The organism is Trabulsiella odontotermitis, assembly GCF_001297775.1.
GTDB classification, from domain to species: Bacteria; Pseudomonadota; Gammaproteobacteria; order Enterobacterales; family Enterobacteriaceae; genus Trabulsiella; species Trabulsiella odontotermitis.
In genome coordinates this window covers 115343-173013 of record NZ_LIFX01000011.1, presented here as the reverse complement: position 1 = coordinate 173013, position 57671 = coordinate 115343, and the positions used below count along the sequence as shown (strand labels likewise).

56 protein-coding genes, 2 tRNA genes, 1 pseudogene and 1 other annotated feature (2 of these 60 running past the window's edge) are annotated in these 57671 nt (G+C 49.9%); of the genes and pseudogenes, 22 read left to right on the top strand and 37 right to left on the bottom strand.

The window, feature by feature from the left end:
- The 7 genes from AOY23_RS15945 to AOY23_RS15915 all read left to right on the top strand — a co-directional run.
- A protein-coding gene (locus AOY23_RS15945; RefSeq protein ID WP_054180332.1) for an ABC transporter substrate-binding protein crosses the window boundary here: on the top strand, positions 1 to 524 show its 3' portion. 508 nt of this gene lie to the left of the window's left edge; 524 of the gene's 1032 nt are visible here — the last part of the coding sequence; its start codon lies beyond the left edge, outside the window; it ends in the stop codon at positions 522 to 524.
- 62 nt (positions 525 to 586) lie between these two features.
- Positions 587 to 1441, top strand: coding sequence for an ABC transporter permease (locus tag AOY23_RS15940; RefSeq protein WP_054180331.1), 855 nt, complete (start codon positions 587 to 589; stop codon positions 1439 to 1441).
- 1 nt (position 1442) lies between these two features.
- A complete protein-coding gene (locus AOY23_RS15935) occupies positions 1443 to 2261 on the top strand; it encodes an ABC transporter permease (protein WP_054180330.1) in 819 nt (272 codons plus the stop codon).
- 91 nt (positions 2262 to 2352) lie between these two features.
- Positions 2353 to 3600, top strand: a complete 1248-nt coding sequence (locus tag AOY23_RS15930; RefSeq protein ID WP_054180329.1) for a flavin-containing monooxygenase — start codon at positions 2353 to 2355, stop codon at positions 3598 to 3600.
- Positions 3601 to 3655: 55 nt separating this feature from the next.
- Positions 3656 to 4810, top strand: a complete 1155-nt coding sequence (locus tag AOY23_RS15925; protein WP_072171027.1) for an alpha-hydroxy acid oxidase — start codon at positions 3656 to 3658, stop codon at positions 4808 to 4810.
- Positions 4811 to 5248: 438 nt separating this feature from the next.
- Positions 5249 to 6025, top strand: a complete 777-nt coding sequence (locus AOY23_RS15920; RefSeq protein WP_054180328.1) for an isocitrate lyase/PEP mutase family protein — start codon at positions 5249 to 5251, stop codon at positions 6023 to 6025.
- Positions 6009 to 7055 carry a bifunctional transcriptional activator/DNA repair enzyme AdaA gene (locus tag AOY23_RS15915; protein ID WP_054180327.1) on the top strand — a complete coding sequence of 349 codons (1047 nt, stop codon included), beginning with the start codon at positions 6009 to 6011 and terminating at the stop codon, positions 7053 to 7055. The genes AOY23_RS15920 and AOY23_RS15915 overlap by 17 nt, the downstream gene beginning before the upstream one ends.
- A 149-nt stretch (positions 7056 to 7204) precedes the next feature.
- Here AOY23_RS15915 and AOY23_RS15910 read toward each other — a convergent pair.
- The 3 genes from AOY23_RS15910 to AOY23_RS15900 form a co-directional block, all read right to left on the bottom strand.
- A tRNA-Asn gene (locus tag AOY23_RS15910) sits at positions 7205 to 7280 on the bottom strand.
- Between the two features lie 107 nt (positions 7281 to 7387).
- On the bottom strand, positions 7388 to 8779 hold the full coding sequence (locus AOY23_RS15905; protein WP_054180326.1) for an APC family permease: 1392 nt from the start codon (positions 8777 to 8779) through the stop codon (positions 7388 to 7390).
- A 349-nt stretch (positions 8780 to 9128) separates the two neighbouring features.
- Complete coding sequence (locus AOY23_RS15900) at positions 9129 to 10547, bottom strand: glutamine synthetase family protein (RefSeq protein ID WP_054180325.1); 1419 nt, start codon at positions 10545 to 10547, stop codon at positions 9129 to 9131.
- 212 nt (positions 10548 to 10759) lie between these two features.
- Here AOY23_RS15900 and puuD point away from each other — a divergent pair, with 212 nt between their 5' ends.
- From puuD to AOY23_RS15880, 4 genes are all read left to right on the top strand, one after another.
- Positions 10760 to 11524, top strand: a complete 765-nt coding sequence (gene puuD / locus AOY23_RS15895) for a gamma-glutamyl-gamma-aminobutyrate hydrolase (protein WP_054180324.1) — start codon at positions 10760 to 10762, stop codon at positions 11522 to 11524.
- Positions 11525 to 11550: 26 nt separating this feature from the next.
- A complete protein-coding gene (gene puuR / locus AOY23_RS15890; protein WP_054180323.1) occupies positions 11551 to 12108 on the top strand; it encodes an HTH-type transcriptional regulator PuuR in 558 nt (185 codons plus the stop codon).
- Positions 12109 to 12234: 126 nt separating this feature from the next.
- Positions 12235 to 13728: an aldehyde dehydrogenase PuuC gene (gene puuC, locus AOY23_RS15885; protein ID WP_054180322.1), complete on the top strand. Its 1494-nt coding sequence runs from the start codon at positions 12235 to 12237 to the stop codon at positions 13726 to 13728.
- Complete coding sequence (locus AOY23_RS15880; protein ID WP_054180321.1) at positions 13725 to 15005, top strand: NAD(P)/FAD-dependent oxidoreductase; 1281 nt, start codon at positions 13725 to 13727, stop codon at positions 15003 to 15005. Before puuC ends, AOY23_RS15880 begins: the two co-directional genes overlap by 4 nt.
- A 37-nt stretch (positions 15006 to 15042) precedes the next feature.
- On the opposite strand, the gene AOY23_RS15875 is transcribed toward AOY23_RS15880, so the two are convergent.
- Positions 15043 to 16464, bottom strand: a complete 1422-nt coding sequence (locus AOY23_RS15875) for an EmmdR/YeeO family multidrug/toxin efflux MATE transporter (protein ID WP_054180320.1) — start codon at positions 16462 to 16464, stop codon at positions 15043 to 15045.
- A gap of 94 nt (positions 16465 to 16558) precedes the next feature.
- Positions 16559 to 16651 carry a DUF5951 family protein gene (locus tag AOY23_RS23250; protein ID WP_407830029.1) on the bottom strand — a complete coding sequence of 31 codons (93 nt, stop codon included), beginning with the start codon at positions 16649 to 16651 and terminating at the stop codon, positions 16559 to 16561.
- 5 nt (positions 16652 to 16656) lie between these two features.
- Here AOY23_RS23250 and AOY23_RS15870 point away from each other — a divergent pair.
- Positions 16657 to 16732, top strand: a tRNA-Asn gene (locus tag AOY23_RS15870).
- A gap of 48 nt (positions 16733 to 16780) precedes the next feature.
- On the opposite strand, the gene AOY23_RS15865 is transcribed toward AOY23_RS15870, so the two are convergent.
- The 9 genes from AOY23_RS15865 to dacD form a co-directional block, all read right to left on the bottom strand.
- Positions 16781 to 17083, bottom strand: coding sequence for a helix-turn-helix domain-containing protein (locus AOY23_RS15865; protein ID WP_054180319.1), 303 nt, complete (start codon positions 17081 to 17083; stop codon positions 16781 to 16783).
- 11 nt (positions 17084 to 17094) lie between these two features.
- Positions 17095 to 17442 (bottom strand): type II toxin-antitoxin system RelE/ParE family toxin, encoded by a 348-nt coding sequence (locus tag AOY23_RS15860; protein ID WP_054180318.1) that lies wholly within the window; start codon positions 17440 to 17442, stop codon positions 17095 to 17097.
- A 224-nt stretch (positions 17443 to 17666) separates the two neighbouring features.
- Complete coding sequence (gene cobT / locus AOY23_RS15855) at positions 17667 to 18722, bottom strand: nicotinate-nucleotide--dimethylbenzimidazole phosphoribosyltransferase (RefSeq protein ID WP_054180317.1); 1056 nt, start codon at positions 18720 to 18722, stop codon at positions 17667 to 17669.
- 15 nt (positions 18723 to 18737) lie between these two features.
- A complete protein-coding gene (gene cobS / locus AOY23_RS15850; protein ID WP_054180316.1) occupies positions 18738 to 19478 on the bottom strand; it encodes an adenosylcobinamide-GDP ribazoletransferase in 741 nt (246 codons plus the stop codon).
- Positions 19475 to 20017: a bifunctional adenosylcobinamide kinase/adenosylcobinamide-phosphate guanylyltransferase gene (gene cobU / locus AOY23_RS15845; RefSeq protein ID WP_054180315.1), complete on the bottom strand. Its 543-nt coding sequence runs from the start codon at positions 20015 to 20017 to the stop codon at positions 19475 to 19477. The genes cobS and cobU overlap by 4 nt, the downstream gene beginning before the upstream one ends.
- 114 nt (positions 20018 to 20131) lie before the next feature.
- The gene (locus AOY23_RS15840; protein WP_038162995.1) at positions 20132 to 20467 is read right to left on the bottom strand and encodes a DUF496 family protein; all 336 of its coding nucleotides are present in this window, start codon (positions 20465 to 20467) and stop codon (positions 20132 to 20134) included.
- Positions 20468 to 20640: 173 nt separating this feature from the next.
- Positions 20641 to 21699, bottom strand: coding sequence for an FUSC family protein (locus tag AOY23_RS15835; RefSeq protein ID WP_054180314.1), 1059 nt, complete (start codon positions 21697 to 21699; stop codon positions 20641 to 20643).
- Positions 21700 to 21806: 107 nt separating this feature from the next.
- Positions 21807 to 22274 carry a DNA gyrase inhibitor SbmC gene (gene sbmC, locus AOY23_RS15830; protein WP_054180313.1) on the bottom strand — a complete coding sequence of 156 codons (468 nt, stop codon included), beginning with the start codon at positions 22272 to 22274 and terminating at the stop codon, positions 21807 to 21809.
- 90 nt (positions 22275 to 22364) lie between these two features.
- Positions 22365 to 23537, bottom strand: coding sequence for a serine-type D-Ala-D-Ala carboxypeptidase DacD (dacD, locus tag AOY23_RS15825; protein ID WP_054180312.1), 1173 nt, complete (start codon positions 23535 to 23537; stop codon positions 22365 to 22367).
- A gap of 193 nt (positions 23538 to 23730) precedes the next feature.
- Here dacD and sbcB point away from each other — a divergent pair, with 193 nt between their 5' ends.
- Positions 23731 to 25167 (top strand): exodeoxyribonuclease I, encoded by a 1437-nt coding sequence (gene sbcB, locus AOY23_RS15820; RefSeq protein WP_152958583.1) that lies wholly within the window; start codon positions 23731 to 23733, stop codon positions 25165 to 25167.
- Between the two features lie 50 nt (positions 25168 to 25217).
- On the opposite strand, the gene AOY23_RS15815 is transcribed toward sbcB, so the two are convergent.
- The 4 genes and pseudogenes from AOY23_RS15815 to AOY23_RS15805 all read right to left on the bottom strand — a co-directional run bounded on the left by AOY23_RS15815 (position 25218) and on the right by AOY23_RS15805 (position 28641).
- The gene (locus tag AOY23_RS15815) at positions 25218 to 26576 is read right to left on the bottom strand and encodes an APC family permease (RefSeq protein ID WP_054180310.1); all 1359 of its coding nucleotides are present in this window, start codon (positions 26574 to 26576) and stop codon (positions 25218 to 25220) included.
- Positions 26566 to 26628, bottom strand: coding sequence for a membrane protein YoeI (gene yoeI, locus AOY23_RS23245; RefSeq protein WP_407830030.1), 63 nt, complete (start codon positions 26626 to 26628; stop codon positions 26566 to 26568). The genes AOY23_RS15815 and yoeI overlap by 11 nt, the downstream gene beginning before the upstream one ends.
- Before the next feature lie 176 nt (positions 26629 to 26804).
- Positions 26805 to 27777, bottom strand: a pseudogene (locus AOY23_RS15810) (LysR family transcriptional regulator).
- A 39-nt stretch (positions 27778 to 27816) separates the two neighbouring features.
- Complete coding sequence (locus tag AOY23_RS15805) at positions 27817 to 28641, bottom strand: SDR family oxidoreductase (RefSeq protein ID WP_054180308.1); 825 nt, start codon at positions 28639 to 28641, stop codon at positions 27817 to 27819.
- A 208-nt stretch (positions 28642 to 28849) separates the two neighbouring features.
- Positions 28850 to 28973 (top strand) — a sequence feature (His leader region).
- Between the two features lie 36 nt (positions 28974 to 29009).
- Between AOY23_RS15805 and hisG the strand changes: the two genes are divergently transcribed.
- Genes hisG through hisIE form a run of 8 tightly spaced genes read left to right on the top strand, consistent with a single transcriptional unit; the run spans position 29010 to position 36019 of the window.
- Entirely contained in the window at positions 29010 to 29909 is a 900-nt protein-coding gene (hisG, locus tag AOY23_RS15800; protein WP_038162976.1) for an ATP phosphoribosyltransferase, read from the top strand.
- Between the two features lie 5 nt (positions 29910 to 29914).
- Positions 29915 to 31219: a histidinol dehydrogenase gene (gene hisD, locus AOY23_RS15795; protein ID WP_054180307.1), complete on the top strand. Its 1305-nt coding sequence runs from the start codon at positions 29915 to 29917 to the stop codon at positions 31217 to 31219.
- The gene (hisC, locus tag AOY23_RS15790; protein WP_054180306.1) at positions 31216 to 32277 is read left to right on the top strand and encodes a histidinol-phosphate transaminase; all 1062 of its coding nucleotides are present in this window, start codon (positions 31216 to 31218) and stop codon (positions 32275 to 32277) included. The genes hisD and hisC overlap by 4 nt, the downstream gene beginning before the upstream one ends.
- Positions 32274 to 33341, top strand: a complete 1068-nt coding sequence (gene hisB / locus AOY23_RS15785) for a bifunctional histidinol-phosphatase/imidazoleglycerol-phosphate dehydratase HisB (protein ID WP_054180305.1) — start codon at positions 32274 to 32276, stop codon at positions 33339 to 33341. Before hisC ends, hisB begins: the two co-directional genes overlap by 4 nt.
- Positions 33341 to 33931 carry an imidazole glycerol phosphate synthase subunit HisH gene (hisH, locus tag AOY23_RS15780; RefSeq protein ID WP_054180304.1) on the top strand — a complete coding sequence of 197 codons (591 nt, stop codon included), beginning with the start codon at positions 33341 to 33343 and terminating at the stop codon, positions 33929 to 33931. Before hisB ends, hisH begins: the two co-directional genes overlap by 1 nt.
- The gene (hisA, locus tag AOY23_RS15775) at positions 33931 to 34668 is read left to right on the top strand and encodes a 1-(5-phosphoribosyl)-5-[(5-phosphoribosylamino)methylideneamino]imidazole-4-carboxamide isomerase (protein ID WP_054180303.1); all 738 of its coding nucleotides are present in this window, start codon (positions 33931 to 33933) and stop codon (positions 34666 to 34668) included. The genes hisH and hisA overlap by 1 nt, the downstream gene beginning before the upstream one ends.
- Positions 34650 to 35426, top strand: a complete 777-nt coding sequence (hisF, locus tag AOY23_RS15770; RefSeq protein WP_054180302.1) for an imidazole glycerol phosphate synthase subunit HisF — start codon at positions 34650 to 34652, stop codon at positions 35424 to 35426. The genes hisA and hisF overlap by 19 nt, the downstream gene beginning before the upstream one ends.
- Entirely contained in the window at positions 35420 to 36019 is a 600-nt protein-coding gene (gene hisIE / locus AOY23_RS15765; protein ID WP_054180301.1) for a bifunctional phosphoribosyl-AMP cyclohydrolase/phosphoribosyl-ATP diphosphatase HisIE, read from the top strand. The genes hisF and hisIE overlap by 7 nt, the downstream gene beginning before the upstream one ends.
- A 41-nt stretch (positions 36020 to 36060) precedes the next feature.
- Here the strand turns inward: hisIE and wzzB are convergent, their stop codons facing one another.
- Complete coding sequence (gene wzzB / locus AOY23_RS15760; RefSeq protein WP_054180300.1) at positions 36061 to 37044, bottom strand: LPS O-antigen chain length determinant protein WzzB; 984 nt, start codon at positions 37042 to 37044, stop codon at positions 36061 to 36063.
- A gap of 232 nt (positions 37045 to 37276) precedes the next feature.
- On the opposite strand from wzzB, the gene AOY23_RS15755 reads away from it, so the two are divergent.
- Positions 37277 to 38281: an NAD-dependent epimerase gene (locus AOY23_RS15755; protein ID WP_054180299.1), complete on the top strand. Its 1005-nt coding sequence runs from the start codon at positions 37277 to 37279 to the stop codon at positions 38279 to 38281.
- Positions 38282 to 38387: 106 nt separating this feature from the next.
- Here AOY23_RS15755 and AOY23_RS15750 read toward each other — a convergent pair whose 3' ends face one another.
- From AOY23_RS15750 to AOY23_RS15665, 18 genes are all read right to left on the bottom strand, one after another.
- On the bottom strand, positions 38388 to 40310 hold the full coding sequence (locus tag AOY23_RS15750; RefSeq protein ID WP_054180298.1) for an acyltransferase family protein: 1923 nt from the start codon (positions 40308 to 40310) through the stop codon (positions 38388 to 38390).
- Between the two features lie 420 nt (positions 40311 to 40730).
- Positions 40731 to 41666, bottom strand: a complete 936-nt coding sequence (locus AOY23_RS23040; protein WP_054180297.1) for a GNAT family acetyltransferase — start codon at positions 41664 to 41666, stop codon at positions 40731 to 40733.
- On the bottom strand, positions 41667 to 42125 hold the full coding sequence (locus AOY23_RS15740) for a GNAT family N-acetyltransferase (protein ID WP_054180296.1): 459 nt from the start codon (positions 42123 to 42125) through the stop codon (positions 41667 to 41669). It abuts the gene before it with no gap.
- A 181-nt stretch (positions 42126 to 42306) separates the two neighbouring features.
- Positions 42307 to 43473, bottom strand: a complete 1167-nt coding sequence (gene ugd / locus AOY23_RS15735; RefSeq protein WP_054180295.1) for a UDP-glucose 6-dehydrogenase — start codon at positions 43471 to 43473, stop codon at positions 42307 to 42309.
- A 253-nt stretch (positions 43474 to 43726) separates the two neighbouring features.
- Positions 43727 to 45133, bottom strand: a complete 1407-nt coding sequence (gene gndA / locus AOY23_RS15730) for an NADP-dependent phosphogluconate dehydrogenase (protein ID WP_054180294.1) — start codon at positions 45131 to 45133, stop codon at positions 43727 to 43729.
- Positions 45134 to 45289: 156 nt separating this feature from the next.
- Positions 45290 to 46132, bottom strand: a complete 843-nt coding sequence (locus AOY23_RS15725; protein ID WP_235501700.1) for a glycosyltransferase — start codon at positions 46130 to 46132, stop codon at positions 45290 to 45292.
- Positions 46125 to 47015 (bottom strand): glycosyltransferase family 2 protein, encoded by an 891-nt coding sequence (locus AOY23_RS15720; protein ID WP_054180292.1) that lies wholly within the window; start codon positions 47013 to 47015, stop codon positions 46125 to 46127. The genes AOY23_RS15725 and AOY23_RS15720 overlap by 8 nt, the downstream gene beginning before the upstream one ends.
- A 66-nt stretch (positions 47016 to 47081) precedes the next feature.
- Complete coding sequence (locus AOY23_RS15715) at positions 47082 to 48401, bottom strand: hypothetical protein (RefSeq protein ID WP_054180291.1); 1320 nt, start codon at positions 48399 to 48401, stop codon at positions 47082 to 47084.
- The gene (locus tag AOY23_RS15710; protein ID WP_054180290.1) at positions 48401 to 49828 is read right to left on the bottom strand and encodes a hypothetical protein; all 1428 of its coding nucleotides are present in this window, start codon (positions 49826 to 49828) and stop codon (positions 48401 to 48403) included. Before AOY23_RS15710 ends, AOY23_RS15715 begins: the two co-directional genes overlap by 1 nt.
- Before the next feature lie 7 nt (positions 49829 to 49835).
- Positions 49836 to 51086: an O-antigen translocase gene (locus AOY23_RS15705; RefSeq protein WP_054180289.1), complete on the bottom strand. Its 1251-nt coding sequence runs from the start codon at positions 51084 to 51086 to the stop codon at positions 49836 to 49838.
- Complete coding sequence (locus AOY23_RS15700; protein WP_054180288.1) at positions 51083 to 52186, bottom strand: DegT/DnrJ/EryC1/StrS family aminotransferase; 1104 nt, start codon at positions 52184 to 52186, stop codon at positions 51083 to 51085. Before AOY23_RS15700 ends, AOY23_RS15705 begins: the two co-directional genes overlap by 4 nt.
- A gap of 74 nt (positions 52187 to 52260) precedes the next feature.
- On the bottom strand, positions 52261 to 52659 hold the full coding sequence (locus AOY23_RS15695; RefSeq protein ID WP_054180287.1) for a sugar 3,4-ketoisomerase: 399 nt from the start codon (positions 52657 to 52659) through the stop codon (positions 52261 to 52263).
- Between the two features lie 3 nt (positions 52660 to 52662).
- On the bottom strand, positions 52663 to 53211 hold the full coding sequence (rfbC, locus tag AOY23_RS15690) for a dTDP-4-dehydrorhamnose 3,5-epimerase (protein WP_054180286.1): 549 nt from the start codon (positions 53209 to 53211) through the stop codon (positions 52663 to 52665).
- 3 nt (positions 53212 to 53214) lie between these two features.
- Complete coding sequence (gene rfbA, locus AOY23_RS15685) at positions 53215 to 54093, bottom strand: glucose-1-phosphate thymidylyltransferase RfbA (RefSeq protein WP_054180285.1); 879 nt, start codon at positions 54091 to 54093, stop codon at positions 53215 to 53217.
- 52 nt (positions 54094 to 54145) lie between these two features.
- Positions 54146 to 55045: a dTDP-4-dehydrorhamnose reductase gene (gene rfbD / locus AOY23_RS15680; RefSeq protein WP_054180284.1), complete on the bottom strand. Its 900-nt coding sequence runs from the start codon at positions 55043 to 55045 to the stop codon at positions 54146 to 54148.
- Positions 55045 to 56130, bottom strand: coding sequence for a dTDP-glucose 4,6-dehydratase (gene rfbB / locus AOY23_RS15675; protein ID WP_054180283.1), 1086 nt, complete (start codon positions 56128 to 56130; stop codon positions 55045 to 55047). Before rfbB ends, rfbD begins: the two co-directional genes overlap by 1 nt.
- Before the next feature lie 388 nt (positions 56131 to 56518).
- Positions 56519 to 57412: a UTP--glucose-1-phosphate uridylyltransferase GalF gene (gene galF / locus AOY23_RS15670; RefSeq protein ID WP_054180282.1), complete on the bottom strand. Its 894-nt coding sequence runs from the start codon at positions 57410 to 57412 to the stop codon at positions 56519 to 56521.
- 210 nt (positions 57413 to 57622) lie between these two features.
- Positions 57623 to 57671, bottom strand: the end of a protein-coding gene (locus AOY23_RS15665) for an NAD-dependent epimerase/dehydratase family protein (protein WP_054180281.1). Its footprint extends 947 nt past the window's final position; 49 of the gene's 996 nt are visible here — the last part of the coding sequence; its start codon lies beyond the right edge, outside the window; the stop codon is at positions 57623 to 57625.

Genomic DNA, 57671 nt, shown 5'->3' with positions numbered 1-57671 from the left:
TCATCGCGGTTTCCGCCAGACTCTCCGGCACCGATGCCGCGCACTGGCAGCAGGGCCAGGCGAAGATGAAAGCGCTGATCCCGAATATCAAATCTTTCTATACCGATGACGCCAACAGCCAGCAACTGATCTCCACGGGGGAAACGCCGGTACAGGTGATGCTGTCGATGAACGCCTACAACATGCTTGCTGAAGGGGTGAACATCAAACTGGCGATACCGAAAGAAGGCGCGATTCTGGGCGTCGACACCGTGGGTATCAACAAAGGCACCAGACGTGCGGATCTCGCGTATAAGTTTATCAATATCGCCCTGAAGCCCGACATTCAGGAGCAGGTGGCGAAGATTTATCACGGCAGTCCAACGGTCACTAATGCGCATATCGATCCCGAACTGGCAAAACTGCCGGGCATGCTGACCACGCCTGAGCAGTGGAATGCCACCATCAATACCGACCCGCAACTGCGTGCTGAAAAGACCGCCGAGTGGCGTCAGTGGTTCTCTGAAAACATCATGTCTCATTGATTTAGCGGGCGGCCTGCGGGTCGCCCTGGTTCTACCGGCAACACATTACTCAGGCAGCACGTATGACGAGAAAACCGACATTTTTACCCTGGTTCATTATTCCCGCCACGCTGACCGCAACAGGGCTGTTTTTCGCCATGTTCGCGGTGATGCAGTTCAGCGTGCGCGCGTATATTCCCGGTTCGCTCGACGTGGGCGGATTTACGCTGGCGAACTTCAGCGGGCTGCTCAAAAGCATCTATGCCGGTGCTTTTATTAACACCGTCATGCTGAGCGCCAAAACGGCTATTTTTGGCCTGCTGATGAGTTATCCGCTGGCGTATGCCCTGGTGCGCACCCGCACGACGTGGATCAAATCCACGATTTTGATTATTGCCATTACGCCGCTGTTCCTCGGCGAAGTCGTGCGTACCTATTCCTGGATTATCGTGCTGGGTAACAGCGGTTTCCTGAACAGTCTGCTGCTGGCGTTGGGCATTATCTCTACCCCCATTCAGTTTATGTTTACGCAAACGGGAGTGGTTCTGGCGCTGGTCCACGTCACTATGCCAATTATGGTGCTGATGCTGGCGACCGCGTTGTCACACATCAATCCGGATTACGAGAAAGCCGCCACCAGCCTTGGTGCAGGGCCGATCCGCACCTTACTGACTGTGACGATCCCGCTGTCTCTCCCCGGCATTATCGCCAGTCTGACCACCGCGTTTGCCTGGACGTTTAGCGCCTTCGCCACCCCGCAGCTCATTGGCGGCGGGCGCGTCAGCACTGTGGCAACCATGGTTTATCAACTGGGTTTTTCGTCGATGAACTTTCCGTTCGCCGCGGCGCTGAGCATTGCCGGTTTAGTCCTGACCATCCTGGTGCTGATGGCGCTGAAGCGCATGACACGATTCCTGCACGCCATGGGAGATCACTGATATGACCCGTTCGATGAGCGATAAACTGACGACGCTGGCAGGTCGCCTGCTGGTCGCCGCGATTCTGATTTTTGTCATGCTGCCGACTGTCGTGGTGGTTATCTCCTCGTTCAGCAGCACCTCCGTATTGTTTTTCCCGCCGAAAGGCTGGTCGCTGCGCTGGTTCGAACGGGCGGTGAATTACGATGATTTCCGTCACGGCTTTTATTCCGGGCTGATTGTTACCGCATGGGCATCGTCGCTGGCGGTGATCATCGGCACCACGCTGGCGATTGCCATTGAGCGCTATTCATTCCCGTACAAGCAGGTGCTGGAAGGGGTGCTGATGTCGCCGCTGTTCATTCCGCACTTCACGATTGGCCTGGGCCTGTTAATGCTGGTATCGCAACTCAATCTGGGGCGCGGTTATCCGCTGGTGATTTTCTGCCACATCGTTCTGGTGCTGCCGTTTGTGCTGCGCAGTGTTTATGTGTCGCTAAAAAACCTTGAACAGCGCATTGAGCTGGCGGCGGCTAGTCTCGGCGCATCGCCACTGCGCGTGGTGTGGACCATCACCGTGCCGTTGATTTTGCCGGGTCTCTTTGGCGGCTGGCTGTTTGCGGCGATCCTCTCCTTTAACGAATTTACCGCATCGCTGTTTATTACGACGCAGGCGACACAGACCCTACCGGTCGCGATGTACAACTATGTGCGTGAATTTGCTGACCCGACACTGGCCGCCCTGTCGGTTATTTATATTGCCGTCACCGCCGCGATGTTAATTATCGCCAATAAGTTTTTAGGTCTGGGGAAAATATTAAACGTTGAAGCCAGACATTAAGAAAAAATGAAAGCCTGATTATCATTAATATGACCCCCGATTACGCGTAGCGATGAAAATATCGAGGGTCGCTTATATTTAGAGGTTCAACATGTCAGCAGAGAAAATTAATACCGTTATTGTCGGCGCCGGTCAGGCCGGTATTGCCATGAGTGAACATCTGGCGCTGATGGGGGTGCCTCATGTCGTCCTGGAGCGCAGCCGCATCGCTGAACGCTGGCGCTCTGAACGCTGGGATTCGCTGGTGGCGAACGGTCCGGCCTGGCATGACCGCTTTCCGTCGCTGAAATTCGATAATATTTCCCAGGAGGCCTTTCCACCGAAAGAACGGATGGCCCAGTATTTCGAAGACTATGCAAAGATGATTGATGCACCAGTGCGCACTGGCGTTGACGTGCATCAGGTTACGCGTCTGGCAGGACGCAGCGGATTCCGCGTGGTGACATCTGCCGGTGAATTTGAGGCCGACAATGTGGTGGCCGCCACCGGCCCGTTCCAGAAACCGTCATTTCCCCGGATCGTGCCGGAAAGCGCCGGGTTGCATCAGATGCACTCTTCGGTCTACAAAAATCCACAGCAACTGCCTGCGGGCGGCGTGCTGGTGGTCGGCGCAGGCGCTTCCGGTACCCAAATTGCCGAAGAGTTGCGTAAATCGGGCCGAGACGTTTATCTGTCGGTCGGCGAACATTATCGTCCGCCGCGCTCTTATCGCAACCGTGATTACTGCTGGTGGCTCGGCGCGCTCGGGCTGTGGGATGAGGTTAAAATCACCCCGAAGAAAGAGCATGTGGCCTTCGCGGTGAGCGGTTATGAAGGTGGTAAAACCGTGGATTTCCGCCGCCTGGCGCATATGGGCATTACGCTGGTGGGTATCACCCGAAGCTGGGATAACGGTGTGCTGCATTTTGCCGACGGACTGGCTGAGAATATCGTTGCGGGTGACAAAGCCTACTTTGACGTACTGCGCGATGCGGATGCCTACATTGAACGCAACGGCCTGGATCTGCCGCCAGAGCCGCAGGCATGGGAGCTACTGCCGGATCCGGAATGTTTGCGCAATCCGCTGGCACAGTTAGATATTGCCGCGGCAGGTATTACCACGATTATCTGGGCGACCGGTTTTAAGTTTGATTTTAGCTGGCTGCAGGTGGATGCCTTCGACGAAAAGGGCCTGCCATTCCATAAACGCGGTATTTCCGCAGAACGCGGCGTTTATTTTCTCGGCCTGCCGAATCTGGTCAACCGCGCATCATCCTTTATTTATGGCGTATGGCATGATGCAAAATACATTGCCGATCATATTGTTTTGCAGAACGCCTATACCGACTACGTAAAATAATAATGGCCCGTGGCTAAATAACCGTTATTTAGCCACATTGTTCTGGATAGCTGAAGTGACCATAACCTGTATTGAAGAATTACGGCAGCTGGCGCGTAAGCGGGTGCCAAAAATGTTTTATGACTATGTCGATGGCGGCTCCTGGACCGAATACAGCTATCGCGCCAACGAAGCCGATTTACGTTGCCTGGAGTTTCGCCAGCGAGTGGCGGTCGATATTGCCCGCCGCAGCACTGCCAGCATGATGGCCGGACAGGCCGTGACGATGCCGGTGGCGATTGCGCCCACCGGGTTAACCGGCATGATCCATCCCGACGGAGAAATCCTTGCCGCGCGTGCAGCGAAAAAGTTCGGCATTCCCTTCACACTTTCCACCATGAGCATTTGTTCGATTGAAGCGGTGGCGCAGGCGACAGATTACCATCCCTTCTGGTTTCAGCTGTATGTCATGCGTGATCGCCAGTTCGTTGCGAACCTGATTGATCGCGCGAAAGCCGCGAACTGCGGCGCGCTGGTCGTCACGATGGATCTCCAGGTGTTTGGTCAGCGCCATAAAGATGTCAAAAATGGCCTGTCCACGCCGCCCAAAATGACGCTGCGTAACGTGCTGAATATTGCCAGCAAACCACGCTGGTGCCGCAATATGCTTGCCACACGTCATCGTAACTTCGGCAATATCATCGGCCACGCCACTGGTGTTGATAACATTGATGCGATGGTGGAATGGACCGCGCAACAGTTTGATCCGCATCTCTCCTGGCAGGATATCGAGTGGATTAAACAGCGCTGGGGCGGCAAGCTGATAGTCAAAGGAATTATGGATGTGGATGATGCGCGTCTGGCGGTGGCAGCGGGTGCGGATGCGCTGATTGTTTCCAATCACGGCGGGCGCCAGCTGGATGGCGTGTCCTCGTCAATCACCGTGTTGCCGGAGATCGTCGCGGCAGTGGGCGAACATATTGAAGTCCATTTCGACGGTGGAATACGTTCCGGGCAGGATGTGCTGAAAGCGATTGCGCTGGGCGCTAAGGGAACCTATATCGGGCGCAGCATGTTGTATGGCTTAGGCGCGCTCGGCGAAGAGGGAGTCACCATGGCGCTAAATATCATTCGTAATGAATTCGATTTGTCGATGGCCTTTTGCGGCAAAACGACGGTTGCGTCGATTGATGCGGGGATCCTGCGTAATGGGGCGTTTCACCAAAAATGAGCGCCCACTGATGTCAGCGCGCTGTCGCCATCCTTACGCGCTTGCTCTTCAAGCTGCGCACGAAACTCATGAGAAAGTCTGATTTGGTACTGATCGGTTTTCGCTTTTTGTGTCGACATTGTAATTACAAATTCCGTAGCATGGTTATGTTGTAATTACACCGCAATGACGAGGTGCAATGCAATAGAGCTGATGCTACCACAAACACCTATACCGACTCACTGCGCTATACGGACATTCACTATTCCGATATGGCAGGCGCACTGGCGAATATTGATTTTTCCAGAATGGATGACGGCGAAGCGGACGTTGAAAGTTTCAGACTGGTCCGCCACCGGGTTCAGGCTGTGTTTGCTAAAAAATGGTCGTCTGAATTTCGGTTGTGACATTTTTACTGAATGCTTAGATTCATTTTCAATCCATTGAAAGGGTATGAACATGAACTTTGCAGAACTCCACAACCAATATGAACCCCTTCTCATCGCTAATATCTGGGATGCAGCCAGCGCTGTCGCAGCGCAAGAAGCAGGTTATCAGGTACTGGGAACGTCCAGTGCTGCAATAGCATCCATACTGGGATATGAAGACGGGCAGGAAATGCCGTTTGATGAGTTATTTTATATGGTCACCCGTATTCGGGCTGTCAGCAACCTGCCATTGAGCATTGACGTGGAAGCAGGGTATGGTGATTCAGCCGAAGAAATAGCAACCAATCTCAGGCGCCTTGCTCAGACCGGCGTATCAGGTGTTAACCTTGAAGACAGCAGAGTCATAAACGGAGTTCGTCAGCTTGACGATGTCTCTGATTTTTCGCGTAATCTGAGAAAAATATGCACTAAGCTGAGAAGCGAAAATTGTAGCCTCTTTCTGAACATCCGGACTGACACTTACCTGCTCGGGCATGAAGGTGCATTGCAGGAGACGATATTTCGGGGTCAGAGCTATAAAGCTGCAGGTGCTGACGGCCTTTTTGTTCCCTGTCTGACGTCTGAGAAAGATATCAGCCTCATTGCAGAGGCAACGGGTCTGCCTCTGAATGTCATGTGTATGCCTCATCTTCCGTCGTTCGACAGGCTGAAACTGGCCGGGGTAAGCCGCATTTCAATGGGCAATTTTGTTCATTCAGCCATGCAGTCAACGCTGACTGATGTAATGCATGCGATTCGAACTCGTCAGACGTTTGAAGGACTTTTTGGTGATGAAAATAATCGATAAGAATTTGTGTGATATCTGGTATCAGGCATTACTCGAACGAGCTTCAGAATACACCGGCGTTTTTTTTGTTGGCGTCAAAACCACTGGCGTATTCTGCATTTCTGTATGCCGGGCACGAAAACCTAAACGCGAAAACGTCGAATTTTATAAAGATGCCAAATCTGCTCTTGCGGACGGCTTCCGTCCATGTAAGGTCTGCAGACCCGCTGAAAATGCGCACAGCGCGCCATTATTTGTTGAACAGGCGCTTGCGCTTGTCAGGCGTGATATTAAATCCCGTGTAGCTGACGAGCAGCTTCGCCAGCACGGAATCAGTCCGGAGCGGGTAAGACGCTGGTTCCTGCAACATCACGGCATCACTTTTCAGGCGTTCCAGCGAATGCAGCGGGTGAACGTTGCCCTGCAGGAGCTGAAAAGCGGACGAGCAGCTACTGACGTTGCGCTGGGCAATGGCTATGAATCCCTGAGCGGGTTTGGTTACACCTACAAGCGGCTTACTGGAGCCGCTCCGACTCAGGCAACCCAGGTGATTGTCATTCACCGGTTTACCACTACGCTTGGACCTATGTTTGTCTGTGCTACAGAGAGGGGAGTCTGTCTACTGGAGTTTACCGATCGCCGGATGTTAGAAACAGAATTTCGCGATATCCAGCGTTTATTTAACGCCAGAATTGTCACCGGAGAAAACAGCCACACCCGGCAGACAGTAAAAGAAATCAGCGAGTATTTTGCTGGTACTCGCCAACAGTTTGATCTCTCTGTAGATGCCCCGGGCAGCGATTTTCAACAATCCGTCTGGCATGAGTTGCGTGCGGTTCCCTATGGGCAGACTTCACACTATCAGGCCATTTCACTACGTATTAATAAGCCAAATGCTGTGCGTGCCGTCGCTGCAGCTAATGGTGCAAACCGGATTGCGATTGTGATCCCTTGTCACAGGATAATTGGCAAAAATGGAGAGATGACAGGCTATGGTGGTGGCATTTCGCGCAAAGAATGGCTCATTGAGCATGAGAGAAACAACGCTTAATTATCTGATGATCCAATGTAGCCGGAAATTTATGCTCTTTTTGAGGGCGTAGTTCTTGTGGCTTTTGTAGGTTTCTTGCAACTAAAGGTCCGCTCCTCGCTCATAGCAAAAAGCCCGCTTAAGTTTCCTTGAGCGGGCTTTTCTAAATATGGCTCCTCTGACTGGACTCGAACCAGTGACATACGGATTAACAGTCCGCCGTTCTACCGACTGAACTACAGAGGAATCGTGTGAACGGGGCGCATATTAACGAGGCACCCCGGGCTTGTCAAAGTCTGTTTTCACTATTTAAATCGTTTGCCGATTTATTCTCCATTCCGGACGTTTACCTCTCAGGATTCCCACGCCTGCTCCGCTTTTGCGCCGTCGAACTGCGGCGGTGGCTTGCGGAAACGCTGCGTCAGCCAACCAAGGTAGACAACCCCGACACCCGCCCAGACCAGCCCCAGCGTCAGCGAGGTGATCTCAAGGTTAATCCACAGCACAGCGACCGTGGCGGCGCCAATCAGCGGCAGGATCAGATAATGCAGTTTCTCCTGCCAGGTTTTGTTACGCCCTTCCCGGCGCCAGAAGTGGTTAAACACCGACAGGTTTACGAAAGTGAAGGCCACCAGCGCGCCAAAGTTAATCAGTGCCGTGGCGGTGACGAGATCGAAAAACAGAGCCGACAGCGCCACAATGCCCACCATGATCACGTTCAGCGCCGGAGTGCGCCACTTCGGGTGCACGTAACCGAAATACTTCTCCGGGAATACGTTGTCGCGCCCCATGACGTACAACAGGCGTGACACGCTGGCATGTGACGCCAGCCCTGACGCCAGTGTATTCACAAACGTGGTGCACAGGAAAATGGACTGGAACAGCTTACCGCCGACGTACAGCGCGATTTCCGGCAATGCGGCATCGGGATCTTTAAAGCGGCTGATATCCGGGAAAAACAGCTGCATAAAGAATGACGCAGCGATGAAGATCAACCCGCCGTACAGCGCGGTGAGGAAAATCGCTTTCGGGATGGTTTTTGCCGCATCCGGCGTCTCTTCCGACAGCGTCGTCACCGCGTCAAAACCGAGGAACGAGAAACAGACGATAGTGGCGCCGGTAATAATCGGGATCAGATGCGCGTTCTGGCTGATAAACGGCTGCAGCGACCAGACTGTCCCGACGCCCTCGCCTTTATGCAGTCCGTCCACCACCAGGTAAATAAAGACCACGATGATGGCTATCTGCACCAGCACAAACAGCGCGTTAAAGTTCGCCACCAGGTTGACGCTCTTCAGGTTGGCGGCCGTCAGGATCGCCACAAACGTCACCACCCATACCCACGGCGGGACACCGGGGAACAACGCGGTGAGGTAAATCTTCGCCAGCAACACGTTGATCATCGGCAGGAACAGATAATCAAGCAGCGACGACCAGCCGACCATAAAACCGACGTGCGGGTTAATCGCTTTTTGCGCGTAGGTGTAGGCGGAGCCCGCCTGCGGGAACTGGCGCACCAGTTTGCCATAGCTGATGGCGGTGAACAGCACTCCGGCCAGCGCCAGTAAATAAGAGGCCGGAACGTGACCGTCACTGATGCCGGAAACAATACCGAAAGTATCAAACACGGTCATCGGCGTCAGGTAAGCCAGCCCCATCACCACGACCTGCCAGAGCTTGAGGGATTTACGCAGTTGCGGTTTGCCCGCCTGCGTTGATGTATTCAGAGAGGAGTTAGCCGCCATGCCCTTTCCCCCCTTTGCCTGCAGTGGTTTGCGTTCGTTGTTTCCTTAGAACACACCTGCTTAGCAAGGGGGTAAATCGTGTGAGATCGGGGGTAAAGAAGCGTTCACGGTGCGGGAGTGGTCCGCACTCACAGCGGCTCAGGCAACCGCCCTCGCCATGCGGGTATTTAAACATCTGCATCATCTCATTTCCTCGTCACAAAATCTGTCGTGTTTCTGAAGACCCGATGCCGCCAGCGCTCCATAACGCGACATACGGGAAATGGCAGGATTTCCTGCAATGTCTGGCTGCCCGCCTCCGCGCAGGCAGCATGATGCTACGGTCTTATCTGTGGGTTTCGCCCGACAATCAGGCGTTTTTCAGCATCCACTCGATTTCGGTATCGGTAATGAGACGCTCAAACTGGATTAACTCGTCGTTCTTGCAGGCGTGATAAACGTGGCAAAAACGCGCCCCCAGCAGCTTGCGCAACGCGGCATTTTCTGTAAATTCACACAACGCGTCGCTCTGGCGGATCGGGAACGGTAAGCCGTCCTGCTCCAGCCCGTTACCTTCAACCTCTGTGGGTAACGGCAGATCGTTATCCAGACCGTGCAAAATGCCCGCCAGCAGGGTGGCCATCACCAGATATGGGTTGGCATCTGCACCGGCTACACGGTATTCCACACGATGGTTATCGCGATCGCCGCAGGGAATTCGCAGCGCAACCGTCCGGTTGTTGTGCCCCCACGACGCCTGCGTCGGCACATACATGCCAGGCTGGAAACGGCGATACGAATTTACGTTAGGCGCTAACAGTGCCATAGAGGCAGGCATCAGGTCTATCATTCCCGCCAGTGCCCGCTTCAGAGTGGTCGAATCTTCGCCATCGGCGTCTGCCAGTACGTTTTCGCCTTTATTATTCAGCACACTGATGTGAATATGCATCCCGCTGCCCGCGTGCTCTTCATACGGCTTCGCCATAAATGTGGCGTGCATCTTATGCTTCTCGGCCACCAGACGAACCAGACGCTTCAGCGCCAGCGCATCGTCGCAGGCATCCAGTACGTTGTCGGTATGATGCAGGTTGATTTCGAATTGTCCGGGCGAGGCTTCAGCAACCGCGCCATCGGCGGGGATCAGTTGCATGCGCGCTAAATCGTCGATATCCGTCAGCACGTCGGCGAAATGGTTCAGGTTGTCAACGGAATAGACCTGGCTTTGCATATTGCGATCCTGCGTGCCAGGTGCGCACGGCGGCTGGAGATATCCTTCTGCGTCACGCTGCCGGTCCAGTAAATAGAACTCCAGCTCTACCGCTACCACGGGGTGCAGACCGCGCTGGCGAAGCTGCTGCCAGAGTCGGTTCAGTACGTTCCGCGGCTCAACGTCAAAGGGAGCGCCATCTTCATCCAGCATGGTCAGCATCATCTGGCCGATAAACTCAGGGTCTGCTGCGGACGGTGTCAGCGTGCCCGGCACAGGGACGCAACTGCGATCCGGCTCACCCAGCTCCTGCCCTAACCCGGCTTCTTCAACCACATTGCCGAGGATATCCATCGCGAATACTGAGGCCGGGAAATAGCAGCCCTTCTCTAACTTACGTAACCCCGAAACCGGAATACGTTTGCCACGGAAGCAGCCGTTCAGATCGGTTAACAGAACATCGACATACTGCGTTTGCGGGTAACGTTCGAGGTAGTGTTTTACTTCGCGCGCAAACGCGCTACTTCGTCTCTCTTCAGACTGCTGAACAAAATTCTCAACTTCTACGATATTGGTTTCCATGATTCACCGCCGTTGCTTTGAGGTACGGTCACTGACGCAGACCGTTAAATATAATGTCCATTCATCGACTCTGGCCGCAATCTAAATGTTTGTCAAATGTTAAATGAAGTTTGCAAACAAGTTATCTCACTGCTAGATTGAGAAAATATTGAACGGAAATTTGCAACAGGGAATCGTTTGGCAATAATTTTTTCCAGAACGTGAGGCCGATCATGGGCAATATATTTGACAAGCCAGTCATTGGTGTTGTGATGTGCAGGAACAGGATCAAGGGTCATGAGACCCAGACGTTGCAGGAGAAGTACCTGAATGCCGTGTTAAACGCCGGAGGATTGCCCATCGCGTTGCCGCACGCGCTGGCAGAACCGGAGCTTTTTGCCGCCCTGTTGCCGAAACTGGATGGTATTTTCCTGCCGGGTAGCCCGAGCAATGTCCAGCCGCACCTTTATGGTGAAAACGGCGATGAGCCTGACGCCGATCCCGGGCGTGATCAACTGAGCATGGCGTTAATCACCGCCGCGCTCGAAAGGCGCATCCCCCTTTTCGCCATCTGCCGGGGAATGCAGGAAATGGTTGTTGCCACCGGCGGGACTCTGTATCGTCGCCTGTGCGATCACCCACAGTTTCTGGAACACCGCGAAGATGCGGAGTTGCCGGTGGAGCAGCAGTACGCCCCATCGCATGAAGTCCAGGTACAGGAAGGTGGATTGCTTTGCGCATTATTACCCGGTTGCAGCACATTCTGGGTCAACTCCCTGCACGGTCAGGGAGCGAAAACACTGGGGCCGCGGCTGCGCGTTGAAGCGCGTTCGCAGGATGGGCTGGTGGAAGCCGTGAGCGTTCACGATCATCCTTACGCGCTGGGCGTTCAGTGGCACCCGGAGTGGAACAGTAGCGAATACGCCCTGTCGCGTTTGTTGCTCGAAGGTTTTATTACTGCCTGTCAGAACTATCTTGCTGAAAAGCAGCAGCTCTGACCACTACTGTTAAGGAAATAGAAATTATGAGCGATGACGGCCTGGCTCCGGGGAAACGTCTGGCGGAGATTCGACAACAACTGGGTCTTTCTCAGCGTCGCGCAGCCGAACTGTCTGGATTAACACATAGTGCAATCAGCACCATTGAACAGGATAAAGTCAGCCCGGCAATCAGCTCGCTCCAGAAGCTGCTGAAAGTATATGGACTGTCCCTCTCCGAGTTCTTTGCCGAACCGGAAAAACCAGACCAGCCGCAGGTCGTGATTAATCAGGACGATCTGATTGAAATCGGCAGTCAGGGGGTTTCCATGAAGCTGATTCACAACGGAAATCCTAATCGCACACTGGCGATGATCTTCGAGACATACCAGCCTGGTACAACGACCGGCGAGAGGATCAAACACCAAGGTGAGGAGATTGGCACAATACTGGAAGGTGAAGTGGTATTGACCATCAACGGTCAGTCGTATCACTTAGTTGCGGGACAGAGTTACGCCATCAATACCGGCATTCCTCACAGTTTCAGCAACACCTCGGCAGGCATCTGCCGCATCATCAGCGCCCACACTCCCACCACGTTCTGATTTTTCTGGCCTGATACGTTCAGGCCTTTATTAACAACAGATTGTCACAGGCGAATCCGCCTGCGGCTCTCTGCGGCCAGATTTTGCCGGAGCAATAATTTATCCGATTGAAATAAGAGGTTTTTTATGAATTTCCATCACCTGAATTACTGGCAGGAAAAAGCGAAAAATATCACGCCGGAAAGCCGTTTATTTATTAACGGCGAGTATTGCGAAGCGCAGGATAACAGCACGTTCGCCACGCTGGATCCCGCGGCCCAGCACCCGATTACCGCCGTTGCCCGCGGTAAAAAAGCTGACGTTGACCTTGCCGTACGCAGTGCGCGTGAGGTGTTTGAGCGCGGCGACTGGTCACAGGCTTCACCGGCGAAACGCAAAGCGGTGCTGAATAAGCTCGCGGATCTCATGGAGCAGCATCACGAGGAACTGGCGTTACTGGAAACGCTCGATACCGGTAAACCGATTCGCCATAGCCTGCGTGATGATATTCCCGGCGCGGCCCGCGCTATCCGCTGGTACGCCGAAGCCATTGATAAAGTGTATGGCGAAGTGGCAACCACGTCACCGAATGAACTGGCGATGATCGTCCGCGAGCCGGTTGGCGTGATTGCCGCCATTGTGCCGTGGAACTTCCCGCTGCTGCTGGCCTGCTGGAAGCTCGGCCCGGCGCTGGCCGCGGGTAACAGCGTCATTTTAAAACCCTCGGAAAAATCACCGCTGACCGCCCTGCGGCTGGCGGGACTGGCAAAAGAAGCCGGGCTGCCTGACGGCGTGCTCAACGTGATCAGCGGTTTCGGTCACGAGGCCGGGCAGGCGCTGTCGCTGCACCCGGACGTGGACGTTATTACTTTCACCGGCTCCACACGTACCGGGAAACAACTGCTGAAAGATGCGGGCGACTCCAATATGAAGCGCGTCTGGCTGGAAGCGGGCGGCAAGAGCGCCAACGTGATTTTTGCTGACTGCCCGGATCTGGAAAAAGCGGCTGCTGCCACTGCGGCGGGGATCTTCTACAACCAGGGACAGGTCTGCATCGCCGGAACCCGCCTGCTGGTGGAAGAGAGCATCTCCGATCGCTTCCTGGCGCTGCTTAAAGAACAGGCTAAACACTGGCAGCCGGGCAATCCGCTCGATCCCGCTTGTACCATGGGTACGCTGATTGATAACGCCCACGCCGACACCGTTCAGAGCTTTATCCGCGACGGGGAATCCGGCAACACGTTGCTGCTCGACGGCCGCAGCGATGCCCATCCGGCCGCCGTCGGCCCGACCATTTTTGTGGATGTCGATCCCAACTCGCACATTTCACGTGACGAAATTTTCGGCCCGGTGCTGGTCGTTAACCGCTTTCGCAGTGAAGAAGAGGCGCTGCAACTGGCGAACGACAGTGATTACGGACTCGGCGCGGCTGTGTGGACCAGCTCGCTTAACCGGGCGCACCGCATGAGCCGTCGCCTGAAAGCCGGGTCGGTGTTTGTGAACAACTATAACGACGGGGACATGACCGTGCCGTTTGGCGGTTATAAGCAAAGCGGCAATGGTCGCGATAAATCCCTGCATGCCCTCGAAAAATTTAGCGAACTGAAAACCATCTGGATTGCCCTGGAGCCTTCATTATGACCGAACATACCACAAGCTATTACGCCGCCAGCGCCAATAAATATGAACCGTTTCCGACGCTTTCTGAATCCATTACCTGCGACGTCTGCGTGGTAGGCGGAGGTTACACGGGCCTTTCTTCCGCCCTGCATCTGGCTGAAATGGGTTACGACGTGGTGTTGCTGGAATCCGCCCGTATCGGATTTGGCGCCAGCGGGCGCAACGGCGGTCAACTGGTAAACTCCTACAGCCGCGACATCGATGTGATCGAAAGCAACTACGGCCCCGATGCCGCCCGCATGCTCGGCAGCATGATGTTTGAAGGCGGCGAGATCATTCGCGAGCGCATCAAACGCTACCAGATTGATTGCGATTACCGCCCCGGCGGCCTGTTTGTGGCCCTGAACCCTAAACAGCTGGCGACGCTTGAAGAGCAGAAAGAGAACTGGGAGCGCTACGGCAACACGCAACTGGAACTGCTGGACGCCGACGCCATCGCTAAAGAGGTGAATACCGATCGCTACGTCGGCGCCCTGCTCGACCGCAGCGGCGGTCATATTCATCCACTGAATCTTGCGATTGGTGAAGCCGACGCGATCCGTCTGAACGGCGGGCGGGTCTACGAACAATCGCCAGTGACCAGGATCCAGCACAGCAACCCGGCGGTGGTGAGCACGGAAAAAGGCCAGGTCACCGCCCGCTACGTGATCGTCGCCGGTAATGCCTATCTCGGCGATAAAGTCGAGCCGGAACTGGCAAAACGCAGCATGCCATGTGGCACGCAGGTGGTGACCACCGAGCCGCTGTCAGCGGAAGTGGCGCAGTCATTGATCCCGAATAACTACTGTGTGGAAGACTGTAACTATCTGCTGGATTACTACCGTCTGACCGGCGATAACCGCCTGCTGTATGGCGGCGGTGTGGTGTATGGCGCGCGTGATCCCGATGATGTTGAGCGCCTGATCATGCCGAAACTACTCAAAACGTTCCCGCAACTGAAAGGGGTGAAAATCGATTACCGCTGGACCGGCAACTTCCTGCTGACGCTTTCGCGGATGCCGCAGTTTGGCCGCCTGTCCGGCAACATTTATTACATGCAGGGTTACAGCGGCCACGGCGTGACCTGCACGCATCTGGCTGGCCGTCTGGTTTCAGAAGCATTACGTGGTGATGCAGAGCGTTTCGACGCGTTTGCAAAGCTGCCGCATTACCCGTTCCCGGGCGGGCGCAACCTGCGCATTCCGTTTACCGCCATGGGTGCGGCGTACTACAGTCTCCGCGATCGCCTTGGGGTTTAATGGCCCACGCACAGGGTGATCCCCCCTGTGCGTTTTTTTACTGTGATTTTATTTTTGGGTATTTCTGTAACCAGCGTCCGCTGACCATGCGCCAGTAGAAGAGCACACCGCGTACCGCCCAGTCGAGGAACATGCCGAGCCAGACGCCGATCACCCCCATGCCGAGCATAATCCCCAGTACATACCCGGCCACCACGCGACAGCCCCACATACTGAACATCGACACCCACATGGCGAAACGCGCATCACGCGCCCCTTTCAGGCCTGACGGCAACACCCAGGACGCCGACCAGATCGGCATAAACGCCGCATTGAGCCACAGCAGGACTTTCACGACTTCTTGTACATCCTGATCATGGGTATAAAACGACGCAAACAGCCCGGCAAGTGGCGCGGTTCCCCAGGCGATCACCGTCAGCCCGATCGTCGACAGCCAGAACACATGACGCAACTGACGTTCTGCCTGACCGATCTGCCCTTTGCCAAGACGTTTCCCGGTGATGATCGTTGATGCTGAACCCAGCGCGTTCCCCGGCAGGTTGATAAGCGACGCGACCGAGAAGGCGATAAAGTTACCCGCGATGACGTCCGTCCCCATCCCGGCAACGAACATCTGCGTCAATAATTTGCCGCCGTTAAACAGCACTGATTCGATACTGGCGGGGATCCCGATGCCCATCACTTCCCAGATGATGCCGAAATTTAACGGCCTGAAGTAACTTCTCAGGGAAATGCGCAGCGATTTCACCCCTTTCATCAGTACCAGCACGATGGCAATCGCACCGATATAGCGTGAGATGGTTAACCCGAGCCCGGCGCCAACAAACCCCAGCCCTTGCCAGGACAGGAAGCCGTAGATTAACCCGCTGCTGATAATGATATTCAGGATGTTCATTCCGCCGTTAATCAATAACGGAATTTTGGTATTACCCGCCCCGCGCAACGCGCCGCTGCCAATCAGCGCGATGGCTGCCGCCGGATAGCTGATCACTGTCAGCTCAAGGTAGGTCAATGCCAGCGCTTTTACCGGCTCCGTCGCCGCGCCCGCAATGACGTCGATAATCTCTTTCCCAAAAGCATGGATGACAATCGCCAGCACAACGGAAAACAGCGCCATGATCACCAGTGATTGCCGCGCCGCCGCCCTCGCCCGCTTGTGATCACGCTTGCCCAGGCTGAAAGCGACCACCACTGTCGTACCCAGATCAATCGCTGCAAAGAAGGCCATCACCACCATGTTGAAGCTGTCTGCGAGCCCGACGCCCGCCATGGATTCCGCCCCCAGCCAACTGACCAGAAACGTACTCAACACGCCCATCAACAGGACACAGGTGTTTTCCAGAAAAATAGGTACAGCAAGGGGGGTGATTTCACGCCAGAAGAGGGTCCGATAACTTTTTCGGTTTTTATACCAGGCCGTGCGTTCGATGGACTGGCGAAGTGCTGCGGTGACGTTCAAGAGGGTCCTTAATGAGAAAGCTGAAACTCCATTTCAAATGATGATGGAGAATGGGCAAAGCTGCAAAATATTTTTCTGTATTAATTGGCGGAAATTACAACAAATTGTTGTCAGAAGAAGCAATCAGACGCGATTGCGCGAAATGGAGTTTGACAAAGATTTTTTCGCCGCTAAGATAACCCTCCACACGATTCCTCTGTAGTTCAGTCGGTAGAACGGCGGACTGTTAATCCGTATGTCACTGGTTCGAGTCCAGTCAGAGGAGCCAGATTCAAAAAAGCCTGCTTTCGAGCAGGCTTTTTGCTTTGTGACGCCATCAAAGTACGAAACCGTAGTGCGAGCCATCGGGCAGTTCAACGTCAAAACGTAGCTTGCCGCCTGCGGCTTCAACATAGCGCTTCAGCGTGGAGAGCTTCAGATCACGCCCCGGTTTTTCCATTCCGGCAATCGTGGGCTGTTTGATGCCCAGCGTCTTCGCCATCTCCATCTGCGTTTTCTGCACTTTCTCACGCAGTTCTGCCAGATGGATATTAAGCAGGATCTCATCAGCCAGTGCCTGCGCTTGTGCAACAACTTCTGGTTTTGTGTCAGCAAGCAACTGCTCCAGCGTTCTGCCCATTTTGCCACTCCTTATTTGCCTGAATTCTTCAGATAGTTCGTATATTCGCGATCCGCAACAGGCAGCATTTCATCGTAGAATCGCTTCTCGTTGCCAGCCTTATTTCCGGCGCAAAGTAAAATAGCGTCGCGATAAGGATCAAAAATGAAAAACGCACGAAGCGGTTCTCCCCGGCTCTGGATTCGTAACTCTTTCATATTGTGGAAGCGAGAGCCTTTAACTGTATCCGCATACGGCCGGGACAACTGCGGCCCGCTACCGCGTAAAACCAGCAGCGAGGCAAGAACACTGGCCTGATCGCTGTCGCAAAGTGAATCGAACCAGATATCAAACCTGTTCGTCGTTTTAATCATCCACACGGGATCTCCTTATCAATATAGGTTAAAAGCTATATAGGTGTAAAGCGATAACGGAGAGTGTGAGTGAGAAGGACAGTGAAGCACAGCCAGGTAATGTCCAGAACGCGGGAAGCTTTCCTGTCTTTCAGTAGACCCGACACGGCGATGCAGCGTCTTTACGAGCATCGTCGCAAAAGGAGGGAGAGAGGCTGCCGGGGAATCACCCCGGCAGCCAACACACTAAACTACGCCGTCGGCAGCACAATATCGCTTCCTGCCAGCGTGCCCATCTGGTAGTACATCGTGCAGGCGGCGTCGACGATATGCATGGCCAGTGCCGCGCCGCTGCCCTCACCCAGGCGCATTTCCATATTCAGGTACGGTTCAAGCTGTAGCGCGTTCAGCGCCACACGGGCGCCCTTCTCAGCAGAGACATGAGACGGAATCAGATAGGGTTTGATCGCAGGTGCAATCTGGCAGGCGGCTAGTGCGGATGCGTATGACAGAAAACCATCCAGCATGACCGGCAAACCACAGGAAGCGGCGCCGAGCATCACGCCAGTCATACCGACGAGGTCAAAGCCGCCCACTTTTGCCAGCACGTCTGTCGCATCGCTGGCGTCCGGCTGGTTAATGTCGATGGCGCGACGCACCACATCGACTTTATGCGCCAGCTGATTTACAGGGAGATTTGCCCCGACGCCAACCACCGCTTCCGGTTCGGTTTGCGTCAGCACACTGACTACCGCGGCGGCTGGCGTGGTGTTTGCCATTCCCAGCTCACCAACAGCAAACAGCGTTACACCTTCAGCGGCGAGCTGGCGTGTGTAATTCATTGAATCCACCAGCAACGCGACGGTCTGCTCGCGCGTCATCGCTGCTTCGCGGGCAATGTTACCGCTACCCCGTGCCACCTTCATGTTGATGACACCGGGGATCGGTTCGGCATCGATGCCGACATCAATCACATGTACCTGCGCGCCAGCCTGTTTCGCCAGTACGCAAACGCCGGTGTTCTGGCGAACCATATTTGCAGTCTGGATGGCAGTCACGATCTGCGGTGAAATGGTGACGCCTTCATGCCAGACGCCATGGTCAGCGCACATGACGACAATGGCTTTGTTATCGACCTGCAGCTTACCGGCCAGACCTGGCATCCCCATGAGCTGTACAGCCAGCGCCTCCAGCCGACCGAGGCTGCCGGGCGGTTTTAGCAAACCATTGATATGCTGCTGTGCGCGAGCCATCGCCGCCGTATCGGGCCGCGGAATAGTGTCTAATAACGCATTGAGGTTTTGCATCGTGAACGTTCCCTGTTACAGCAGAGCCAGCAGAAAGACCACTTCGCCCAGTTCAATTGCCGCGCCGAGCGTATCGCCGGTCTGACCGCCAAGCGTACGTTTGAGCAATTTCGCGATCAGGTAGATAGCGACGAGCGTGAGCAAAAACGCCACCAGGCCGTTCATCCCCAGCAACGCTGTCGCCAGCACGGCGGTGACACCCAGCGTGATGGCAGCCTGTCTGAACGTCACTTTGCCGATGAACAGGTTGCCCATGCCCTCTTCGCGGGCATAGCGTTGTCCGTACATCAACACTACCGAGACACCGCGCCCGGCGGCGCAGGTGGCGGCAAGCACTGCCGGAAGCCAGACGCCCCGTAACGACAGTTCGCTTACCAGTAACACTTTCGCCAGCAACACAAAAATCAGCGCCAGGCCGCCATTTGTGCCGAGACGGCTGTCGCGCATGATCTCCAGCATCCGTTCACGCGGGCGCGATGAAAATACGCCATCGCAGGTATCCGCGAGCCCGTCCAGATGCAGCCCACCGGTCAGCAACGCCAGTGTCAGTACCGCAAACAGTGCGGCCAGTGGCGTGCCGCACCAGGTATGCAGCAGCGCAAACACCAGCCCGCTCAGTGCGCCCAACAGCAATCCGACCAGCGGAAAGGTGATGATGCCACGGACATAATCCTGTAGTTCCACACCCTGAGACCAGCGCTGCGGTACAGGCAGACGGCTCATGAAAGAAAGCGTGGCAAAGAAAACCCTGTTCATTTTATTTTGACTCCTATACCTGACACCACCAGCCAGACGTCATCCGCCGCCTGCGCCAGTTTTTGATTGGCTCGTCCGGCAATATCACGAAAATGCCGCGCCAGCCGGTTCTCCGGCACAATGCCCATTCCCACTTCGTTGGTGACCAGCACAACCGGTGACGGGCAGCGCTGGCACAGCGTGATCAGATGCGTTATTTCGTCGTCCACCCGTCGCTCCAGCGCCGCATAATCCCACGTTTCAGGGTCGCTGGTACCGCCTTCTGCAAACAGAATATTGGTGACAAGCGTCGTGATGCATTCCAACAGTATCGCCTCGACGGGGGAGTTATCGGGTGTGATTAGCTGTTCAAGGTGTTGCCAGCGCTCTTCGGTGCGCCAGTGCGCCGGGCGATGTTGCCGGTGATGGGCGACCCGCTCCGCCATCTCGTCATCAAAAATTTGCGACGTCGCGATGTAAAGTACGGAACGATAGTGGCAAAGCAACGACTCGGCATGTCGGCTTTTGCCGCTGCGCGCGCCGCCCGTGATAACAATCATGTTGAGGGTTCCTGATGCAGAGGTTGTGCAGGTTTGAATACAATAAGATTCATACAAACATCAGGATGAAAGGGAGAGGAAACGGCGAGAGCCAGGCTCTCACCGCGAACCGGTTTATTCGGTTTTACCTTCAGGAACTTTGACTTCGCCCATGATTTTCAGTTTCTTGGAAATATCACGGCGTTCTTTCGACAGCTCAGCATTTTTGATGATGTAGTCATCAACGCGATCTTCGTAATCGCTTTTCATGCTGGCGATAATGCCCTGAATGGCGTCGACGCTCATACCTGGCTTGATGTAGTCGCTCAGGTTGTCGAGCAGCAGAACACGCTTCTGGTTGTCACGGATCTTTTTCTCAACGTCCTGGATTTCACGCTGCAATTTGTTCTTGCGTCGGAACAGGCGAACAAACTCCAGGACATCCTGAAATGAAGGCTTAGTTGTTTCCATTTTTACACCCCTGCTAATTGAAACTCGGATTCGTTAAAGCAACCGCTATCGCCTGAGGGATACATTACGTATAGCAATTGCTAATGACAATGGTTTTTGCTTTGGGGTTCATCATAACCCTAAATGCCGCTGAATCGAAACAACCTGACGTCACACCGTTGCCCGTCTGTCTTTTATTTGCGCAATGCGCGGCAGATCAGATGCGATAGCAGCTCCAGTTGGCGCGCGAGTTCCATGCTGAGCCAGACGTAGCCGTGGATTGGCGTCTCCAGCAGGTTCTCGCTGTTATACTCCTGCATCAACTGCCGTAATTCGGCGGCGATTTCACTTAATCTTTCGCTGTTCGCCAGTATCGGCTGTGGATTCCCTTCGTACAAGGCGTGGGCAATGGTCAGCAGCGTCTGCTGCGTCATCTGTTGCGTCTCGCGCAGCGTCTGGGCATTGAGCATCACAAAATGGCTTTCGCGCGACGCCCAGTGCGCGTTGTTCTGCAACTCCAGCATGCACACCAGATTACGGCTGACGGTCTGAATCCCTTCGAAAATTGATTTCTGGATGCGCGTTTCTTTGCTGGCGGGCGTGATCAGCCCACGCATTTTGACGACCTCGCCGAGCATTTTCTGCAGATGTTTATCGAGCCGCGGACGCTCGAGCAGGTTAGGCGAAGTTCCCGTCTGATAGAGGCGATTGTAGAGGGTGACAAAGTGCGCCATCTGAATGCGCCAGTGGAGGAACGCCCGCTGTGGCCAGATGCCGGTAAACAGCATCGCCAGTAACGAGCCAAAAATCACATCGCCGCTTCGCCAGAGCGCGGTGGTCAGATCGCCCGGCGGCGCGCCAACCACGACCGCCAGCGTGATACCAATCAGCAACGCCTGATAGGGTTTTTTACCCAGCGCCAGCCAGCCGCAAAGGAACATCGCCGCGAAGCACCAGATGAGCATCAGCGGCAGAGAAATGAGTTCAAGCTTGAGCGCCACCAGCCCCAGCGCGGAACCAAGGATCGTGCCGCCAATACGTTCATAGGCGCGTGGGACCACGTTTCCCCAGAACGAAATTGGCCCCATCACCACCACCAGCGTGATCAGGGGCCACGTTCCTTCCGGGATATCAAACACGCGGACCAGCAAAAAGGTCAGAATAAATGCCAGCGCTATCCGCACACCATGAACAACCCGGTAGTGTCGATACAGTCGAATTTCAAAAGGACTCAGTGATTTATCAGCACGCACACCCGCTCTCCGGCAACGCCGTAAAGCACAATTGTAACGGGTTTTCTGCCGATCGCATCACGCTACTGTAAAAATCCTTAACCATTGCAGGGGAAAAGCACGCCCCTTTACTTACGTTCGACCGAAACGTACATGTCGATGTCCCAGTAGCCGTCAACGGCGCCATCGTTCAGGTAGACTTCGAACGTGGCTTTCGGCGCGAACTGCCAGGTCGCATCTTTCTGCAGACTTTCGAAGAACTGATACCACGGGGTCGCGAAATCGTTATTTTCTACCCGCGCGCGGGCCACAGCATAATTCCCGCCCTCGACGGTGGTCATCATCACGCCTTCACTGTTCGCCGGGATGGTAAAATCATCAGGTACCGTCACGGCAGTGTCGCAGCGCAGTTTTTCTGGCGGCGTGATCTCCGGGTTGTCGTAGTAAACGGCAATCCATTCAAGCGGCTGGATTTGTTTGCCATCCACCCACGCCATCAGTTGTTCAAATCCTTGTTTGACCTTTTCTTCCCAGGGCCCGACCAAATGAAACCCGGCAATCGTGCGCTGACGTTGTTGCTTGATGCTGTATTCCATGTTACCTCCATTTATTGGCGATTTACTGTATAAATATACATATAAAGCTAGCAGAGGCTTTATGGATAGTATGTGCGACGATTCACAAAATTACGCTTTATGGTGCAGCCAGTCGCTGAAGCGCGAGAGCAAACCGCCCTTCTCTACACTTTCCAGGGTGATGAGCGGCATATGTGCCACGACCTTGTCGCGATCAAGCAGTTCAATCTCCCCGACCCGTTTATTCGCCGCCAGTGGCGCATCCAGCGATTTCTGATCCAGGACATATTTCGCTTTGATATGTGGGATCTCCGCTTTTGGCAGGGTCAGCCAGAAATCCTCAGCGGTGCCGAGAGCAATGGTTTCTTTGTCGCCGTACCAGATACGTTCAGTGCCAACCTGTTTGCCCTGTTGCAGGATCTGCACGGTATCGAAATTCTGTTGCCCCCACTGCAACAGCTTTCGCGCCTCAGCTTCGCGCCCTTTCATGCTCTCCGCGCCCATGATGACCGCGATCAGGCGACGTTTACCATCAACCGCGGACGCAATCAGGTTATATCCGGCTCCGGACGTATGACCGGTTTTCAGGCCATCGATGTTCATGGTTTTATCCCACAGCAAGCCGTTACGGTTCTGCTGAGTGATACCGTTCCAGGTCAGACTCTTCTCGCTGTACATATGATAGAACGCAGGCTCGCCGTGGATGATGGCCCGCGAGAGCACGGCCAGATCGTAAGCAGAACTGTGCTGACCTGGCGCATCGAGACCGTGGACGGTCTCAAAGTGCGTATCCCGGAGACCCAGTTTTTGCACGTAGTCGTTCATCATCGCCACAAACTGAGGCTCTCCGCCCGCCACGTAATCCGCCAGCGCCACGCAGGCATCGTTACCGGAATCCACAATCAGCCCGCGGCTTAAATCGCGCACTGTCAGGCGGTCGCCCGCTTTCAGGAACATCAGGGATGAACCATCAAACACCGGATTCCCTTTCGCCCATGCGTCGCGCCCTACCGTAACCATGTCGTCCGCAGTAATGCGATGACTGTCGATCGCGCGGTCAACCACATAACCCGTCATCAGTTTGGTGAGACTGGCGGGATTGCGCTGCTGATGTTCATTGCCGGAGGTTAAAATCTGGCCGGTGGTGTAATCCATCAGAACCCAGGAGCCCGCCTGAATGGCTGGCGCGGCGGGGGAAAATTCAATCGTTTCGGCGGCCAGTGCCGATGAAATACTCATCGCGAGTAAAGATGCAGCAATAAACAAACGGCGTTTCAACAGCATATCCTCAAGAACGTTATAAAAATCGCTGTTCTTTTTACGGAAGTTCGCGTGTCAGCGCCTGCTGAAATTGCAAAGAAATGTGACAGCCACGCTTTCATCACCCGCCATTCTGTGCAGAGACACGAGAAAGCACGGCTTTTTATTCGGATGTCAGGCCACAATCGTTTACCATAACCCATCATATTTCTACAGGATGGAGCTTCGGGTGTCTGATTCCGCAACGCAGCCTACTTTTCTCTTCCACGATTACGAAACCTTCGGCACCAGCCCGTCGCTGGACAGGCCTGCGCAGTTCGCGGCCATTCGTACCGACGCAGATTTCAATGTTATCGGCGAGCCGGAGGTCTTTTACTGCAAGCCTGCTGATGACTATCTGCCACAACCCGAAGCGGTACTCATTACCGGTATTACACCGCAGGAAGCGCGGGCGAAAGGTGACAACGAGGCCGCTTTTGCCCGACGCATTCATGATATTTTTACCGTGCCGAAAACCTGCGTGGTGGGCTATAACAACGTCCGGTTTGATGATGAAGTAACGCGCAATATCTTCTACCGCAACTTCTACGATCCTTACGCCTGGAGCTGGCAAAACGACAATTCGCGCTGGGATCTGCTCGATGTCATGCGCGCCTGCTATGCGCTGCGCCCGGAAGGCATTCAATGGCCGGATAACGACGAAGGATTACCGAGCTTCCGCCTTGAGCATCTGACCAAAGCTAACGGCATTGAACACAGTAACGCCCACGATGCGATGGCTGACGTCTACGCCACTATCGCCATGGCGAAGCTGGTAAAAAGCCAGCAGCCGCGCCTGTTTGATTATCTCTACACCCATCGCAGCAAGCAGAAACTCGTCCCGCTGATTGACGTGCCGCAGATGAAACCGCTGGTGCATGTCTCCGGGATGTTCGGTGCCTGGCGCGGCAACACCAGTTGGGTCGCGCCGCTCGCCTGGCACCCGGACAACCGCAACGCGGTGATTATGGTTGATCTGGCGGGCGATATCTCTCCGTTGCTGGAGCTGGATGCCGATGCCCTGCGCGAGCGACTCTATACCGCCAAAGCGGATCTCGGCGACAACGTGCCGGTACCGGTGAAACTGGTGCATCTGAATAAATGCCCGGTACTGGCGCAGGCCAATACGCTGCGCCCGGAAGACGCGGACCGTCTGGGGATCAACCGCCAGCACTGCCTCGATAACCTCAAAGTGCTGCGGGAAAATCCACAGGTACGCGATAAAGTGGTGGCGATCTTCGCCGAAGCGGAACCGTTTGTGCCGTCCGAAAACGTCGACGCGCAACTGTATAACGGCTTTTTCAGCGATGCCGATCGAGCGGCGATGAAAATCGTGCTGGAAACCGAACCGCGTAATCTGCCAGCGCTGGATGTCACCTTTGCTGACAAGCGCATCGAGCGTCTGCTGTTCAACTATCGTGCCCGTAACTTCCCGGGAACGCTGGATGACGCCGAGCAGCAGCGCTGGTTACAGCATCGCCGCAATGTCTTTACGCCGGAGTTTTTGCAGGCGTACGCCCAGGAGCTGGAAATGTTATACGGTCAGTATGACGGGGACAGCGAAAAACTCGGGCTGCTCAAGGCGCTGTATCAGTACGCGCAGGAAATCGTCTGATAAAAAAACCGGAGACACAGTCTCCGGTTTTTCATTGCGGTTCGCGTTAATTACGCGATGTCTTCGTACTGCGGCACCGGGTTACGGAAGCTTTTGGTCACACAGGCCAGATAGACCAGACCGATACCGGCCCAGATCAGGCCCAGCACCATGGAGCTCTCTTCCAGGTTAATCCACAGCGCACCTACCGTCAGCGCACCACACACCGGCAGCACCAGGTAGTTGAAGTGATCTTTCAGGGTTTTGTTGCGCTTCTCACGGATCCAGAACTGCGAGATCACCGAGAGGTTAACGAAGGTGAACGCCACCAGCGCGCCGAAGTTGATCAACGCCGTGGCGGTGACCAGGTCAAAGTTAATCGCCAGCAGAGCAATCGCGCCGACCAGCAGCACGTTCCATGCCGGAGTACGCCATTTCGGGTGAATGTAGCCGAAGAAGCGGGTCGGGAACACGCCGTCACGCCCCATCACGTACATCAGGCGAGAAACCCCCGCATGCGCTGCCATACCGGAAGCCAGAACGGTCACGCTGGAGAAAATCAGCACGCCCCACTGGAAGGTTTTGCCTGCTACGTACAGCATGATTTCAGGCTGCGACGCGTCCGGATCTTTGAAGCGGGAGATATCCGGGAAATAGAGCTGCAGGAAGTAAGAAGCACCAATGAACACCAGACCGCCAATCAGCGCGGTCAGGAAAATCGCTTTCGGGATCACGCGCTCGGCGTCTTTGGTCTCTTCCGACAGTGAGGAGATACCATCAAAGCCCAGGAACGAGAAGCAGAGGATCGTCGCACCGGTGATCATCGGCACCACATGCGCGCCTTCGGACCAGAACGGACGAGTGCTGGTCAGCGTCCCCGCGCCTTCACCGTGAGAGACACCGTAAATGATGAGACCCACAATCACCGCCACAATCCCCATTTGCAGAATCACAATCAGGGTATTGAAGTTCGCGACGGTCTTGATGCTGCGCAGGTTCGAGATGGTCATAAAGGCCACCAGCGCCACCACGAAGATCCACGACGGTACGGAAGGCACCAGCGCTTCGAAGTAAATTTTCGCCAGCAGGATGTTGATCATCGGCATGAACAGGTAGTCCAGCAGCGATGACCAGCCCACCATAAAACCTACGGTCGGGCTGATGGATTTCTGGGCGTAGGTATACGCCGAGCCAGCAGACGGGAAACGGCGAACCAGTTTACCGTAGCTCAGCGCAGTAAAGAGAATGGCGACCAGCGCAAAGGCGTAAGCCGTCGCAACATGACCGTCAGTGAGGCCTGAAACGATACCAAATGTATCGAACAGCGTCATCGGCTGCATATAGGCAAGGCCCATCATGACAACCGGAATCAGCGTAAGCGTTTTACGTAATTCCACGCGAGAGGTGTTTGGAGTAACGTTATGCGACATGGTCATCCCCCTTTACGGCGAATGCCGTCGCGTAAGCAAAAAATTGCCCCATTGTTCTGGAATCCTCAGCGACAACAACTGTCGGTTTTTGGTAAGTATCTATCCGGTACGAAGCCCGGCCTCTTGGTTTTAAATGACGAAACGCGATGCAAAAAAATAACCGACGCGTTAAAAAAACGTCGGTTAGTCTCTGATTTTGCAGGCGGCGTATTGTGCCCTCAACGATTGTTAAAAACAAGCGAATGCGAGCGCCGTCAAAAAAAACTTTTCAATAAATGGCTGATTTTTAAACACTCCTTTTCTGATAGACCGCAGCTATGGCACTATTTGCTAAAATAGCCTCCCGCCACCATGCGCTGGCAAGCCCGGCGGTCTGTTCATCCCAGCCAATCCAGACCGGATCAAACGCTGACCAGGAGGCGACTTTTTTCTCCACCAGCGCGCCGCTATCAAGAAAACGTTGTGCCATATAACGCGGCACAAAACCGCATCCCAGACCACTTATCTGCAATTCCAGTTTAGTCTTGAAATCAAAGACCGTGATCGCGTCCTGATCTTCTAACAACTGCCGGAACGCAGGGCATTCCGGCGAGGTGCTGTCGCCCACAACGATGGCGCGATAACGCTTGATAGTGCGTCGGCTGAGCGGTTCGTTTTCCTGCGCCAGGGGATGATGCGGCGCAACCACGAAGACATGTTCCAGTTCGCCCAGTGCGGCAAAAGCAAAGCCGCTCTGCGGTGGCGGGTCCCGCAGCGCGCCGACCACAATGTCCGCCCGCCCGCGGATCAGCGCTTCCCACGAGCTGCCCAGTACGCCATTGATAAATTTCAGCCGGGTAACGCTGTGGCTTTGATAGAAAGTTTCAATCAGCGGCGCCAGCAGGGAGAAAGGGAATGTATCGTCGACGCCGATAATCAGCTCATTCTCCCAGCCTTCGTTAAGCTTGATGGCCTGCTGCTCCAGTTCGCGCACGCTGTGCAGCACCTCGCGCCCTTTTTCCAGCAACAGTTTGCCGGTGCGGGTGAAGGTGGCGCGGTGTCCGCTGCGGTCGAGCAGTTGAATGTTGAGATCGCTTTCCAGCTTATGAACGGTGTAACTGAGCGCCGAGGGGGTTTTGTAGAGCTTTGCCGACGCCGCAGCAAAGCTCCCTTCTTTTTCAAGTGCATCAAGAATAATGAGGACATCCAGCAGTGGCTTCATCGTCGCTCCTTTGCGTGGCGCGATTCGACCGCCAGTATGTCACTCCATCGGCATTACCAGCGGATCAGGGTACTGATATTCGAAACCGAGTTCATTGCAAATCCGGCTGCCATCAATCACTTTCCCCTTCTCTTTGCTGTCTCCGGCAACAAAGGAAGGCGGCTCCAGCCCCAGCTCCCTCGCCATTTGCGGATAAAACACCGCGCGCGAAGGATGTTTCGGCGCACATATATTATAGATGTGTCCACCCTTTGGAGCCTGTAGCAGCAGCGTAATGGCGGAAATCACATCCTCCAGATGCACCAGATTGACGCCCTGTTCGCCATCCGGCGCCTGCTTACCGGCGAAAAAACGCCCCGGATGTCGCCCCGGCCCCACCAGCCCGGCCAGTCGCAGAATATCCACCGACGTACCCGGCAGATGATGCAGCCAGTCTTCCAGCTCTTTCAGCACCCGGCCGCTGGCGGTGACGGGTTCGCGTGGCGTGTTCTCTTTAATGGTGCCAGAGGCATTACCGTACACCGAGGTGGAACTGGTGAAGATGATCCGCGGGATGTGATACGCCAGCGCGGAATCCACGATTTCCTGTACTGCCTGAAGATAAAATTCCTCGCCCGGCCCGCTGCGACGCGCCGGGAGCGTGATCACCAGTGCGTCGACGTTCATTAACGCATCCAGATCTTCTGTTTCGCAGACCAGCTGAGGCTCCAGCCGTAAGGGATAGCTGTCGATCCCGCACATCCTTGCCGCCTCCACGCCATCCTGGGTGGTTTTACTGCCCGTGACCTGCCAGCCGTGCGCTGTGAGCGACAGCGCCAGCGGCATCCCCAGCCACCCTAATCCGACAATCGCGACTTTTTTCATGCGTTATCTCCTGACTCATTCGGTCTCCTGCCTTAAGGCTACGCCAGCCCACCGGAACTGACAATTCATAGCATCAATATGAATTCAATAATGGGTGGAAAAAAGACCTTGCTTTCGGGGATAAAAGTGGTTTAGGTTAAAAGGCATAGTGTGAATAAGCATTCAATGAGAATTTTATGAGCGTTCAATTTAAACACCACCATCATCACCATCATCACCATCATCCTGACTAGTCTTTCAGGCGATGTGTGCTGGAAGACATTCAGATCTTCCAGTGGTGCATGAACGCAAGAGAGAGCCCCCGGAAGATCATCTTCCGGGGGCTTTTTTTTGGTTCGCTTTCAGACAGGTATACAGAGGAAATAACAATGTCAGATAACAGCCGTTTACGCATAGCTATTCAGAAATCAGGGCGCCTGAGTGAAGACTCACGCGAATTACTGGCCCGCTGCGGCATAAAAATTAATCTTCACACTCAGCGTCTGATTGCGCTGGCCGAAAATATGCCCATTGATATTCTGCGCGTACGCGACGACGACATCCCGGGTCTGGTCATGGATGGCGTGGTTGACCTCGGCATTATTGGTGAGAACGTGCTGGAAGAGGAGTTGCTGAGCCGTCGCGCGCAGGGCGAAGATCCGCGTTACTTCACGCTGCGTCGTCTTGATTTCGGCGGCTGCCGCTTGTCGCTGGCGACGGAAGTTGATGATGTCTGGGACGGCCCCGCCTCTCTCGACGGCAAACGTATCGCCACCTCCTATCCTCACCTGCTGAAGCGTTATCTCGACCAGAAAGGTATCTCCTTTAAATCCTGTCTGTTAAATGGTTCGGTAGAAGTCGCACCGCGTGCCGGGCTGGCGGACGCCATCTGCGACCTGGTTTCCACCGGGGCGACGCTGGAAGCCAACGGCTTGCGTGAAGTGGAAGTGATTTACCGCTCAAAAGCCTGTCTGATCCAGCGCGACGGTGACATGGACGACGCCAAACAGCAGTTGATCGACAAACTCCTGACCCGTATTCAGGGCGTGATTCAGGCCCGCGAATCCAAATACATCATGCTGCACGCGCCAACTGAACGTCTGGAAGAAGTCATTTCCCTGCTGCCTGGCGCCGAGCGCCCGACCATTCTGCCGCTGGCCGGTGACCAACAGCGCGTGGCGATGCACATGGTCAGCAGCGAAACCCTGTTCTGGGAGACGATGGAAAAGCTGAAAGTGCTTGGTGCCAGTTCGATTCTGGTACTGCCGATTGAGAAGATGATGGAGTAACCGCCATGAGCTTCAACACGATTATCGACTGGAACCAGTGCAGCCCCGAACAACAGCGTGAACTGCTGATGCGCCCGGCGATGTCTGCGTCTGAGACCATCACCCGCAGCGTGGTGGAGATTCTGGAAAATGTAAAAACGCGCGGTGACGCTGCGCTGCGTGAATACAGCGCCCGCTTTGATAAAACCGATGTCGCATCGCTGAAAGTCACACCTGAACAGATGGCGGCGGCAGGGGAACGCCTGAGCGCCGAACTGAAACAGGCGATGGCAGTAGCGGTTAAAAATATCGACACCTTCCACACCGCTCAGCAGTTACAGACTATCGACGTGGAAACGTTGCCGGGTGTGCGCTGCCAGCAGGTGACCCGCCCGCTGGCGTCCGTCGGGCTGTACATTCCTGGTGGCTCCGCACCGCTGTTTTCCACGGTGTTGATGCTGGCAACGCCCGCGCGCATCGCCGGATGCAAACGCGTGGTGCTCTGCTCACCGCCGCCGATTGCCGATGAAATTCTCTACGCCGCACAACTCTGCGGGGTACAGGAAGTGTTTAACGTTGGCGGCGCACAGGCCATTGCCGCGCTGGCCTTCGGGACTGAAACCGTCCCGTCTGTTGATAAAATTTTCGGCCCGGGTAATGCTTTTGTCACCGAGGCGAAACGCCAGGTCAGCCAGCGCCTCGACGGTGCGGCGATCGACATGCCTGCCGGTCCGTCAGAAGTGCTGGTGATTGCCGACAGCGGCGCCACCCCGGATTTTGTCGCGTCTGATTTACTGTCGCAGGCGGAGCATGGCCCGGATTCACAGGTGATCCTGCTGACGCCGGATGCCGACATGGCACGCCGCGTGGCCGACGCTGTCACTCGCCAGTTAACCGACCTGCCGCGCGCAGAAACCGCCCGCCAGGCGCTCTCCGCCAGTCGCCTGATTGTGGCGAACGATAACGCCCAGTGCGTGGCCATTTCGAATCAGTACGGCCCTGAGCACCTGATCATCCAGACCCGCAACGCGCGCGAACTGGTTGATGGCATCACCAGCGCCGGTTCAGTGTTCCTCGGCGACTGGTCGCCGGAGTCAGCCGGTGACTACGCCTCCGGCACCAACCACGTTTTACCGACCTACGGCTACACCGCCACCTGTTCGAGCCTTGGCCTCGCCGATTTCCAGAAGCGCATGACCGTACAGGAACTTTCCCGCGACGGTTTCGCGAGCCTCGCCAGCACCATTGAGATTCTGGCGGCTGCCGAGCGTCTGACTGCCCACAAAAATGCCGTTACGCTGCGTGTTGCAGCCCTCAAGGAGCAAGCATGAGCATTGAAGATTTAGCCCGCGAGAACGTCCGTAATCTGACGCCTTATCAGTCCGCCCGCCGTCTTGGTGGTAAAGGCGACGTCTGGCTGAATGCCAACGAATTTCCCACTGCGGTGCCGTTTAGCCTGACGCAACAGACGCTGAACCGCTACCCGGAGTGCCAGCCGAAAGCGGTGATCGACAATTATGCCCGTTACGCTGGCGTGAAGCCGGAACAGGTGCTGGTCAGCCGTGGGGCAGATGAAGGCATTGAGCTGTTGATCCGCGCGTTTTGCGAGCCGGGTAAAGATGCCATCTTGTTCTGCCCGCCGACCTACGGCATGTACAGCGTCAGCGCAGAAACGTTCGGCGTGGAATACCGTACCGTTCAGGCAACAGAGGGCTGGCAGCTTGATTTACCGGCGATTGCGGAAAAACTGGAAGGCGTAAAACTGGTGTACGTCTGCAGCCCGAACAACCCGACCGGGCAAATTATCAACCCGCAGGATATGCGCGACCTGCTGGAAATGACGCGCGGTAAAGCGCTGGTCGTGGCCGACGAAGCTTATATTGAATTCTGCCCGCAGGCGACGCTGGTCAACTGGCTGGAAGAATACCCGCACCTGGTGGTGCTGCGTACACTGTCGAAAGCCTTTGCCCTCGCCGGGTTGCGCTGCGGCTTTACGCTTGCCAGTGAAGCAGTCATTGGCCTGCTGATGAAAGTCATCGCCCCCTACCCGCTCTCCACGCCGGTAGCAGATATCGCGGCGCAGGCATTAAGCCCGGACGGGATCGTCGCCATGCGCCAGCGTGTGACGCAGGTCATCGACGAGCGCCAGTATCTGATAAGCCAGCTGCGCGACATCCCGTGCGTTGAGCAGGTTTTCGATTCGGAAACCAACTACATTCTGGTTCGCATCACCGCCTCCAGCGCAGTATTTAAATCCCTGTGGGATCAGGGCATTATTCTGCGAGACCAGAACCGACAACCCACATTGAGCGGCTGTCTGCGTATCACCATCGGTACCCGTGGTGAGAGCCAGCGCGTCATTGATGCTTTAAGAGCGGAGAACGTATGACCCAGAAGTTTCTCTTTATTGACCGTGACGGCACGCTGATTGCCGAGCCACCGAGCGATTTTCAGGTCGACAGATTCGAAAAGCTGGCCTTCGAGCCGGACGTTATCCCGACGCTGCTGGCATTGCAGAAAGCGGGCTTTAAGCTGGTGATGATCACCAACCAGGACGGACTGGGAACAAGCAGCTTCCCACAGGCGGATTTTGACGGTCCGCATAACCTGATGATGCAGATCCTCACCTCGCAGGGCGTGGCATTTGAAGATGTGCTGATCTGCCCGCACCTGCCTGCTGATAACTGCGACTGCCGCAAACCGAAAACGCAGATGGTCACCCGCTGGCTGGAAGCGGGCGTGATGGACGCCGCCAACAGCTACGTGATTGGCGATCGTGCCACCGATGTGACGCTGGCGGACAACATGGGCATCACCGGCCTGCTCTACCACCGCGATACACTGAACTGGCAGGCGATTGGCGCACAACTGACGAAACGCGACCGTTACGCCCATGTTGAACGTACCACTCGCGAAACGCAGATTGACGTCAAAATCTGGCTGGATCGCGAAGGCGGCAGCAAGATCAACACTGGCGTGGGCTTCTTCGATCACATGCTCGATCAGATTGCCACCCATGGCGGATTCCGCATGGAGATTGCCGTGAAAGGCGATCTTTACATCGACGACCACCACACGGTGGAAGATACCGGGCTGGCGCTCGGCGAAGCGCTGAAGCTGGCGCTGGGCGACAAACGCGGGATCAACCGCTTCGGTTTTGTCCTGCCGATGGACGAATGCCTGGCGCGTTGCGCGCTGGATATCTCCGGTCGCCCGCACCTCGAGTACCGCGCGGAATTCACTTACCAGCGCGTGGGGGATCTGAGCACCGAAATGGTCGAGCACTTCTTCCGTTCACTCTCTTACACCATGGGCGTGACGCTGCACCTGAAAACCAAAGGCAAGAATGATCACCACCGCGTGGAAAGCCTGTTCAAAGCGTTTGGTCGTACTCTGCGCCAGGCGATTCGCGTCGAGGGCGATGCGCTGCCGTCGTCGAAAGGAGTGCTGTGATGAACGTGGTGATTCTGGATACCGGTTGCGCCAACCTGAACTCGGTGAAATCGGCGGTGAGTCGTCACGGCTATGAGCCGGTGGTCAGTCGTGAACCAGAAGTGGTTCTGCGCGCCGATAAACTGTTTCTGCCCGGCGTGGGCACCGCGCAGGCGGCGATGGACCAGTTGCGCGAGCGGGAACTTATCGAACTCATCAAAGCCTGTACCCAGCCGGTGCTGGGGATTTGCCTCGGCATGCAATTGCTTGGCCGCCGCAGTGAAGAATCGCACGGCGTCGATATGCTCGGCATTATCGGGGAGGATGTGCCGAAGATGATCGACCGTGGCCTGCCGCTGCCGCATATGGGCTGGAACCGCGTTTACGCAAAAGCCGGAAATCCGCTGTTTCGCAACATCGACGACGGCGCGTATTTCTACTTTGTTCACAGCTACGCAATGACGGTCAATCCGTACACTATCGCCCGCTGTGATTACGGCGATGCCTTCACCGCCGCGGTGCAAAAAGATAACTTCTTTGGCGTCCAGTTCCACCCTGAACGTTCCGGTAAAGCGGGCGCTCAGTTGCTGAAAAACTTTCTGGAGATGTGATGATAATTCCGGCTTTAGATTTAATTGACGGCACGGTGGTGCGTCTCCATCAGGGCGATTACGGTCAGCAACGTGACTACGGTACCGACCCGCTGCCGCGTTTGCAGGATTATGCCGCTCAGGGCGCTGAAGTGCTGCACCTGGTTGACCTGACTGGCGCGAAAGATCCGGCGAAACGGCAGATCCCGCTGATTAAAACGCTGGTTGCGGGTGTCACGGTTCCGGTGCAGGTTGGTGGTGGCGTTCGTACTGAAGATGACGTCGCGGCGCTGCTGGATGCGGGTGTGTCACGCGTGGTGATTGGCTCGACGGCAGTGAAATCGCCAGAGCTGGTCAAAGGCTGGTTTACCCGCTTCGGGGCGGAAAAACTGGTGCTGGCGCTGGATGTGCGCATCGATGACCAGGGCAACAAACAGGTCGCTGTCAGCGGCTGGCAGGAAAACTCCGGCGTGACGCTGGAAGCGCTGGTCGATGCCTATCTGCCGGTTGGTCTGACACATGTGCTGTGCACTGACATCTCCCGTGACGGCACGCTGGCAGGCTCAAACGTCTCACTGTATGAAGAGGTCTGCGCCCGTTATCCGCAGGTGGCGTTTCAGTCATCAGGCGGTATCGGCGGCCTGGACGATATCGCCGCGCTGCGCGGTACCGGTGTGCGTGGCGTGATTGTCGGCCGCGCACTGCTGGAAGGTAAATTTAACGTCACGGAGGCGATTCAATGCTGGCAAAACGGATAATCCCCTGTCTTGACGTACGTGACGGGCAGGTGGTGAAAGGCGTGCAGTTCCGTAACCATGAAATCATCGGCGATATCGTGCCGCTGGCGCAGCGTTATGCCGCAGAAGGTGCCGACGAACTGGTGTTCTATGACATCACCGCTTCCAGCGATGGCCGCGTGGTCGATAAAAGCTGGGTAGCGCGTGTGGCGGAAGTGATCGACATTCCGTTTTGCGTCGCGGGCGGTATTAAGTCGATTGATGACGCAGCGAAAATTCTGTCATTCGGTGCCGATAAAATCTCGGTGAACTCCCCTGCACTTGCCGACCCGGAGCTGATTACCCGTCTGGCGGATCGCTTTGGCGTGCAGTGCATTGTGGTGGGGATTGATACCTGGTTTGATGCCAACAGCGGCAAATATCACGTCAATCAATATACAGGCGATGAAAGCCGCACCCGAGTGACGCAATGGGAAACCCTGGACTGGGTGCAGGAAGTGCAACGGCGCGGCGCGGGGGAAATCGTCCTCAACATGATGAATCAGGACGGCGTACGTAACGGTTACGATCTTGAGCAACTGAAAAAAGTGCGTGAGGTGTGCCACGTCCCGCTAATTGCCTCCGGTGGCGCGGGCACGATGGAGCACTTCCTTGATGCGTTCCGCGTGGCAAACGTTGACGGCGCGCTGGCCGCCTCCGTGTTCCATAAGCAGATCATTAATATTGGTGAATTAAAAACGTACCTGGCAGCACAGGGCGTGGAGATCAGGGTATGTTAACTGAACAACTGGACTGGCAAAAAACCGACGGACTGATGCCCGCCATCATTCAACACGCGATTTCCGGCGAAGTGCTGATGCTGGGCTATATGAATCAGGACGCGCTGGCGAAAACGCAGGAGACCGGCAAGGTGACTTTCTTCTCCCGCACGAAACAGCGCCTGTGGACCAAAGGAGAGACTTCCGGCAACGTGCTTAACGTGGTCAGTATTACGCCGGATTGCGATAACGACACGCTGCTGGTACTGGCGAACCCGGTCGGCCCCACCTGCCACAAAGGCACTTCCAGCTGTTTCGGCGATACCAGCCACCAGTGGCTGTTTCTCTATCAGCTCGAGCAACTGCTGGCAGAACGTAAAACTGCCGACCCGGCCAGCTCCTACACCGCGAAACTGTATGCCAGCGGCACCAAACGCATCGCGCAGAAGGTGGGCGAAGAAGGCGTTGAAACCGCACTGGCGGCAACAGTACATGATCGCGATGAACTGACGAACGAAGCGTCGGATTTGATGTATCACCTGCTGGTACTACTGCAGGATCAGGATCTGGATTTAACCACAGTGATTGAAAACTTGAGAAAGCGGCACAAATAGCGGGAAGTGAAACGGGCATTGCTGCCCGTTTTTTATCTCAGTTACTGCTTCGGTCGATAGCTGCGTACCGCGTTGCGCCCCAGCACCACACCGGCGCCAATCATCCCGCCCAGTAATACCGCCAGCACCAGCGTTAACGCGCGTTTCGGGCTGTCGCGGTAAACCGGCAAATCAGGCTTCATAACGTAGCGGTATGCATGAATGGTGGTCGGATCGATTTTCAGATTCTCGATATCCAGCAAAGTCTGTTTGGTCTGGAAATAGGCTGGCGAAAACACCAGCGGACGCGTGGATTCATTCTGAATCATTGAGTTCAGCGCATCACTCCCCAGCAGGAACATGGTGTCCTGGGTGACGTCCTGCGTCTGCTGCACCTGAGGTTTGGTGATGTTCGCCTGCTCGGCAAACTTCAGCGCTTCCTGAATCTGCTTGATGCGCAGATCTTTCTGCTCCTGCGCCACCTTCTCCTGCGTTTGCAGGGAATCACCCAGCGTGCCAATTTGCAGCTTAATGTTGTCTTTAAGATCAACATCGAGTTCTTTTGCGATCTGTTCGTCGACCAGTTGAATGTACTTCGCCAGTTGCTGCTGCGCGCCTTCGGCAGTCTGCCCCTGGTAGGTAATCTGCAGCGGTACCTTTTCGGTTTTTACCACTGGTTCAATCGTCAGTTTTTCTGGCTTTTCCTGGTTATTCAGCGATTCAGACAGCGCAGAAAGTGCCGAGTTAAAGCGAGCAACGACGCGTTCCTGCACATCCGTCACTTTTGGCGCGCCGTCACCGTAGATAATATTTAACGCATTGCTGTAGGTCGCAATTTGCGCGGTATCAGGTTGCGTGATGACCGCTGTGGAGGTCCATTTTTCTTTCGCAAAAAACAGGTAGCTCATCGCGAGCAGGATGGCAATGATAATACAGACGCCGATCGTCACTTTTCCACGCCAAAGCTGTACAACTAAATCAATTAAATCAATCTGTTCCGAATCGACACGGCGCATGTCCGTTCCACTATTGTTATCTTGTGTCATACGAACCTTATACAGGACAAAGATGGAATATCCACAAAGTGATTTAGTTTACGGATTAAGCTGCCGATTACTATCAGAATTTATCCTGATTTTCGAGGAGTCTACCGGTTTCGGCGGCTACGCTAATTGTAGATTATGATTATCTTTTTTCACCTCTGGCGGGTATTATTTTGCTTTTCGTAACAGATGAAGGCGAGAGTGCCTTCCTGAGCGCGTGTAATGAGGGAATGCTATGAAATATCTGGTAACAGGAGCCGCCGGTTTTATCGGTTTTCATGTCAGCGAGAGATTGCTGAAAGCGGGACATCAGGTAGTAGGAATCGATAATCTCAATGACTACTACGATGTGAGTCTGAAGCAGGCGCGTCTTGACCGGCTCGTCTCCCCACAGTTCAGTTTTCATAAAATCGATCTGGCTGACCGCGCCGCCATGGAAGCCCTGTTTGCCAGTGAGAAGTTTGATCGCGTGATTCACCTTGCCGCGCAAGCAGGTGTACGTTATTCGCTGGAAAACCCGCATGCGTATGCTGAGTCAAACCTGATCGGGCATCTGAACATACTGGAAGGCTGCCGACATAACCACGTTCAGCATCTGCTGTATGCCTCATCCAGCTCGGTCTATGGCCTGAACCGTAAAATGCCGTTCGCCACCGATGACTCTGTTGATCATCCAGTTTCGCTGTATGCGGCGACGAAAAAAGCCAACGAGCTGATGTCGCACACCTACTCACACCTATACGGTTTGCCAACCACCGGTTTGCGCTTTTTCACCGTTTACGGCCCGTGGGGTCGCCCTGATATGGCGTTGTTTAAATTCACCAAAGCGATGATTGAAGGCAAGAGCATTGACGTCTATAACTACGGCAAGATGAAGCGTGACTTCACTTACATTGATGACATTGCCGAAGCCATTATTCGTCTGCAGGATGTGATTCCTGAAGCCAACCCGGACTGGACTGTTGAGACAGGCTCCCCGGCAACCAGTTCTGCTCCTTACCGCGTTTATAACATCGGTAATAGCTCACCGGTGGAACTGATGGATTACATTACGGCGCTGGAAGAGGCGTTAGGTATTGAAGCGGATAAAAATATGATGCCGATCCAGCCAGGCGATGTGCTGAATACCAGCGCCGATACCAAAGCGCTGTATGAGGTGATTGGTTTTAAACCACAGACATCAGTGAAGGACGGGGTGAAAAACTTCGTCGACTGGTATCGCGAGTTTTATAAAATATAACTTGGTTGAAAATTATGTCGGCACCTTATTCGATGCCGACATCTATTATAAATTTCACATGTTATTATCGCAAGCTGATGAAAGGAAACGAATAAGTATCACCTTATTAATTCACAATCATATTATAGAAATTATATTTTTTACCTAAATATTGGCTCCCTTCATAAGACAAATGGCCTTTATCCCGATAGAAAAACACTCCATTTTCAGAAGCCAGACATTTTTCGTCTTTACAGGTTAAACTATCCATCCATATCACTTTTGCATTTTTGCGCATATCACCGATTATTTTGTAAACACCGCGTTGAATATCAGGCATATCTTTCACCGAAAAGTCACAATTTGATAATTTGTTTTTTAATAAGGATGACTTTAATAAGCAATATCCAATATCATTATTTTTGTCTTTTATAGGAGGAGCGACAATTACTGGCACTTTCCCTAATGCTATAATATCTTTAACAGTCTCTCTAAACAAATAAACATATTTCTCGCGCCCTTTGCTAATTAATGTTCCATCTCGAAGAAGAATTGTCCCATTATTTGATAGAGTTTCAAACGGAGAAGCCAAAACCACATACTTTATTGAAGGTGTCCTTTTAATAAAATTTAAAACTTTATCATTCTCTTGAATACACTGCTTGGCGCCAAAAATAACATTAGCGTATGATGCACCAATCACAGGCGAACATTGTGAAATTGTAGCCTGTATCATTTTGACATCCGGTTTTGAAGCAGTGATCAGACCTACTAAGTGCGAGGCATACGAATCTCCCCAGAGTAGTATCTCAGGCTGATCTGATGTACGGCAGTTTTTTGAATGAAAAAATGTCTTTTCGCATTGCTGAGATAGTCCGAAATTTCCTCTCAACCTATAAACAGATGAGTTATATATTTCACTCCCCTCAAACCGGTTCAAATAAGGCGTTTTAACACCAATAATTGCGATAGTTACAAAAAGAGATGTTCCAACACCAGCATAAGTAAAAATTTGCAAACGTGTAATGTTACCTTTCCCTCTAAAGGGCTTTTCAATAAAACGCCAACTAAGATATGCCAACAACATTGTGATTAAAATCACACACATCATGACATTGATGGAAGGCTCAATAATATACTTGTGTCTTACTATGGCCATTAATGGTTGATGCCAGAGATAGGCACTATAGCTGATCAGCCCTATTCCAACCATAGGCTTAAGACTAAGTATACGCCCCGGGAAATTCGTTTCTGAACAGAAAATAATAACTAGAAATGCCCCCAAAGTTGGTAGAAGAGCATAGCGGCCAGGATAGGGTGTCGATCCTGTAATGTATAACATCGAGAAAATAATCGCTCCGATGCCACACGAGCCCAATAAACTCGCAATGATCCTTTGCTTATGTATTTGGCAGTCCGACCGAAAATAAATCGCTGCAAAGGCTCCAAGAATCAATTCCCAACTTCTGGTAGTGATACTATAAAATGTAAATGTGGGTTCGCTGATCGAACCTATGTCAGCATAGTAAAAACTTACGCCTCCGATCAAAGCGAGAAAAAAAATTATCGCGCGAGTTCCTAAACGCCATAAGCAAAATAAAATCAAAGGGAAGAAAATATAAAACTGCTCTTCTACCGCCAGACTCCATGTGTGTAAAAGTGGCATTAAATCTACATCAGGTGAAAAATAGCCTGTTAGAGATAAAAAAAGATAATTTGAGACAAAAAAGCAGACTGCTAACACACTCTTCCAGAAATTTATCGTATCGCCAGGAAGGAGATAACAATACGCAAGTGGCATAACCAATATTATCATTGCAAATAAGGCGGGCAATATACGTCTAGCTCTTCTCTCATAAAAAGTGATGATGCTAAACCTGGAATTTTCCAGATCAGTCATGAGAATGGAAGTGATAAGATAGCCACTGATAACAAAAAAAACATCTACACCTACAAATCCTCCAGGTATCCAAAGAAAGCCAGCATGATAAAGAATAACAGGGACAACAGCTAACGCCCTTAATCCATCAATCTCTGCGCGATAGCGCATTACAACCTCCGTTAGCTCATTTGCAATTGTTTTACAAACGTAAATATGAAGAATAATAAATTAGCCATCGCACGTTTCAAGCGAGAATTGCGCGAAATTCATGCTGGTTAATTTTTAAAATATAAACATCGAGAGTAAGTTTATTAATATTAAACTGTAGCAACACTGTGAGTTAAAAACTTGTTTAGTAATAAAAAATTGCATCGCCCATCATTTTAAAAACTTGAAGAAAGTTGTTATGATGCCCTCGTGATAATGAATGTTATTGGCTTACAGTGAATAAAAGCATCTTATTAACAATAGCAAATGTTTCCCTATAGAGAGCATAAACTACGATGTGCTACTCCAAAAAAACAAATACATAATGTCTGGTTAGAGAGCAGTTTAAGCTGTAACGACTATGGGGGCGAAAAGAACTGTTTAGGGTAATATTTCATAAAAGTCATGAACAATTGCCCTTGCTCCAAATCCCTCTTTTTGCGAAATTAAGCCTTCATTTAATACTAGTCCTTGCTCTTCATTCGAAATACCGAAATCGAAATAGGTTCTATCGGCATATGTTTCTTTAATAAGAAAGTCAATCAATCCATCAAGTGCGCCTAATTGCCGTCCCTCTTCAGAATTAAAAAGATATTGTGTGTGCACAGTGTTTCCAACTTCGAAAAGTACAGCGCCAGCTATTTGCTCATTATTTTTTTCGCCGACGTAGAATTTGATATTTTCGGGAAAATTATCTTGTAATAATTTTATTTCATCCAATGTATGAACGGGATCAACACCGTGAATTTGTTTTAAAACTGTAGTTAGGTTATTCCAAAAAGCTTCAATATCCGAGCTTTCATTGTAAAGGAGTCCTGATTCTTTAGCCTTTTTCACACTCCGTTTTCTTAATGTAGAATATTTTATCTGATGATCTAGTTTTATCGTTGAGCTCACATCTCTCCGAATTAGTTTTGCGTTAATTCTGAAAAGCGCATACAAATCTTCATCACAAGGAATATCATGATAAATATATGGCATTCTTTTATATAAAATTGATTCAACCTCATTATCTGACATATACTTTTGTAAATTTCTAAAAACTGACAGTATTTCACTCTGTTTTGCTGATGGTTTTATTAATAACCCACCAAATGTAAGTCCCTGATGAGATATTAGTTTATTTTCTGTCATGTTTGCAGGTAAAAGAGCAATAAGAGAATCTTTGTCATCATAAATCATAAGCGAATGATCATGAAAACGGGCGGAATGGTAATCCATATATTTTCTAAGGAAAAAAAAGTGGCTATTTTTCGATAAAGATACAAACTCATCCCAGATTATATTATCTTCTTTCTGATATTTTTTAATAATCACTTATATTACCCTCATAGTCATTTCTATCATGTTCTCATTACCTCCAGATATAGTAAAACCCTCTCTCTGGTAAGCCCGGATAGCTCTCTGATTGTCGGAGCGAACTTTTAGATATATAAATTTAATATCCAATAACTTAGCCTCAAGAAGAATAAACTGTAACATAATTGGAAATAGTCTCTTCCCCCAAAATCCTTTTTCACCGATATAGCCAAAATACTCTGCGCTGGATGGTGTTATTTTCTTTAGGCCAACAACACCGATGGGATTATCGTCGAACTCCATTCCCCACACTTTATAATCCTTTCTGGGCAAGGAATCGAAAAAATCTCTTTGCTGCTGCCTGGTAAAATCAGGCGTACTTGTCAGTTTTTTTATCTCTTCATCATTAAGCCAGTCCCATGATTTTTGTAGATATACATGATTAAATGATACAAATTTCAAGTTATTATTAGACATTTGAGCCTCATTTACTGATTGGCTAATTTAAAAGATAATTTTTAAATAAATTGAGGAAGTGCGTCTCTTAAAACCGTTGGATCTAATAAATCGCCTGTTAAGTATGTTATTAAAGCCAATATCAATGAGAAGTGGCCTGTAATATTACAGGCCATTTATTCAAGTGTTTAAACATATAAAACTAGTCACTACCGAACAGATCTCGCGTATAGACCTTATCGATAACATCCTCAAGCTCTTGCGCCATGCGATTGGAAATAATTACATCTGATTCTTTCTTGAATGCATTTAAATCACGCATTACACGAGAGTGGAAAAATTCATCTTCCTGCATCGCAGGTTCATATATAATAACCTGAACGCCTTTTGCCTTAATACGTTTCATGATCCCTTGGATCGAAGAAGCCCGGAAATTGTCGGAGCCACTCTTCATAATCAGTCGATAAACACCGACTACTTTCGGGTGACGAGCGAGAATGGAATCTGAAATAAAATCTTTACGCGTGCGGTTGGCATCTACTATCGCTGAAATTAGATTATTCGGTACAGCCTGGTAATTCGCTAGCAACTGTTTCGTGTCTTTTGGAAGACAGTAACCGCCGTAACCGAAGGATGGATTGTTATAGTGATTACCGATGCGTGGGTCAAGGCAAACGCCTTCGATGATCTGACGGGTATTCAGACCAAGGCTCTCTGCGTAGCTGTCTAATTCGTTGAAATAAGCAACTCGCATTGCCAGATACGTATTCGCGAAGAGCTTAATCGCCTCGGCTTCAGTAGAGTCAGTAAACAGTACCGCGATATCTTTCTTTATTGCACCTTCCTGAAGCAGTGCTGCAAAACGTTCAGCTCGCTCAGAGCGCTCACCAATTACAATACGTGAAGGATGCAGGTTATCATATAACGCCCTACCCTCACGGAGAAATTCTGGAGAAAAAAAGACATTATCAATTCCTAATTTTTCTTTTATTGATTTTGTGAAGCCCACTGGAATGGTCGACTTGATGATCATCACAGCATTTGGGTTGATTACAGTAACATCTTTGATCACCTCCTCCACACTTGTGGTGTTGAAGTAGTTACTTTTCGGATCGTAATCAGTTGGTGTCGCTATAATTACAAAATCTGCATCGCGGTAAGCGTCTTCTTTATCCGTTGTAGCACGGAAATTCAAACGCTTATTCAAAAGATAATCTTGGATCTCTGTATCAACAATCGGAGAGATCTTCTTGTTAAGCTTGTCTACCTTAGCTTGTACAATATCCAACGCAACCACTTCATGGTTCTGCGCTATCAGGATACCATTTGAAAGACCAACATAGCCTGTTCCGGAGATTGCTATTTTCATTCGTTCAACTTCTTCAAGTATGAGTGTCAGGAGGCGCTACAGCGCCACCACAATAAACAACTTTTGAGGTTTTTACCTCTTAAGCTGATCAGCTGTCAAGATGAATGCCTTGCTGCAGGAATGAGTTACAACTGCGGTTTATTTTGCATTTTGAGAGCTTAGTTAGACAAACCAAGCCAGCATGGGCTCATGAGCGATAAAAAAGGCCCGATGAGTTTCACCGGGCCTAACCATGAGGCTGAGTTAAATCAGATTAATCCAGCCACTCGGTGTGGAACACGCCGTCTTTATCAGTGCGCTTATACGTGTGGGCACCGAAGTAGTCACGCTGCGCCTGAATCAGGTTCGCAGGCAGTACCGCAGAGCGGTAGCTATCGTAGTAAGCCACCGCAGCGGAGAAGGTCGGCACCGGAATACCGTTTTGTACGGCGTACGCGACAACATCACGCAGCGCCTGCTGGTAATCATCAGCCACTTTTTTGAAGTACGGCGCTAACAGCAGGTTGGCAATGCCTTTATTCTCAGCGTAGGCATCGGTGATTTTCTGCAGGAACTGAGCACGGATGATGCAACCGGCACGGAAGATTTTGGCAATCTCACCGTAGTTCAGATCCCAGTTGTGCTCATCAGACGCGGCACGCAGTTGAGAGAAGCCCTGCGCATAGGAGACGATTTTGCCGAGGTAAAGCGCACGACGCACTTTCTCAACGAACTCGGCTTTATCCCCTGCTGGTTTAGCCTGCGGGCCGGACAGCACTTTAGAAGCCGCAACACGCTGCGTTTTCAGTGAAGAGATATAACGTGCAAAGACGGATTCGGTAATCAGCGACAGCGGTTCGCCGAGATCCAGCGAGCTCTGGCTGGTCCATTTACCGGTACCTTTGTTTGCTGCTTCATCGAGGATCACATCGACCAGGTATTTACCCTCTTCATCTTTTTTCGTGAAGATGTCTTTGGTGATGTCAATGAGGTAGCTGTTCAGTTCACCTTCGTTCCACTCGGAGAAGACCTTCGCCAGCTCGTCATTGGAAAGATTGAGGCCGCCTTTCAGCAGAGAATACGCTTCGGCAATCAGTTGCATATCGCCGTATTCGATGCCGTTGTGGACCATTTTCACATAATGACCCGCACCGTCCGGACCAATATAGGTCACGCACGGCTCACCATCTTCTGCCACCGCAGCGATCTTAGTCAGGATTGGCGCAACCAGTTCATATGCTTCTTTCTGACCGCCAGGCATGATGGAAGGACCTTTCAGCGCGCCCTCTTCGCCACCGGACACACCGGTACCGATGAAGTTAAAGCCGTCAGCAGACAGTTCACGGTTACGGCGGATGGTGTCCTGGAAGAAGGTATTACCGCCATCAATGATGATGTCGCCCTTATCAAGGTACGGTTTCAGGGAATCAATGGCGGCATCAGTACCCGCGCCCGCTTTCACCATCAACAGGATGCGGCGCGGCGTTTCGAGAGACTCGACGAACTCCTGAACGGAGTAGTAAGGAACCAGTTTTTTGCCCGGATTTTCGGCGACAACTTCTTCAGTCTTTTCGCGGGAGCGGTTGAAAATGGAGACGGTATAACCACGGCTCTCAATGTTGAGCGCCAGGTTGCGCCCCATCACCGCCATACCAACGACGCCGATCTGTTGTTTGGACATTACAAAACTCCTGTCTGGTGTGGTCGCCGCGACATGTGCGGCTTGAAATGTGGCTTAGATGTTAACTCAATATTGTATAATGTGGGTAGCGGAAGATGCTCAGTAAGTATTGGGGTTTCGTACTATTTTTTGCTATTACACAATTAAAATATTGTTTTATGCGTTAGAATTTCTCATCATATATATTTTCTCCCTTACTCTTATCGGCATAGATCTAACTATAAACCTAAGCAGTAGATTTATGATGTACTCTTTGCGGCTTAAAAAACCAATATGTAATTGATACTTCAAAACAGCATGCTCATATTTAAAATACTGCAATCCTCTTCTTTGCTGCAAATCCGAGCCAGCACGCATTTTCAAAAGAATATCAGGGATGTTTGCAAAATTGACATTATTTTTCAAAAGATTTGACCATAATGCGTAGTCCTGAGATTTTCTAAAATCTGGATAACCTCCAAATTCTAGCACAACATGCTTCCGAAAGATTACAGATGGATGGCTAACAGGGCTCCGTTTTTTTGCGAAAGTTTTAATTTCATCATGACAAAGCGGTACTTTTCTAATACTCATACTTTTCAGTGTCTGAGGCTCTACTTCTTCTACAAAAGTGCCACAAACGCTTATTTCAGGGTGAGCATTCATAAATTCCAATTGTTTTGAAAATCTAGTAGGTAACGAAATATCGTCCGCATCCATACGTACAATCAAATCATAATGGCACAACCCTATTCCAATATTAAGAGCTTTCGCAAGACCAACGTTTTGTTTAAGGTTATGCAAAATAACATTGCACTCAGAAAATTGTTTTTTAAAATCTTCGATTACATTATACAAAACTTTAGTTAAGTCACCATCTGCAATTAATATCACTTCGTTTGGCCTAAGTGTTTGCTCAGGATAAATACTAGATAGCGCTTTCGCAAGATAGACGGGGTCATCCTGGCAATAAACTGACATTAAAACAGAAAAATCCCCTGTCATTGTATTTTCATCCACAATATTTACCCACCTTACCCTTTATTCCATCAACGATACCTAAGCTAATGAATCTCAATCGTTCCCTGCCATCAGGTAAACAGAATGGATAAAAGAAAAGTTTAAATAATATTCCTACTAGGTTTTTACACTTCCAACCGAAAGGTACGTAGGATCTCTTAGAAAGTAAAAAAGTATTTCTTACTGCATAGTAATGACGCAACGGTGAAGGAACTCCAACGGATAAAAAAGATAAAATTTTCATTCTACCATCGCCAAGACGATGCCCGATCATTGCTAAATCGTTTCTGACACAGATGAATCCATTTGCTTTTAATCTCCAGCAATACTCATAATCAACCGCATCAATGAATAAATTATCATCCATTCCGCCGACTACATCATAGGCCTGTTTTGAAATTAAGCTACCTGAACTCAATGTATACGCAATTTCTTTATAAGAAGTATTTGGAATATTTGTTCCCTGTCTTGCTCTTTTATCATTTTTCTGTAATGTGATTCGGTCATAATCTAAAGGGCCAACTAACCCTATCGACCCAATTTTCGTCTCCATGGGCTTAAGATTATTATACGTTTCCAGTAGTAGACTGACCATATTCGAGTTTGGGATGCTATCTTGATCCATTTGTAATACAAAGTCGGCATTTAAATGCTCAAACGCCTTTTGCATCCCAGCTGACTGGGCCGCCGCAATTCCAATGTTAGTCCCAAACTCGATTGCAAATATGCGCTCAGAGAGGCTCAAAATTTCATCAGAAACACTTCCAGACGAATTATTACAAATTACAATGCTATCAGTTTGTAACAATAAGGATTCAATATTTTTTTTCAAGACAACAACGTCAGGATTATATGTTACCAACACAGTCACGATTTTATACATTATAAAAACCTTACAGGGGTATTTTTATTTTGCATGTTTTGATATCTTTTCTTTCCAGAAGATATGTCAAGGGTTATTAACTTTTATAGGTTTCAGTACGCCAACGAGAGTTTTGACTACTATGACGATAACAATAAAAAGAATAAAAGATAGTAAGAATGTTTTAGAATACAGGAAATAAGTAAAAGACTGTTGCACGCGAATTTCCGGAACGAAATAAATCATAAATGGCACAGTAAAAATTGGCTCAACACCAATGTACAGATCAATTATTTTTATATAGAAATAAATCATGAAAGCAACGATAACAGGAGAAAACAGAAGACCCATGACCCCAAACATTGACCACGCCTCTCCCATATAATAGCTGTTAACATTAACTATATCACTTCCTGCATATATTGTGTATGGAATTACATCCATGTCTGCGCGGGAAGGTATAATGCCAAATTGCTCAACAAAAAAGAAGCCAGTAAACCAATATTTCTCATCAGGTTTAATTGAATTTATGATATGATAAAAGCCCTGATTTTGCCCCAATACAAATCGGTCAACTGCTCGAGTGAGGCTTTCACTTATATCAGCGCCAGTGACAAATGATTGCAGTATGGTAACTGTAATTCCAAGTATAATTCCAGCTATTAGCAGCTTACCGATATTCTGTTTTTTAAGTTGATTAATAAAAAGTGCACCAACAACAATAAATATAAGTGGCGCTTTTTGTGTATCATACAATACTTCCAAAACGGCCATGCAAAATGATACTATAATTAACATTCTCATCATTACAGTTCTTTTTGTGGAGAACGTGTAAAAATAGTAACAAAAATAAAATTGATACACCAAAAACATTGTAATAAAGCGACTGAAATAAGGAATATAATAATCTTCCGGATGCAATTGCATATCAACACGTGTTTCGTAAGCCTTATTAACATCACCCAGTATCAAATAATATATTGGGGCTGGCTTAGACAAAACGAACTTTACTGCTATAAAAAGAATTGATATAGTAATGAAAACAAAAAAGTATTTGATATATTTTTCATATGGGATTGCTTCACCAGCGCATTTACTATACCAATTTAGCTTTCCAATTCTGACTAATAGGTAGAGGATAAAGAATAAAACAATAAAAGAATAAAAATACCAAATGCCAATCGCAAATTTAGTATCGCTGCTTATCCCAAGATATCTGTCAGATTCGTATCCTAAAAAGGATATCATTAGCACCCCAGGTAATGAAATAATTATGAATTGTATTATGACAAACAAGCCAAAGGGATGCGCTTTTGAACCATAAAAATGTACATTTGTTTTCGAAAAAAGCAGATTTAAAAAAAGTAATACCACAAGAGATATGAATAAAGCGATACAAGTTTCCATTATCTCTTTCCTAATAAATTTTTAATGGTAAAGTACATTTTCTCTGCAAAAAATAAAATAGTAACCATCGGAGATGAATGAACGATTAGAAATAGAGTTGTTGATGAAATTATATTACAACTTCTCGGTATTCTGACAATTTCATCGTTTTCCAAAAAAGAAGCATCTCCATCCCAAGGAATAATTTTGTCACAGAGATTGTCATGATAAATTGAATTATATATTGCATCACAAAATCTTTTTTTAACATAGCTAGATGAATGCACCTGATCGATGAGCATATTTAAGTTCGTATTGCTATAATTTGGCAGATCGTTCATAGCGGCATCAACTGTGTTATGCTTAACTAACTCGACAGGTGAATAGCCCTGCAAAGGGCTTTTTAAGCCAATACATTTTTTCCCTGCGATGAATTGCTCAGCAAAGGCAGTTCCCCCAGGATAAGGATGGCTATCTATGTAAACTTTTGCTTTACTGGTTAATGATACATAGCGATCATAAGGAAGCGATTTTTTAAGGATTAATCTTTTATAATACCTTAATTTAAGAGGCCACCACCAATAGTCTATGAAAGGTCGACACCCGACGACATAAACCAGCGAATCAGGGAACTTTATCAAAATTTCTTCTATCAGACCAAGTAAACTATATCCCTTCTTTGGTTTAAATTTAATAGCTGTTCCAGCTGTAATGAAGAGATCTCCATCAACAATTGGGTGGTTATTTTCGCATATTACATCATATGCAATAGGAATCCCCAGGAAAGACTTAGTTGAAGGCAAATCTCGTTTCTGATCGATGATTTTTCCTAATGAGCTAATTTCAAACCATACGTCGGAAATAAAGGTTCCATAGGTAAAACAGTGATCAGCATGATTCACAAAATATACTTTCAATCCTGTATTTATATGTTTTGCAATACCGACAGCTATAACAGCCTGGATATCATCGGGATGAATATTTAATACCAACTTATCATATTGGGAATAAACTGCTGCTTGCTTAATTATTCGTTGCTCATAGTCAGTTGCAGATACACCCTCAAATGTTTTAATGGCAGAAAAGTAAGATGTTAATCTGAGAATAACAGAAGGTTTGCTTTGCCTCGTCATGAACAAAACCGGCTTATTATCGAGATAGGTAGCAAGCTTTTCCATTAATCGGGTATGTCCACCACGTTCAAATGCTTCGCTTATGATAAATCCTATATCACCCGCAGAACGCTTTTCGTCTAGTTTTTGAATGTCACAGAGAGATAAAAAGCGCTTTATCAAATTTTCTTCTATTATATTTATGGAATAACAAGGCGCGTTATTTGTACGAAGTAGATCACCTAAAATTTCAGCATATTGTATGCTTTTTGCAATATTATCTTCCTTGAGAATTTTATTGGTTATATAATTTATTATATATTTAAAGTCTCGCATGGGTCTCTCATCTCGTAAACCGTGGCAAACCAATAACCATGGTGATAAAATAAATACTATAATTCAGCAAAAAAGCATAATTTGCGCCATGCACGCCAAATTTCATGACAAAAAGCCATGTAAAAATAACCAATGAAAGAGAAAATATTACTTCTGTAGAAATAAGCCAGTTGGTTTTACCCCTAGATAACATTGGGAATGCTAAAACCCAGCTACATATCTTAACGATATCTCCAATTAGTTGAACTAAAAACAGTTCTCGCGCTTTATAGAAAGATTCTGTAAATAATATCTTTAACGCAAGATCCTTAAAAATAAAAACACATATTGCGAGAAATAAAGCAACAGGGAATACTATTTTTAGTGTTGAGAATACTTCTTTTTGTATTTCAACACTATTTTTTAGAGTTGATAACTTAGGTAAAAAATAGGTACTTAATGCAATTGATAGAACAGCAAGATAAGCCTCTGATATTTTCCATACAGCTTGCCATTCACCAGTACCATCCCATCCGACATATGCAACAAGGATTTTTCTAACACCTATTAAGGCCAAAGGCAAGCCAAGGGCAGTAACTATAGCAATAACAACATAATTAGAAATATCCTTTATTCTTTCGCGGTTCACCTTTCTTGTAATTGTCAAAAATTTGAACCATTCCTGGCGTATTGACGAAGCTAACAAAATCAAACCGATACAACCATTCTGTATTGATAATGCCAGTAAGGCACCTCGTAAATTGCCATAATAAACGAAAAGAATCATGACTATCGTTGATATAACTACCGAAATTGCTCCTAATGCGATATATCGTTTATAGTTTTGCTGCCCGTTGATTATTGAGTTACATAATGTGCCTAAAGTCGAAAATGGCAACATTAAAGCTGTGATTATTATTACATACGTATATGCATCACTACCAAACAGCCATTTTGAGAGATTATGCGACAAAAGCAGAAGAACAGGAATAATGATCGACGTAATCACTATCACACATTGTATACCTGCACTCCACCACGGCTGACATTTTTGATATCCTTCCTGATAGTTTTCTGCAGTATAGCGAACCACACCATTTCCAACTGGCGAGCCAGCTAATCCAGTTAGCATATTCGTAAAACTTTGTAGCTGTCCCAGCATAGCTATCCCAGCAGGCCCCGTGTAGATAGCTACAACTTTCGCAATCAAAAAACCTGCACCCATTTTTACAACTGCTAACAGACCACTAAATACAGTGACTGAGAGGAATTTCCTCATATCTTAAACTCATTCACTGCAATGATAACTTCCTGGATTTGTTCTTCAGTCATAGTTGGGTCAATAGGCAGTGATAGCACACTTTCATGAATTTTTTCAGTTAATGGCAGCCTCTGCTCATTATAATGATGGTATGCTTTTTGTTTGTGGGGAGGGATAGGATAATGGATCAATGTATTAATCCCACGCGATTTCAAATAATTTGCTAATTGTTCACGATAATCGGTTTGCACTACAAAAAGATGCCATACATGTGCTTCGTCATTGATAACTTCCGGCAATCTTATCAAGTCATTTGTCATACCACGAAGATATTTCGAAGCAATATTTCTTCGTAATTCAATATCTATATCCAGATATTTCAACTTAACGTTTAGCATAGCAGCTTGCATTTCATCAAGTCTGCTATTAACACCCTGAAAATCATTAATATATTTCCGTTTAGAGCCGTAATTTGCGATAGCTCTTACAATCTCTGAAAATTCTGCAGAATCCGATGTGATAATACCAGCATCACCTAACGCTCCAAGGTTTTTCCCAGGATAAAAACTAAATCCGGCAGCGTCTCCCCAAGACCCTGCTTTTTTTCCATTTATTTTCGCACCATGCGATTGCGCTGAATCTTCCAAGATCAATAAATTATGCTTGTTGGCGATTTTTTTTATTTCTTCCATTTCACAAATTTGCCCATATAAATGAACTGGAAGCACAGCTTTTGTTTTTTTGGTGATGTGATTTTCTATTTCTGAAGCTTTGATATTGAATGTGTTTCTATCAGGCTCAATAAATTTTGGAGTAAGTTTATTTTCACTGATAGCTAGCACTGATGCTATATAGGTATTGCCGGGTACAATTACCTCGTCTCCTTCCGAGACTAAGCCCATCTCTTTCCAGGCGCGCAAGGAAAGTATTAAGGCATCTAAGCCATTCGCAACACCAATTGCAAATTTACTACCACAATAATCGGCAAAATTTTTCTCGAATTCCTCGACCTCTTTTCCTTGTATATACCAGCCGGAGTCAATTACTTTTGCACATGCATTTTTTAATTCATTCTCAAACCGCGCATTAATCGCTTTCAGATTAAGGAATTCGACCATGATATCTCACCGCTATATATTAATTTTGTTTTCAATATAATTTTGTTAATGACTTGTTTTCAGTATCAATAAGTTTAGCTTTTAATTTCTTTCAGAAACTGATCATAGTCACGTATATAATCATTTTCATCATAATGTGAATCGGCTAGAACCATCAGTACACAATCATCACTGAAATCATACATTTCACGCCAAACGCATGAATCTATTAATAATCCTTGGGCAGGATTATCGAGCAAAATCTCGACCTTTTCTTTGCCATCGTCTAATACAAATCGACAAGATCCCCTAACAGCGATGGCAACTTGTTTCAATTTTTTATGCGCATGAAAACCTCGCCTTACTCCCTCCTTAGTATTAAACATGTAATATACTCGCTTTATTTCGAAAGGAATATTATGCTCTTCCTCCAGGGCGATAAGTGATCCTCTATCATCCCCATGGGCTTGTAACGGTATAATTTTTAAATCCATATTTTATTTCCTGAAAAGTTGTGCATCGCCGAATGAATATGCCTGCTTATCTTTATCAGAAACAATCGTCGGCTTAATCGGCCATTCTATGGCAAGCTGTTCATCATCCCAACGAATCGCTCTTTCATCGTTTTTTGAATAGTAATTATTAGTTTTATATAAAATTTCCGTACCCTCTTCGAGAGCAATAAACCCATGAGCAAACCCTTCAGGGATCCAAATTTGTTTCTTATTCTTGGCCGAAAGTTTTGCGCCAACCCATTGGCCAAAATTAGGTGAGTTTTCGCGAATATCAACAGCGATGTCATATAATGCTCCGGCAACACATCTGATTAATTTCGCCTGAGCACTTGGTGGCAATTGATAATGCAGACCACGTAACACCCCAACCGATGAGCAAGAATGATTATCTTGTACAAAATTAACGCTACGGCCAATGACTCGTTCAAACTCTGCCTGATTAAAACTTTCAAAGAAAAACCCCCTATCATCACCAAATACATTTGGTTCGAAAATCAACACCTCAGGGATATCGGTTTCAATAACCTTCATTGCTTAATAACCTTTAATCATTTTCAGTAAATATTGACCGTAAGCATTCTTTTTCAGAGGTTCAGCCAATTTCTTAACCTGTTCCGCATTAACAAAACCTTTGCGGAATGCAATCTCTTCCGGGCAAGACACTTTCAGCCCCTGACGTTCTTCAATGGTGGCAATAAAATTACTGGCTTCAATCAGACTCTGGTGAGTCCCGGTGTCCAACCAGGCATATCCACGGCCCATCATCGCAACTGACAGTCGTCCTTGTTCGAGGTAAAGACGGTTAATATCAGTAATCTCTAGTTCGCCACGCGCAGATGGCTTAAGACTTTTCGCCATTGCAACAACATCATTGTCATAGAAATACAGGCCCGTTACCGCATAGTTACTTTTCGGCTCCAGCGGCTTTTCTTCCAGACTGATAGCTGTTCCTGCTTTATCAAACTCAACGACTCCATATCGTTCCGGATCATTGACGTGGTATGCAAATACTGTCGCACCGTCGCCTTTTGTTACTGCCGCTTCAAGTTGTTTCGGCAAATCATGGCCGTAAAATATATTATCGCCAAGTACCAGTGCACAGTTATCCTTACCGATAAACTCTTCACCGATAATAAAAGCCTGTGCCAACCCATCCGGGCTTGGCTGCACTTTGTATTGCAAGTTCAGGCCCCACTGGCTTCCATCACCCAGCAATTGCTCAAAACGCGGCGTATCTTGCGGTGTACTGATGATTAGAATATCTCTGATACCCGCAAGCATCAGCGTCGAAAGCGGGTAATAAATCATTGGCTTGTCGTAAATGGGTAAAAGCTGTTTGCTCACCGCCATAGTTACAGGGTACAACCGCGTTCCCGAACCGCCTGCCAGAATAATACCTTTACGCGTCGTCATTTCTTTTTCTCTAAAATCGGAAATGCCCGTCTCCGGGCATTAATAAGAATAGTTAAATTGAGTGTGCTATAAACAGCTCGGCGAGCATTCTTTTAACACCCGTTTCCCAAGATGGTAAAACCAGCCCAAAGTTGCGTTGAAATTTATCAGTATTTAAACGCGAATTATGCGGACGCTGAGCTGGTGTCGGATACGATTCTGTTGGGACTGCATTCAATTTTTGAATTGCCAACTCAATGCCTGCATTTTTTGCTTCTGCAAACACAAAGGCAGCATAGTCATACCAGGTTGTTGTGTCTGATGCCACAAGGTGATAGAGACCTGCTACTTCAGGTTTTACCATCGCAGTACGAATTGCATGTGCAGTACAGTCGGCCAACAACTCCGCACCTGTAGGTGCGCCTACCTGATCATTAATTACTGATAATTCTGTACGTTCTTTCGCCAGGCGCAACATGGTCTTAGCAAAGTTATTACCCTTGCCGGCATAAACCCAACTCGTGCGGAAGATGAGATGTTTCGGGCAATGTTTCTGTACAGCCTTCTCTCCATCGAGTTTCGTTTGACCATAGACGTTCAGCGGTGCAGTCTCATCAGTTTCTTTCCATGGCGTTTCTCCATTCCCCGGAAAAACATAGTCTGTCGAGTAATGAACAACCCAGGCACCGAGTTTCGCAGCTTCTACGGCAATAGCTTCCACGCTGGTAGCATTAAGCAACTGAGCAAATTCTGGCTCTGATTCTGCTTTATCTACCGCGGTGTGCGCTGCGGCATTAACAATCACGTCAGGTTTGATAGCGCGGATAGTTTCTACTATCCCTTCAGGATTACTGAAATCACCACAATAATCTGTTGAGTTAACATCCAGTGCAATAAGCCTTCCGAGCGGAGCGAGAGCACGCTGTAACTCCCAACCTACCTGCCCAGTCTTACCAAATAGCAGGATATTCATTATTTACGTTCTCCGTAATTCTGCTCAATCCAGCTTTTGTAAGCCCCGCTTTTTACATTATTAACCCATTCCTGGTTAGCCAGGTACCATTCAACCGTTTTACGAATACCGCTTTCGAACGTCTCTTCCGGTTTCCAGCCTAATTCCACGCCAATTTTATGCGCATCAATGGCATAGCGGCGGTCATGTCCTGGGCGATCGGTAACATAGGTTATCCGATCGCGGTATGAGGTCTCTTTCGGGACGATTTCATCTAATAAATCGCAAATGGTATGCACAACATCGAGATTTTTCTTCTCGTTATGCCCGCCAATATTGTAAGTTTCACCCGGCTTGCCTTTTGTGACTACGGTGTATAACGCGCGAGCATGATCTTCGACATACAGCCAGTCACGAATCTGGTCACCTTTGCCGTAAATCGGCAGTGGATTTCCTTCCAGCGCATTGAGGATCACCAGCGGGATCAGCTTCTCAGGAAAATGATACGGGCCATAATTATTAGAACAGTTAGTCACAATTGTCGGCAGGCCATAGGTACGCAGCCAGGCGCGAACCAGATGGTCGCTGGAGGCTTTTGACGCTGAGTAAGGGCTGCTTGGCGCATAAGCCGTGGTTTCTGTGAATAGAGGCAATTCAATACCCTGAGTGACTTCATCCGGATGGGGCAAATCGCCATACACTTCATCCGTGGAAATATGGTGAAAGCGAAACGCAGATTTTTCGTTTTCATCCAGGGAAGACCAGTAAGCACGAGCCGACTCAAGCAGCGTATACGTTCCCACGATGTTCGTTTCGATGAACGCCGCAGGGCCAGTTATGGAGCGATCTACATGACTTTCCGCTGCAAGATGCATCACCGCATCTGGTTTATGAGTCGCAAATATGCGATCCATAGCAGTTTTATCGCAAATATCCGCATGCTCGAATACGTAACGATCACTATCGTTAATTTCAGCAAGTGATTCCAGATTGCCTGCATAGGTCAATTTATCGACATTGACCACTTCATCCAGGGTATTCTTAATTATATGACGTACAACCGCGGAACCGATAAATCCGGCTCCACCTGTAATAAGAATTTTCACGCCGTCTATTCCAGTTAATAATTTGGTCGAAATGTTAACGCTGACAATACATAATTATTATGTAGATTTCTGAAAATATGCACGCTACCGCCCCTGGCTCAACAGCTACCAGCGCACTGCACACAAATCCATTTTTTCTGCTCAGGTATTACTCATCCCTTCGTTTGTGCAAAGCCGCCAGCTAACCGAAGCGATTATTGTGTGCTTAAACCAAACTCAAAACAATAGGGATCCCGGCTCATTTACCTTAGGTAAATCGATGATACCCAAACTAATCCATTGTTTCAAAAGCAAAAACGGCAGCGGTCATTATGGTTTGCTCTAGCTCGCCATACTTCCTCTGCCGTTTGGTTTTCCATCAACATTTCCTGTTAATGTCTGGTCTCGCTCACTCAGCCAGCAACTTCTCAATGCTCTTGCGGAACTTCGCCCCTTCTTTGAGATTGCGAAGCCCATACTGAACGAACGCCTGCATGTAACCCAGTTTCTTACCGCAATCGTAAGACTGCCCCGTCATCAGCATCGCATCGACAGGCTGTTTTTTCCCTAGCTCAGCAATAGCATCTGTCAACTGAATACGTCCCCAGGCACCTGGCTCAGTGCGCTCCAGTTCGGCCCAAATATCTGCGGTGAGAACATAGCGGCCCACAGCCATCAGGTCGGAATCCAGGGTATGCGGTTCATCTGGTTTTTCAACAAACTCAATGATGCGGCTGACTTTACCTTCAATTTCCAGCGGCTCTTTGGTTTGAATAACCGAATATTCGTTGAGGTCTCTCGGCATATGTTTCGCCAGTACCTGGCTACGACCAGTTTCTTCAAAGCGGGCAACCATCGCCGCCAGGTTATAGCGCAGCGGGTCAGCGGTGGCTTCATCAATGATGATGTCCGGAAGCACAACAACAAAAGGGTTGTTACCGACAACCGGGTGCGCGCACAGAATAGAGTGCCCCAAACCCAGTTGTTGCCCTTGGCGAACGTTCATGATCGTCACGCCCGGCGGGCAGATAGATTGTACTTCAGCGAGCAACTGGCGCTTAACGCGCTGCTCGAGCAGTGATTCAAGTTCGTAAGAGGTGTCGAAGTGGTTCTCAACCGCATTCTTGGAAGCGTGAGTGACCAGAACGATTTCTTTGATCCCCGCAGCAACTATCTCGTCAACGATGTATTGAATCATCGGCTTGTCAACGATCGGTAGCATCTCTTTAGGAATAGCTTTGGTGGCTGGCAGCATATGCATACCCAGGCCCGCTACCGGAATTACTGCTTTTAAATTCGTCATTATATCGTCCACCTGTAAACGGTTGATGAAGTATAGACTTTCACTGTGTGATAGCCAGTTTTTACTTCGCTAATCCCTTGATAACTCAAAAGCATCTGGAAAACGAATCCTGTTACTACACTCCATAAGCCGACGATTTTGATTCAGAGAAATCGGAAACTTGCCCACAATCCGGCGAACCGGCAGGGGTTTCCGACTTTTCGCAGTCTGTTACTCGGTCACAAACGTGATGTCGTCTTTCTTATCATGAACAAATTCG

Excerpts from the sequence above, each read along its gene's own strand:
- ugd (WP_054180295.1), bottom strand. The coding sequence starts at position 43,473 with ATGAAAATAGCAATCTCCGGAACAGGCTATGTTGGTCTTTCAAATGGT.
- puuD (WP_054180324.1), top strand. The coding sequence starts at position 10,760 with ATGGGCAATATATTTGACAAGCCAGTCATTGGTGTTGTGATGTGCAGG.
- AOY23_RS15840 (WP_038162995.1), bottom strand. The coding sequence starts at position 20,467 with ATGGAAACAACTAAGCCTTCATTTCAGGATGTCCTGGAGTTTGTTCGC.
- AOY23_RS15720 (WP_054180292.1), bottom strand. The coding sequence starts at position 47,015 with ATGTATAAAATCGTGACTGTGTTGGTAACATATAATCCTGACGTTGTT.
- AOY23_RS15940 (WP_054180331.1), top strand. The coding sequence starts at position 587 with ATGACGAGAAAACCGACATTTTTACCCTGGTTCATTATTCCCGCCACG.
- hisD (WP_054180307.1), top strand. The coding sequence starts at position 29,915 with ATGAGCTTCAACACGATTATCGACTGGAACCAGTGCAGCCCCGAACAA.
- AOY23_RS15715 (WP_054180291.1), bottom strand. The coding sequence starts at position 48,401 with ATGGAAACTTGTATCGCTTTATTCATATCTCTTGTGGTATTACTTTTT.
- AOY23_RS15740 (WP_054180296.1), bottom strand. The coding sequence starts at position 42,125 with ATGTCTAATAATAACTTGAAATTTGTATCATTTAATCATGTATATCTA.
- AOY23_RS15700 (WP_054180288.1), bottom strand. The coding sequence starts at position 52,186 with ATGGTCGAATTCCTTAATCTGAAAGCGATTAATGCGCGGTTTGAGAAT.
- AOY23_RS15905 (WP_054180326.1), bottom strand. The coding sequence starts at position 8,779 with ATGGCGGCTAACTCCTCTCTGAATACATCAACGCAGGCGGGCAAACCG.
- sbmC (WP_054180313.1), bottom strand. The coding sequence starts at position 22,274 with ATGGAATACAGCATCAAGCAACAACGTCAGCGCACGATTGCCGGGTTT.
- AOY23_RS15880 (WP_054180321.1), top strand. The coding sequence starts at position 13,725 with ATGACCGAACATACCACAAGCTATTACGCCGCCAGCGCCAATAAATAT.
- AOY23_RS15750 (WP_054180298.1), bottom strand. The coding sequence starts at position 40,310 with ATGCGCTATCGCGCAGAGATTGATGGATTAAGGGCGTTAGCTGTTGTC.
- AOY23_RS15815 (WP_054180310.1), bottom strand. The coding sequence starts at position 26,576 with ATGTCGCATAACGTTACTCCAAACACCTCTCGCGTGGAATTACGTAAA.
- hisH (WP_054180304.1), top strand. The coding sequence starts at position 33,341 with ATGAACGTGGTGATTCTGGATACCGGTTGCGCCAACCTGAACTCGGTG.
- AOY23_RS15935 (WP_054180330.1), top strand. The coding sequence starts at position 1,443 with ATGACCCGTTCGATGAGCGATAAACTGACGACGCTGGCAGGTCGCCTG.
- AOY23_RS15920 (WP_054180328.1), top strand. The coding sequence starts at position 5,249 with ATGAACTTTGCAGAACTCCACAACCAATATGAACCCCTTCTCATCGCT.
- cobT (WP_054180317.1), bottom strand. The coding sequence starts at position 18,722 with ATGCAAAACCTCAATGCGTTATTAGACACTATTCCGCGGCCCGATACG.
- puuR (WP_054180323.1), top strand. The coding sequence starts at position 11,551 with ATGAGCGATGACGGCCTGGCTCCGGGGAAACGTCTGGCGGAGATTCGA.
- sbcB (WP_152958583.1), top strand. The coding sequence starts at position 23,731 with ATGGAGCTTCGGGTGTCTGATTCCGCAACGCAGCCTACTTTTCTCTTC.
- AOY23_RS15805 (WP_054180308.1), bottom strand. The coding sequence starts at position 28,641 with ATGAAAAAAGTCGCGATTGTCGGATTAGGGTGGCTGGGGATGCCGCTG.
- cobU (WP_054180315.1), bottom strand. The coding sequence starts at position 20,017 with ATGATTGTTATCACGGGCGGCGCGCGCAGCGGCAAAAGCCGACATGCC.
- hisC (WP_054180306.1), top strand. The coding sequence starts at position 31,216 with ATGAGCATTGAAGATTTAGCCCGCGAGAACGTCCGTAATCTGACGCCT.
- rfbD (WP_054180284.1), bottom strand. The coding sequence starts at position 55,045 with ATGAATATCCTGCTATTTGGTAAGACTGGGCAGGTAGGTTGGGAGTTA.
- AOY23_RS15705 (WP_054180289.1), bottom strand. The coding sequence starts at position 51,086 with ATGAGGAAATTCCTCTCAGTCACTGTATTTAGTGGTCTGTTAGCAGTT.
- AOY23_RS15695 (WP_054180287.1), bottom strand. The coding sequence starts at position 52,659 with ATGGATTTAAAAATTATACCGTTACAAGCCCATGGGGATGATAGAGGA.
- puuC (WP_054180322.1), top strand. The coding sequence starts at position 12,235 with ATGAATTTCCATCACCTGAATTACTGGCAGGAAAAAGCGAAAAATATC.
- AOY23_RS15755 (WP_054180299.1), top strand. The coding sequence starts at position 37,277 with ATGAAATATCTGGTAACAGGAGCCGCCGGTTTTATCGGTTTTCATGTC.
- hisF (WP_054180302.1), top strand. The coding sequence starts at position 34,650 with ATGCTGGCAAAACGGATAATCCCCTGTCTTGACGTACGTGACGGGCAG.
- galF (WP_054180282.1), bottom strand. The coding sequence starts at position 57,412 with ATGACGAATTTAAAAGCAGTAATTCCGGTAGCGGGCCTGGGTATGCAT.
- wzzB (WP_054180300.1), bottom strand. The coding sequence starts at position 37,044 with ATGACACAAGATAACAATAGTGGAACGGACATGCGCCGTGTCGATTCG.
- AOY23_RS15710 (WP_054180290.1), bottom strand. The coding sequence starts at position 49,828 with ATGCGAGACTTTAAATATATAATAAATTATATAACCAATAAAATTCTC.
- AOY23_RS15900 (WP_054180325.1), bottom strand. The coding sequence starts at position 10,547 with ATGGAAACCAATATCGTAGAAGTTGAGAATTTTGTTCAGCAGTCTGAA.
- rfbA (WP_054180285.1), bottom strand. The coding sequence starts at position 54,093 with ATGACGACGCGTAAAGGTATTATTCTGGCAGGCGGTTCGGGAACGCGG.
- AOY23_RS15915 (WP_054180327.1), top strand. The coding sequence starts at position 6,009 with ATGAAAATAATCGATAAGAATTTGTGTGATATCTGGTATCAGGCATTA.
- AOY23_RS15865 (WP_054180319.1), bottom strand. The coding sequence starts at position 17,083 with ATGGGCAGAACGCTGGAGCAGTTGCTTGCTGACACAAAACCAGAAGTT.
- hisB (WP_054180305.1), top strand. The coding sequence starts at position 32,274 with ATGACCCAGAAGTTTCTCTTTATTGACCGTGACGGCACGCTGATTGCC.
- hisG (WP_038162976.1), top strand. The coding sequence starts at position 29,010 with ATGTCAGATAACAGCCGTTTACGCATAGCTATTCAGAAATCAGGGCGC.
- AOY23_RS15930 (WP_054180329.1), top strand. The coding sequence starts at position 2,353 with ATGTCAGCAGAGAAAATTAATACCGTTATTGTCGGCGCCGGTCAGGCC.
- dacD (WP_054180312.1), bottom strand. The coding sequence starts at position 23,537 with ATGCTGTTGAAACGCCGTTTGTTTATTGCTGCATCTTTACTCGCGATG.
- rfbC (WP_054180286.1), bottom strand. The coding sequence starts at position 53,211 with ATGAAGGTTATTGAAACCGATATCCCTGAGGTGTTGATTTTCGAACCA.
- hisIE (WP_054180301.1), top strand. The coding sequence starts at position 35,420 with ATGTTAACTGAACAACTGGACTGGCAAAAAACCGACGGACTGATGCCC.
- cobS (WP_054180316.1), bottom strand. The coding sequence starts at position 19,478 with ATGAACAGGGTTTTCTTTGCCACGCTTTCTTTCATGAGCCGTCTGCCT.
- hisA (WP_054180303.1), top strand. The coding sequence starts at position 33,931 with ATGATAATTCCGGCTTTAGATTTAATTGACGGCACGGTGGTGCGTCTC.
- gndA (WP_054180294.1), bottom strand. The coding sequence starts at position 45,133 with ATGTCCAAACAACAGATCGGCGTCGTTGGTATGGCGGTGATGGGGCGC.